The sequence below is a fragment of the Pseudarthrobacter sp. NPDC092439 genome (genome assembly GCF_044754945.1).
Lineage (GTDB): Bacteria > Actinomycetota > Actinomycetes > Actinomycetales > Micrococcaceae > Arthrobacter.
This window is the reverse complement of sequence record NZ_JBIVQB010000002.1, coordinates 111,622-166,032: the sequence shown is the minus strand read 5'-3', so window position 1 is coordinate 166,032 and position 54,411 is coordinate 111,622. Positions and strand designations below refer to the sequence as shown.

Sequence of the window (54,411 nt, the reverse complement as noted above, 5' to 3'; positions counted from 1 at the left end):
TGCCCATGGTGAAGGAAGCGGCGTACCCGGTGAGAATTTCCACTGCACGGTTTTGCCATGCGGACGGCAGCACGAATACGGGGTTGATGCTTCCGAGCTCCCCATAGAACGGTATCGGCTCCGGTCGGGCGCAGGCGCGGTTGAACAGTGCGCGGCCTCCGGCAGTGGACCCGGTGAAACCAACGGCCTTCACCAATGGATGGTCAATCAGCGCTTCCGCTGCGGCACGGCCGTCGACAACCGCGAAGAGGCCCTCCGGCGCACCGATCCCCCTAAGAGCTTCGAGCACCACTTCCGCCGTCCGCAGCGCGAGCTGCCGATGCCCGCTGTGGATCTTGTGCAGGACGGCGCATCCGGCGGCGAGTGCGGATGCCGAATCTCCCCCCATCACGCTGAAGGCAAAGGGGAAGTTTGAAGCACCGAAGACGCCGACGACGCCGAGGGGTACGTTGACGCGACGAATGTCCGGGCGGGGCCCCATGCCCCAGTTGGGGTCGGCATGGTCCACCGTGGCGTCGAGCGGCACGCCGGCGAGAACCTCCTCGGCGAACAGGTCCAGCTGGAAGGCGGAACGCTTGAGCTCGCCCTGCAGACGGGCCTCACCCAGGTGCGTCTCCGCCTGGCCCAATGCGACCAGTTCATCTGCGTTGTCGCGGAGGGCCGAGGCGATGGCCTTCAGGCGCGCCGCCCGCGTGGACGGGGTTTCAGCGGCAATCTCCAGAAAGGCGCGATGCGCCGCCTGGGCTGTCTGGTCGAGTTCCTCGGCTGTGGTGGCGATGGTCAGTGTGGATGCGGTCATGGGAGTCCTTTCGGCATTCAGGCAGCTCAGCGTGCGTTCAGTTCCTGCCAGCCGGCACCGGTGGGAAATGTCCACCGCGCCGCGGACTCGTCGAGCATCTCTGCACCGACGCCGGGAAGTTTAGGTGCCTGATAGCGCCCACCGGTGACGGTCACTGGCTCAATGAAGTGTTCGTGGAGATGGTCGACGAATTCAATGACCCTGTCCTCCATGGTGCCGCTGACGGCTGCGTAGTCAAAGAAGGAGAAATGCTGGACCAGTTCGCATAGGCCCACCCCGCCGGCATGCGGGCAAACCGGCGTGTTGAATTTCGCCGCCAGTAGCAGGTTGGCGATGTTCTCGTTGACACCGGCAACCCGTGTGGAATCGATCTGCATGATGTCAATGGCGCCCGCCTGCAGCAGTTGCTTGAAGATGATCCGGCTCTGCACGGCTTCGCCCGTCGCCACCTTGATGGGGCGGACGGCCTTGCGGATGGCTGCGTGGGCCAGGATGTCATCGGTGCTGGTGGGCTCCTCGATCCAGTACGGGTTGAAGTCCTGCAGCTGGTTGACCCAGTCAATGGCCTCCTGCTCTTCCCAGCGCTGGTTGGCGTCGATGGCAATGCGGACGTTGGGGCCTACTGCGTCGCGTGCCAACGAAAGACGACGGCGGTCGTCCTCGATGCTGCCTGCTACCTTGAGTTTGATCATCCCGAAACCGTCAGCGACTGCTTCCTTCGAGAGGCGGACCAGCTTCTCGTCGCTGTAGCCAAGCCAGCCGGGCGTGGTGGTGTAGGCCGGGTAGCCGTGCTGCTGGAGTTCCGCAATGCGTTCGTGCTTTCCGGCCTGTCCGCGCTGAAGAATGTCGGTTGCGTCCTGGGGCGTGAGGGCATTGCCAATGTGTGTGAAGTCGACGGCGCTGACCAGTTCCTCGACCGGCATCTCACTCAGCAGCAGCCACAATGGCTTGTTCTCGCGGCGTGCCCGGACGTCCCACAGGGCGTTGACAAGACCGCCGCAGGCCATGTGCGACACACCCTTCTCCGGGCCGAGCCAGCGCATCTGTGAATCGTGGACCAGCCGCCGGGAGGCGTCTCCAAGGTTGTTGACGAGCTCATCGATGTCACGTCCGACCAACAGTTCACCGTAGCTGTCCATCGCCGCGGTGACGAGCTCATTACCCCGACCGCAGGTGAAAACCAGGCCGTAGCCGCGTTCGCCGTCATCCGTTGCTATTTCAACGTAGGCGGCGGAGTAGTCCGGGTCCACGTTCACGGCGTCGGAGCCGGAGAGGTCCAGGGAGGTGGGGAAGCGCACGTCGGTGGTGCGTACTGAAGTGATGCGTGACATGGAAAGTTCCTTGGTTCTGTTTGGTTCGGGCAGTCAGGATTACAGGAAGCCCAGCAGTGTGGGCAGCCCGACGGTAAGCGCGGGGACGAAGGTGATGACCAGGAGGGTGAGGACCATCGGGGCGAAGAAGGGGAGGATGCCCTTGATAACTGTCGGTACCGGCGCCCGGGTCACGCTTGAAAGCACGAAGAGCACCAGGCCTACCGGTGGAGTGATCAGCCCGATCAAGAGGTTGAAGATAACCATGATTCCGAGGTGGATGGGATCAATGCCAAAGGTCTCGGCCACCGGCAGCAGCACGGGTACCAGGATCAGGATGGCCGCGGTCGGCTCCAGGACGCACCCGACAATCAGAAGCAGGATGTTGACGAGTATCAGGAACACGATCGGCTGGTTGGTGATGTCCAGGATCAGATTGGCGGCCACCTGGGGCGCTTGTTCGCGGGCCAAAACCCAGCCGAAGAGGGCGGCGGCGGCCACGATCAGCAGAACTGATCCGGAGGTTTCCACCGTCGTGAGCAGCGTCCGGTAGATTTTGCGCCAGGTCAGCGTCCGGTAGGCCAGGGCCAGGACGAAGATGTAGATGACGCCGATCCCGCTCGCTTCCGTGGGCGTGAAGACGCCGCTGAGGATCCCGCCGAGAATGACGACGGCGGACCCCATCGCGGGCAGCGCCGCCAGCGTAGTCTTCCCCCGCAGCTTCCAGCCGGACCTCGGCAGCCGCAGATCCTCGCGTTTGCGCATGAGCAGCCAGACGGTAAAGCACAGAGACGCGACCAGCACCAAAGCGGGCACAATGCCGGCCATGAACAGGGCGCCCACGGATACTCCCGCGGTGACGGCGTAGATGACCGCAGGAATGCTGGGCGGGATCATTGGGGCGATGAGGCTGGAGGCGCCGGTGACACCTAGGGCGAACTCGCGCTTGTAACCGCGCTCCACCATCGCCGGCACCTGCACCCGGCCCATGGCTGCGGCATCGGCGATCGCCGCTCCGCTCATCCACGAGAACCCGAAGCTGGTGGCAACGTTGACGTATCCGAGGCTGCCGCGGAGATGCCCGATGGCAGCCACTGCGGCGTCGTAGAGCTTGTCCGTAACGCCGGAGACATTGGCCAAGTTGCCCAGGAGGATGAACATCGGCACGGCGAGGATGGCGAAGGTGTCCACACCGGAGACCGTCTGCTGCACCGCCGTCCCGATCCGCGCCGTCGGATCCATGATGACATAGGACACCGACGGGATTAGCAGGGCAAATGAGACGGGAACGCGCAAGGCCAGCAGCACCAGCAGCGCAATAAGCATGATGAGGAGAGTCATGGGAGTCCTTAGACCGCTTCCCGCTCGAGGTTTTCCATGGCGTCGGGGACGACCTCGGGGTGGCGGATGTTGAGGTAGATGTGCAGCGCAGCGTGGAGGAAAATGAGTGCGAATCCGGTGACCGCTGCGCTGTAGACGACACTCATCGGCACGCTGGTGGCCGGAGCCAGGAGCCGGTTGGCGTCGGCGGCGAATTCTGCGCCGGTAACCGCCATCACGCCTGCGGTTGCCATCACGGCCGTTAGAGCGAACGTGTCCAGGACGATCGTCCCGGTCCGTCCCAGCCTGCTGGCCAGCAGGTCCACCGCGATATGGATGCGGCGGGCCATGACGAAGCCGGCGGAGACGAACGTGAACCACAGCAGCGCGAACCGGGCGAGCTCCTCTGTCCAGCTAAAGGGCGCATTGAAGACGTAGCGGCTGACCACCTGCAGCACGATCAGGGCGAGCGTGGCCACCAGGAGCGTACAGGAAGCTGCACGCTCCACATTGACCAGCCCCCGGTAGAGCCGGCTGCGCTGTTCCGCGAAGTCCGGCTCATCCGGTTCCTGCGGGACGCGGGGGCCGGTGGCGATGTTGTTCTCCTTCAGGGCCTCCGACCGCGCACTGCTTGAAATCATCGGGCGTCCTTGATTTCCCGGTACAGCTCGCCCCAGGACTGCTTGAGCATGGCTTTCTCGGCTGCAGCTGCGAGGGATGCGCGGTCAACATCCTCATTGACCTTGATGCCGTCGCCGGACTTCCACTCCTTCAGGATGCTCTGTTCCTGTTCCTCGATGCATTCGCGGGTGGCATCGGCAGCCGGCCCCATCGCGGCTTCAAGGGCGCTGCGCTCTTCGTCAGTGAGGCCCTCGTAGATTGAGCGGCCGGTCGTGATCATGACGCCTTGGATCATGTGGCCCGTGAGGTTGATGTAGTCCTGAACCTCGTTGAACTTGGCGGTGGAAATGGTAGGAATGGGGTTCTCCTGCGCGTCGATGGCCCCCTGCTGGAGGGCCAGGTAGACCTCGTCCAGGGCCATCGGGGTGGCGGTACCGCCCATGGCCTTGATGTTCTCCAGGTACAGCGGTGCGTTGGGGGTGCGGATCTTCAGCCCGGCGAAGTCCTGGGAGCCCTTGATTTCCTTGTTGGCGGTGACGTGGCGGGTGCCGTAGTACCAGCTGGAGAGCACCTTGATGTCGGAGCTCTCGTACAGCTTGTCGAAAACGCCCTTCATGGTGTCGCCCTCGACTGTCTTGGCGAAGTGGTCCACATCCTCGAACAGGTAGGCGCCGTCCAGTACCGCTGCGTCCTTTTCCCAAACGCCGAGGAAGGAAGGGCCCGCCACCGCCATGTCAAGGGCACCGGAAGAAACCTGCTCCAGGGATTCCGACTCGTTGCCAAGCTGAGCGGCGGGGAAGCTTTGGATCTGAAGTCCGCTGCCTTCCAGTTCCTTCTTCAGCGTGGTGACGCCGCACTTCTCAACCGGGTGGCCGGCGTCGTACACATGGGCAAGGCGCAGGGTCTTGGCATCGGCATCTACCTGCGCCACCTTGTCACGGTCAACAGGGGCGCCGACGCTGCAGGCTGACAGAAGCATGGCGGCGCTCGCAGCGAGGCCCAGGGCGGCACCCGTACGACGACGGCGGGCAGGGGTGGAGTTTTCAAGCTTCATTGTTTGAGTTCCTTAGGGATACGTGTTGTGCGGAGGGTCGATGTGATCGGTTGAGTTGGACTGCTGATGTGTTCAGTTGAGCGTAGGGAGGGAGAGTTCATGTGCGAGCAGACGAAGCTGGTCTGCTGTGGAGGCGGGTAGCCGTACGGAGGTCGCGGCTTCGGTCTCACGTGTGCGTTCCGGGTCCCCCGGCGCGTGCACCGTGCGGCCGGCCGGTCCCGAATGCCGGACGCGCTGCTGAAGATCTGCAACGCGGGCCGCGGTGTGGGCACGGCCCGCGAAGGCAGCGGCGTCGATTCCGACAACGAGGTGCCCGTTGTTCATCCGGGACGCGGGATTGGACCAAATGTCGATGGTTTCGTATGCGAATGTTGCGTCGGTGAGCGACGAGGCGAAGGCCTCAAGGAGCACCGAGACAGCCGAACCTTTGTGGCTGCCGAAGGGAATCATGGACCCGGCCGCCGCCGCTGCGGGATCGGTGGTGGGGTTTCCCTCAGAATCCACAGCCCAGCCCTCGGGTAGGGGTTTGCCCTCGTTCCGGGCAGCAATGACCTTGCCGTAGGCGCCGTTGCTTGTGGCGAGGTCGGCAATCAGGGGCCACCCGTCGGCGCTTGGCGCGCCGAGAGTGAGCGGGTTTGTTCCAAGCACTTTCTCCAGGCCGCCGTGCGGTGCCACCACCGGTCCGGTGGAGGACGTGATGAAGGAAAGGAATCCTGCCTCGGCGAGCTGGTCGCTCCAGTAGGCGCCCGCTCCGTAGTGGCTGCTGTTGGCGACTGCAACGGCGGCTATGCCGTGTTCGCTGCCCGCTTCGATGACCCTGCGAACCGCGGCCTGCATCGCGACCTGGCCGAGCGCACCGTCGGCGTCGAGCATGGCCACGGCGCTCCGGGTGGAGGAGAAGGTCATCGCCGGGGTGGCGTTAATGCCGCCGAGACGCAGCGCCTCGGCGTACAGCGGAAGGCGCAGCAGTCCGTGCGAGAAGATGCCTCGCTGGTCTGCCTGGACCAGCGAGTGGGCCGTCAGTTCAGCGTCTTCAGCGGGGACGCCGCGGGCCTGCAGTACCGTGGCCGCGAGTTGGACCAGGTCAGTGACCAAATACGTCTGGTGGGTTTGCAACGTTGGAGACCCTTCGAAATATAGGAATTATCAGAATCCTATACAGAAGTGGGCCGCATCACAAGCCCCGGAGCAGAGGGTCCGTCCAGTGGGGTGAAAAAGCCGGTTGGCCGTGGTGGTGTGGACCGGGCGGCTCGACATGCAGTCGAGTCGTCGGGCTGGCCCGGAAGCACGCTTTACGGGGAGCAGGCCGTGATTCTGTAGAGGGTGCGCTTCCCGTCGGAAAGGGCTTCCTCGATTCCTTGGCCAATCGGCACATTGTAGAAACCCGGCCATTGCTTCAGGCTTGCACTGCCGTGCGACCGGCCCGGGGCGTCCTGGTAGAAGTGGGTGGCACCCAGCGTCCGCAAAGCCTCACATACGGCGGGGTCGGTGGCTAACTTGTTGAATCTGGTCCGGAGCAGTTCCTTTGCTGCGCTTCCGGTCGACGCCGACCCAAGCTGCGTGTAGACCACGCGCCTGCCGGTCAGGGCGTAAAAGTAGGTTTCCCCGTTGAACGGGTCTCCCACCACCACCGCATCCGGCGGCAGCATGGCACCCGCGCGCTCAATGAAGGCCTGTTCGCCGCTGGACAGGATCCCGTGGCCTGGCCGGCTGGAAGCCTCATAGTTTTGCGCGGTGACCGCGACCCGCTCCACGGACCTGAAGTTCCCCGAAGAGGCATAGAGGCCCCAACCGGCGGCGGCCAGCGCCGCGGTGAGGGCAACCGCACCGGCGGGCACCCGCCGTCGGACGCTTCTTTCGGGCAACCGCCGGAGCAGCGGGCGGAGGGACGCCGGCACCAGAACGGCAAGCGCCAGCGCAGCCAGGAGACTGCCGGCCATGGCGATGAACGGAGCGATCCGCTGGGTGTCCTTGTACCAGAAGCCTGTCAGCCAGCGGAGGCTGTTTTCCGGTCCGGCGGCCAGCACGTAGAGGCCTGCGAACACCAGCCACGCAGCGGCCAGTGGACGTGCTTCCCTGACGGCGAGGGCCAGCATCGCGCCAGCGATCACCAGGATCCCGATGGCCAGATTGAAATCGTCAGGTGCCGGCGGCGACAACCGGGGGAACCTTGGCAGATCGAAAAACGCCAGGTACAAGGAGTCCGGGATCTCCGCACGGACAGTCCTCGGATAGGCCATGACGCCCGCCAGGATCCTGGAGTTGGTCACGGCCGCCACTGCGGCGGCAGCCAGGGCGGCGAGCACGACGGCGGTGGCCGCCGTCCGCAGCGGGCGGTGCCTGATGCCGCGGACCAGCATCGGGACGGCGGCGGCCACCATGAACGGCAAGGCCGCGGCTGCCAGCGCGAACAGGGTGCTCGGATGCGCGGCCGCACAGCCTGCCATGGCCGCCAGGAGGACTGAAGTGAGCAGGAGCCGGTCCCGGACTGCGCCCTCCTTCGGGGTGGAGAGCTCCCGCAGCAGGAGGACCGCCACCGCCAGCGCGGCCGGCACCAGGGCAGTGCCCAGCCCGTTGGGCCACTGGCCGCTGCGGACCAGTTGGGAGAAGGGAAAGCTCACGAATGACGCACCGATGACGGGGGCCAGGGCCCATGCGGCGCGGTGGCGGGGGAGGACGGCCATCGCCAGGAACGCCAGGCCAATTGGCCAGGCCAGCCCGCCGATGACCACCGAGGACAGATTGGCCGTTTCCGCCACGCTGCCCGGCACCAGGGCTACCGCGCTGTGCCACCCGGCCGGGTAATAGGTGGGCCGGCCGGCGCCGAACAACGGCGCGACGCTCCAGGGAGTGGCCGCGCCCGATTCCTGGATCCAGCGGAGCACGTTCAGGTGGAACACCGGATCCCATCCCTGCGATGCGGTGCCGGGGCTGCCTATCCCGCGGAGCAGGGCCACGGACGTCACCGCTGCGGCGAAGGCCACTCCTGCCCCGACAGCAAGCGATATGGGACGGGCGCGCAGTCCACGCCCGCGCGGTAGGGAAACGCCGGGTACCAGCGGGGTCCTGAACGGGAGCCGGCGGCCCGCAAGCCAGGCGCCGCCCGCTGCCGGGACAGTCAGGAGCGCGGCAGTCGGGAGGTTCCAGGGGAGGCCCGTTCCGGCGGCCACGAAGGTGCCCGCCGAGAGGACGGCCAGGCTCACCGCGGGAGCTACCGCGACGGCGGCCGGCCAGCCGGGTTTGAACGGCAGGAGGACCAGCAGGCCGGGGACGAAGAAGACCGCGGTGAGCAGCATGACGGTCGGGACCGACGGGGCCAGCCCAGGAAGCCAATCAAGCATGTGGGTTAGGCGCTCCGGGACGGGGCTGACGGCTTCCGGGAAGCTCCCCCTGACCTGGTCAGTCCGGCCGGGAGGGCAGCGAGGGCATCGGAAGCCCGCGCCGCCACGAAGCGCCGCGCTGCCGCTGCGCGGTGCAGGAGCAGTTCAGTGCGGGGCAGCGGCGGATAGATGCTGCGGGCTTCCGCGAGCTTCCGGTCCACCAGTGCCTGGAGGTTCCGGTGCAGCAGATTGGGCTGTTCCGGTGTCGCGGGGCGTTCACTGCCGTGCCCGTCCCCGCCCGCGGGCTCTTCGAAAGCAAGGGCCCACCCACTGCCCAGGGCGGCCACCGATTCGTGCTTGACGTCGTAGTAGCCCTTCTTCATGCCCACGGCCGTGCCGCCGGCACCCGCTGCCGCTGCCAGCAGGTGGAAGTGGAACCGGCTGGTTACCCAGGTCTGCTCGGCCGACAACGGCAGGCCCTCGCTCCAGATCCGGACAAACGGGATGAACCGCTCTTCCGGAATCAGGTCCGCCAGCGACTCGTACGCGAGCCGGTCGGCGCCGGGAATGGCTTCGAGGTAATAGGCGGTGGTTCCCCGGGCGGCTGCTTCCTGCACCGCTGAACGGGCAAGTTCCACAGCTTTGTCGAACCGGTCAGCGTCGACGGTGTCGCTTTGGATGCAGACGTACAGTCCCGGCTCCGCCGGAGCACGGCCTATTTCAGCGGTGACGCCCAGGAAGGCGTCATCGAGTTCGTGCGGGATGCCATAGGCGAGTGCCCCGGCCTCGTCCCGGGATGCGGCATGGGTGAAGCCCTGGAAGAGGGACCCCACCGGAGGCTCGGAAAGCGCGGGCATCAGGCCCTGGCCGGTGGCCACCAGGCGTGCGCCGGTGACCTCGTGTACGGCCTGCATGGCTACCACCAGTCCGGCGTGGGCCGGCCAGGTGCCGTTGACGAAGCCGCCGCCGATGAGGTGGAGCGTTTCGGCTTCGCGCAGCTTGAGCAGTCCGAGGTCATAGAGGGGCGAGCCCAAACCGGTCACGCGGGCGCGGATCGTCTCTGCCGCGGCATCGGGTGCAAGCTCTGAGGTCCCGTGCACCAGCCGCCAAAGGGTGTTCGTGACGCGCAGCCGGGGGTGCATCCCTTCGAACAGGACCTGCGCCAGCCCTGGCTGGGGGCAGTCGAGCCAGACGTCGGTGCCCGGGCGGACTTTGGCCAGGTATTTCAGCCACGCGGCGGCAATGAATTCATCACCGAAGTTGGGATTGCCCGAAGGGCCGATCAGATAAATGGGGCCCGGCTGCATGCAGTCGACTATATCGTTCCCCGGCGGCCCGTCACGGCGCCGCATATCTGCCCACCCAGTCGACCAGCGGGCGCAGCTGTTCCCAGCGTGCCGAAATCTCCTGCGCTGCCGCAGGCGTGGCCAGCCAGTCCGGTTTGCCCAGTTCCAGGCCCGCAGACAGCGTCTTATGCTTCAGAAGTTCCGAGCGGGGGTGGTCCCGGTCAAAGCCGCGCGGCACGGTCTTGAGTCTCTCGCCGTCCAGGGTAAACCCCGCCGCCGCAACACCGTCAACGATGTGCCGCAAGGCTTCCCCTGTCCCGGACGCATCCACGGAATTGCGGTAGCGGGCCAGTTGGGCAGGGGTGTGGGAATGATACCCGCCCCCTACCAGCAGCCCGTCCGCGCTGATCCGAAGGTAGTACCCCACCCCTTCCAGGGTGGAAGCGAAGGCGCCCTGCGCTGTCTTATAGGGTGATTTGTCCTCGGCAAACCTGATGTCCCGGTTGGGCCGGAAGAGCTTGCCGGGACCGAACCGGGGCGTCAGTTGCGCCAGGAGAGCCGTGACGGGATCCCGGACAAGGCCGGTGTAGTTGTCCTTGTGCTCCAGCCACCACTGCCGGTTGTTGTTTTCCTCCAGTTCGGCATAAAAGCTGAAGGCTTCGGCAGGGATCCCCTGGAAATCAGTCATGTACCGAGACTAAGGAAGGCCTGCCCCGGACGCCATGGCGCTGCCGTCGTATGTGGAAAACACTCCGCCCCGCCACGGAAACCGTAGCGGGGCGGAGAGTCTCGAGTGAGGGATCTAGCCGATCTTGTTGGCTGCCTCAGCCTCGGACAGCTGAGCGGCACCCAGGTTCGCGCGCAGCTTGGCGCCGAGTTCGGCGTCGACGTTGGTCCAGTACTGGATGGCGCGTTCCTTGATGCCCGGGCTCTTTACGCCGCCCACGGCACCGGTAATGGTGTCCAGGAAGCGGGCCTTGGCGGCGTCGTCGTAAACCTCGCGGTACAGCGTGCCGGCCTGGACGAAGTCGCTGTCCTCGGCGTGGAGGGAGTGGGCAGCGAGGGTCAGTTCGCCGTCGTTCTCCCAGCCGCCGGCGGGGTTCTGCGGCTCGACCGCAGCAGGCCCGCCCACGGAGTTCGGTGCGTACACCGGAACAGAGGGGGCGTTGAAGTGGTAGCGCCCGGCGCCGTCCTGGCTGTAGTTGTTGACCTGGTTCTTGGGCTGGTTCACCGGGATCTGGGCGTGGTTGGTGCCCACGCGGTAGCGGTGCGCGTCCGCGTAAGAGAAGATGCGTGCCTGCAGCATCTTGTCCGGGGAAGCGGCGATGCCGGGCACGAAGTTCGACGGCGCGAAGGTGGCCTGCTCAATCTGCGCGAAGTAGTTCTCCGGGTTGCGGTTCAGCTCCATGGTGCCCACCTTGATCAGCGGGTAGTCGCCGTGCGGCCACACCTTGGTCAGGTCGAACGGGTTGAAGCGGTAGGTCTTGGCGTCCTCGTACGGCATGACCTGGACGTGCAGGTCCCAGGAGGGGAAGTTGCCGGCTTCGATGTTCTCGGAAAGGTCGCGGATGTAGAAGTCGGCGTCGGAGCCGGCCAGTGCCTCGGCCTGCTCGGAGGTCATGGAGTTCACACCCTGGTTGGACCTGAAGTGGTACTTGACCCAGAACCGCTCGCCGGTGGCATTGATCCACTGGTAGGTGTGCGAGCCGTAGCCCTGCATCTCGCGCCAGGAGGCGGGCAGGCCGCGGTCGCCCATGAGCCAGGTGACCTGGTGGGCGGACTCGGGGGAGAGGGTCCAGAAGTCCCACTGCATGTCGGCGTCGCGCAGGTGCGTGCCCGGCAGGCGCTTCTGGGAGTGGATGAAGTCCGGGAACTTGATGCCGTCGCGGATGAAGAAGACGGGGGTGTTGTTGCCCACGAGGTCGTAGTTGCCCTCGGACGTGTAGAACTTTACGGCGAAACCGCGGGGGTCGCGCCAGGTGTCCGGGGAACCGTTCTCGCCGGCGACGGAGGAGAAGCGGATCAGCATTTCGGTCTCGACGCCGGGCTGCAGGAAGGCAGCCTTGGTGTATGCGGAGACGTCCTCGGTGGCCTTGAACGTACCGAATGCGCCGCCGCCCTTGGCGTGCACTACGCGCTCCGGGACGCGCTCGCGGTTGAACTGGGCCAGCTTTTCCACCAGGTAGTGGTCGGTCAGAATGATGGCGCCGTCGGCGCCGACGGACCTGGAGTGCGCGTCGGATGTGACGGGGGCACCCGACTGGGTTGTGGAAACGGCAGTCATTGTTCTCCTATTTCTCTGATTCTTGCGAGGGATTGTGGGGAGGAAGCTGTTGGGCCTGCTGGCATTCCTGGCAGATGCCCTGGTACAGAACGTCCGCGATCTGGATGGTCATCGGCTTGGCACCCGGGTTCCAGTGCGGGGTGAGGCAGGGGGCGTGCCCGACGGCGCAGTCGACGTCCTCCACGCGGCCGCAGCTGACGCAGACGGCGTGGTGGTGGTTGTCGCCTACGCGTGTTTCATACAGCGCGGGGGAGTGGGGCGGCTCGAACCGGCGCAGCATGTGCAGGTCGGTGAGGTCTCCCAGTACCACGTAGACGGACTGCGCCGTCAGCTCCGGGAGCTCGGCGCGGGCGGCGGCCAGGATGCTTTCTGCCGGGGAATGCGGATGGCGTTCGACGGCGGCCAGCACGGCGAGGCGCTGCTTGGTCACCCTCCGGCCGTGGGCACGCAGGGCGGCAGCCCATGAGTCGTGGCCGTCCAGGAGTTCCGTCATGGGACCATTCAAGCACTTATTATGAGTACTTCACAATAAGGGTTGGCTAAGCTGCCGATTCCCCCGCGTTTTGCCTATTAGGGTGTCAGGGTGGGAAGACTTCTGGCCGATGTGACGCCGCTCAGGGAGAGCCCGGCGTTCCGCCGGCTGTGGCTCGGATCCGCGGTGTCCGCCGTCGGAAGCCAGCTCACCCTGGTGGCCGTCAGCCTGGAGGTGTACCGGCTGACCCAGGACAGTTTCTATGTGGGACTTCTGGGCATTTTCGCGCTGGTGCCGCTGGTGTTCGGCGGGCTGATGGGCGGCTCGATCGCGGACTCGCACGACCGCCGGAGCGTGGCGCTCGCTGCCACTGCGGTCCTCTGGTTAACCACCGGGCTCATTGCGCTGCAGGCTTGGCTGTCGCTGGGAAACGTGTGGATCCTTTATGCGTTGGTGGCACTGCAGAGCGGAGCCCAGGCCATCAACCAGCCCGCCCGGAGCGCCATCATTCCCAGCCTGGTCCGGCGCGAACTGCTCCCGGCCGCCAACGCCCTGAACATGCTGTCCATGGGCCTGTCCATGACCGCCGGCCCGCTGCTGGCGGGGCTCCTGGTTGCCTGGGTGGGCTTCGCCTGGACCTATACCTTGGACTTCGCCAGCTTCGCGTTTGTCCTCTGGGCGGTGTTCCGGCTGCCTCCCCTGCCGCCGGACGGGACTCGGAGCAAGGCAGGGATCCGGTCCGTGATCGAGGGCTTCCGTTTCCTGGGCACCCGGCCGAACGTGCGCATGACGTTCATCATCGACCTCATCGCCATGATCCTCGCCCAGCCCCGGGCGCTGATTCCCGCGATCGGGGCGGTAATGATCGGCGGCGGGGAGGCCACCGTGGGCATCCTCCTTGCGGCTACAGCTGTCGGCGCGTTCCTGGCCGGGCTGTTCTCCGGGCCGCTGGGCGGCATCCGCAGGCAAGGAACCGCAGTGGTGGTCTCGGTCATGGGCTGGGGCGCGTCCATTGGCGGTTTTGGCCTGGTGGTGCTGCTGGCCGGACGTTCCCCGGATGGTGCGGTTACGGCCTGGCTGGTCCCGGCGACGCTCTGTTGCATCCTGGCAGGCATCGCCGATTCCATCAGTGCCGTGTTCCGGAACACCATCCTGCAGTCAGCAACCCCTGACCACCTCCGCGGCCGGCTGCAGGGTGTCTTCATTGTGGTGGTGGCCGGCGGGCCGCGGGTGGGGGACCTGCTGGCCGGCGGCGCGACTAAGATTTTGAGTGAGGGCTGGGTGCTGCTGCTCGGCGGCGCGCTGTGCATCGGCGTTGCGTGGCTGGCGGCCAGGCTGCAGCCGGGCTTCACCGCGTACGACGCCCGCCACCCGGCCCCCTAGCGGCAACTGTTCGCGTGGCAGACGGGAGTGGAAATGCACAAGCACTACAACGGACTCAAGACCGCGGCGCTCTTCGGCGTTCTATGGGCGGTGCTGCTGGGACTGGGCGGGTTGATCGGGCTGAATACCCGTAGCTCGACGCCCATCTGGATCATGGCCCTGGTCGGGGTGGCCACCACCGCCTACGGTTACTGGAACAGCGACAAGATCGCCATCCGCTCCATGCAGGCCTATCCCGTGACCGAGGCCCAGGCCCCGCAGCTGCACCAGATCGTCCGTGAGCTCTCCGTCCGCGCCAACCAGCCCATGCCGCGCATCTACCTCTCGCCCACCATGAACCCCAACGCCTTCGCCACCGGCCGCAGTCCGAAGAACGCGGCGGTCTGCTGCACCGAGGGAATCCTCCAGCTGCTCGACGCGCGCGAACTCCGCGGAGTCCTGGGCCACGAACTCATGCACGTCTACAACCGGGACATCCTCACCTCGTCCGTGGCGGCCGCCGTCGCAGGCGTGATCACGTCTGTGGGCCAGATGCTCCTCTTCTTCGGAGGCGGGGACCGGAGGGGCGCCAATCCGCTGGCCATGATTGCCATGGCGCTCCTGGCACCGTTCGCGGCCTCGCTGATCCAGCTGGCTATCTCCCGCACCAGGGAGTACGACGCCGACGAGGACGGTGCGCAGCTTACCGGCGACCCTTTGGCGCTGGCCTCAGCCCTCGCCAAGATCGAGCGCGGCGTCACCATTGCGCCGCTGCCGCAGGACCAGCGGCTGGTGAACGCCTCGCACCTGATGATCGCCAACCCGTTCCGCGGCGGGGCGATGACCAAGCTTTTCGCCACCCATCCGCCCATGCGGGACCGGATTGCCCGGCTTGAGCGGATGGCCGGCAGGCCGCTGGTTTAGCTGCGGAAGTTCACGAACTGCAGGTCCGCTTCTTCAAAGTCCTTCAGCAGTGCCATGGTGGCCTGGAGGTCGTCGCGGGATTTGGATGTGACGCGCAGTTCATCGCCCTGGATCTGGGACTTGACCGATTTGGGGGCCTCGTCCCTGATGAGCTTGTTGATCTTCTTGGCCAGGTCCTGGGCGATGCCTTCCTTGATGGAGGCTTCCAGGCGGAACTCCTTGCCGGAGGCGTACGGCTCGCCGGTGTCCAGCGACTTGAGCGAGATGCCCCGCCGGATCAGCTTTGACTGGAGGACGTCCAGCACGGCAAGGACGCGTTCTTCGGAGTTGGCCTTCATGAGGATCTTTTCGCCGCTGAAGTCCACTTCAGCGCCGACGCCCTTGAAGTCGTACCGCTGGGCCAGTTCCTTCTGCGCCTGGTTCAGGGCGTTGGCCACTTCCTGCTTATCCACTTTGCTTACGACGTCGAACGTTGACTCGCCTGCCATGACTCTCCTTTTGCGGTGGTGCCGGGGTTGGGCCCTGTGCGCGGACGGGGCCGGGGATCACTGCCGTCAAGCCTAATACGGATACCCGTTCCCTAGGGTTACGGACTTCACAGTTCCCTCTCAGCGGAAACGGGGACGGAGCCGCGCCTGATCCGCCATGAATTCCGCGCAGTTCCGCGGCTTCTGTGCTGTCGGGGAGTCCGATTCGATTCTTCGGCGGAAGTTCTGTAAAGTTGTCTTGCCCGCGGTTACCGGAAGCGGAACGGCCTGGAAACAGACGCTCTGCAGACTGCAGCCGGGGGTGATCTTCTTTTGAAGTTCGGCAGATTACCCGAGCGGCCAAAGGGGGCTGACTGTAAATCAGCTGGCAACGCCTACGGGGGTTCGAATCCCTCATCTGCCACTTCGCCGTAATGGCGGGGAATTTAGACCCATCGGAGCCTCCCCCAGGTTCCGGTGGGTCTTTTTTATTGCTCTGTGAGCACAGTTGTGAGCACACTGCTGCTCACGCGCTGCTTCCTGGCCGGCAGCTGGGACGAAATACCCTCCGCCGCTGCCTTCGCCGTCGCGTCGAACATGTGCCCGTACAAGTCCCTCGTGATGGCACTGTTTGAGTGGCCCAGCATCTTGGACACAATGGCCACGTCCGTCCCGTCCTTGATGGCCAGGGACGCTGTCAGGTGCCGCATGTCGTGGAAGCGCATCATCGGCAGCCCGGCCTTCTCCACAAGGACCTCGAAGAGCTTGGACGGGTATCCCGGGCGGAGCTCCCGGCCGTCCTCGTAGGTGAACACGCGGCCGCTGTCCTGGTACGCCTCGCCCCACTGCTCCCGCTCGGCGGCCTGCTGGATCTGCCACGCCACCAAAGCCCCGGTGGCCCGGTCATTGAGGGCCACCCGGCGGTCCCTGCCCGCCGCTGTCTTGGCGGTGACTTCCTTGACGTCCTGGCCGACCTGCACCAGCTGCACGCGCACCGTCAGGGCCCGGTTAGCGAGGTCCACGTCCCCCCAGCGGAGCCCGCACAGCTCACCGCGGCGCATGCCCGTGAGGATGGCGACCTCGAACAGGGGAGCGAGGCGGTGCCCGACCCTCCCGTTAGGGCGGCTGTGGCTGTCCACGTTCTCGAAATCGGCGATGAAGTCCAGGAACTCCCCGGCCTGGGCGGGCTCCCAGACCTTGATCCGCTTCTTCTCCGCCTTCGGGAGGCGGATCTGGGCTGCCGGGTTGTCCTCGATCAGATCCTCCCGCAGCGCGTCCCCCAGCGCCGACGAGAGCGTCGCGTGGATCCGCCTGATGGTCACGGCGCCGCGGCCGTCGTCCTCGAGCTGCTGCACCATCGCGGACACCTGGTACTTCCGCAAGCTGGTCAGCTGCAGATGCCCCAGGACAGGCACAATGTCATTCTCGATGTACCGGCGGTACATCCGGACCGTGGACGGTTTCAGGCCGGCGTGCTGCTCGTGCCGGTCCAGCCATTTCGTGAGGTACTCACCAACCTTGATGCGGTCGAACTTGAAGTTCTTCGCCATGAGCTTCTTCTCGTCGGCGTTCCTCGCGGTCCTGGCCGCCTCCGCTGACGCGTACTTGTAACTGGTAACGTACCGGCGCTTACCGGTAACGGGATCTGTGCCGGCCGACAGCCGGTAACCCCACGTCCCATGCCTTGGGTTCTTCAGCTTCGGGCATGCTTTCCCGTACTGCTTCCCCGCCTCATCCCGGCAACCGCAGCGCCGGCTAACTTCCGCCATTGTCAAAGTCTCCTAACGATGTCAGTGATTCTGTTGTCCATATCCTGGAGCGGCAGTCGAACTTTCTCTTCGAGTTGAACCTGGGCGATGCGAACTGCTCCCCACACGTCCCGGACTTCGTCCATAAGCGCCAGTAGCAGTTCGGCAGACTCGCGAGCATTGGCACCATGTAACAGATCTGACGTCGTCAATTTGAGGTTCCCAACCTGGACGTCCTCGGCTTCCATGGGCGGGACGAGCAGCATTGATGGTGTCTCTCCGAGGACATAGGAGATCGCAACAAGGTCGTTGGCAGTCATCGCCCTGTCACCGTTCTCCATGGCTGAGACGGTTTGTCTCTTCCAAGGTTTGCCCAAGGCATCTTCCATCTTGGACCCGAACTCTGGCACGTCCATACCAAGCTCGATCCGGCGCTTTCGAGCGTTGTGCCCGACTACCTTCGACATGTCCCACGTCATTTAGTCTCTGCTTTCCTTCGGCCCCCGCCATCTATCTGTCAAGAGATAGCTTGCCATAAAAGAAAGTTCTTGCAAAGGCTATCGAGTGTGTGTAATGTCGTTCTTGCAAGGAAAAACTTGCGATAGCAGAAAATCCTAGACAAGGAGCGGTTGATGGCAACGGAAACCAACGAGCGGCCGACGCTCACCGTCGCAGAAGCCAAAGAAATCGCCGGCGTGGGCCTCAGCCAGATGTACGCCGCGATCAAAGAGGGCAAGGTCCCGTCAGTTCGGATAGGCCGGCGGATCCTGATCCCTCGCAAGAAGTTCATGGCGATGCTCGATGGCGATGCGGCCTGAGGCAAAAAGAAACGGCCCGGTAGCTGTAACTACCGGACCGCCCATCGAAAACCAACCAGCAGAAGGAATCCGAAAAATGTTCAAGACCCAGCTTACGCCCCCAGTAATCAACCGGCCAGCCCCAACCCGGCCTCAGCCCGGCATCGTCTACACGCAGCGGGGCAGCACCTACGGCGCTCTGATTGCAGGAGCCCGTCGATGAGCACGGTAAAGGCGCCCACGATCAACCACCGGATCAGCAACCATGTGAATCTTGAAGAGTCAGCGCGTACCGGCATTCCAGTAACGGGGCTGTGCGGAGTCTCCTTCGTGATCCGGTGGCAGAAGCCCGGCGCCGTTGTGGCCAAGACAGACGGAATTGCCTACCGGTGCTTCACATGCGAGTACCGGTTTGAAGCCCTGAAAGCTGGCGTGTCCATTCCCACCGGAGGCGAAGCTGAAGCGCCGGTCTGGAACGGGTGGGAGATCCATGATTTTGGGGCACTCATTACTCAGGCCGCCTACGGGGAGATCATCGCCGTGGACGACCTCCCCGCAGGAACCCTGGGCGAGTGGTCATGGGTAAGACGGGGGCGGGGTGGCAAGCCGGAGATCGTCCTGAATGTCAGTCGAACGGCGCACACGAAGCACCATGGCGATTGGCCACGTGAAGAGCAGCTGGCCCACATGATGCTCCACATCGAAGAGGGTTCGCAGTGCGCCGGTGCCGATCCGCAGCATTGGGGCGCCAACGAACGGCAACTCGACACCCGCGCCATGCAGCGTATGGGCCGGGAGAGCTGTCGTAGCCACAGTATCTGGGACGAGGGGAGCCGCCGGATGGTGCCTTGGGAGCTGGAGGCCCAACGCACCACATCCCACGTGGCCAAGAGCGAGCTTCGCCGCCGCTCCACGGTGCCGGCTTCGGTGGGCGCCCCAAAGGGCCGGCGCTGATGGCCGGGCAGACGAGGCCGGGGGAGCTCACCCTGGCCGACGTCCAAACAGGGGCAGCCAACTACATGCTCGGACACCTGCAGATGACCATCGCCGGCGGCCAGAGCATTACCCCCGCGAAGTGGCAGCAGGCAATCGAAGACACGGTCGCGTTCCAGCGCCGCATGGCAGACAACGCAGGAGCAGCCAGCACTGGCGCCTGACATGAGAACGAAAGCAGGGGAGGAGGTCACCTATGGGAGCTAGCAACGTGGCGAAGGTCTTCGCCTACTGGTGCCACCTCGACCACAGGGAGGCTCGCGGGCTTGCTTTCATGGCCAACACCTCAATGGACCAGCACGAACCTCCCGTGTACTTCGGCGGCTGGGAAGCGCTTGCCGCGGCCCTCGGCGGCGATCCCACCAGGAACCCGTCCAATGCCAAGCGAACAGCGATGAGGGTCTTGTCCGGGCTTCGGACAGCCGGCGCCATCGTTTCCAGTGGAGAGGCCAGGTTCAACGTGCGGGCAGAGTACGCGATCACACTCGATCCCAATGAGACGTACGAACCCACGGGTAAGGGCCGGGAGATCTCTTGGGTGAAGGTCCCAAGGCCAACCAGGGTGACAGCTACGGACACCCAACAGGGTGACAGCTACGGACACCCAGATAAACCCGTAGCTGACACCCAACAGGGTGACAGCTACGGTCCCGCGAGGGTGACAGCCACAGACACCCCTAGAAGTACTCAGGAACAACAAGAGAAATACAAAGAGGAAAAAAGCATCGGCGAAGTGCCCGTCTCACCTACGGGAGACACCACCACCGACTCCACCGCCGCTCTCGAAAGCTACCTCGACGATCAGGACCACGGCTGGAACGTCCAGGACGAACGCAACCGCCAATCAGCCCTCCTCCTCCAGCGCCAAGCCGAATACGAACAAAGCCAAAGGAAGACAGCATGACCCTCAACTTCCAAGAACTCGTCCAACAGCACAAGGGAAACCGCAGCTACGCCCAAATCTCCGCAGCCGCCGGCGGCACACCCACCACCAAGGCACTCCAATCGATCGTCAAAGACGGATTCAAACGCATCCCAGACGCCGACACCCTCACCGGGGTATCCCGAGCCTTCGGCATCAGCACCCGCGAGCTCCTCCTCGCAGCCGCAAGGACCATCGGCCTCGACGTCGACAACACCAGCCCCAACCCCGAACGCCCCGGAACCTCAGAACCCGAAGAGCAGATCTACTACTGGCGCAACCACGCCGAACACTACAAAGCACGGGCACTGGGCGCAGGCGTTACCGGACGGTCAGGGGGATCACGTACATGCGCGTAGGTAAGCCCGATGGGCACGTAACCGGGCAGGAACAGGAATCGCTGGCGGCAGGCTTCGGGGCCCGGCTCCGGGAGCTTCGGGAAGCGGCCGGGATGACGCGGGCACGGCTGGCCACGCTGGCCGGCGTGGCTGAGATGACCGTTGAATTCCTGGAGACCGGGCACCGGCGTCCCGGGAAGACCACGTTGGCGGCCATGGGCGCGATCCTTAGCCCCCAGAATGCCGATGCTGTGGCTCAGGAGCTAACTGAGTTGGCGGGAGGCTCTGCGCGGCCGGGGTGGAAGCGATCCACGCCGCCGGGGCGCCGCGGCCTGACGCTCGAGCAGGCCCGGCGTGCTTTGCAACTCGCACGGGACGACCGGGCCCTGGCCCGGAAGGTTCACGGGTTCCGGCCCAGCGCAGCCGCTGAGGGGCACCTGAAGAGGGCGGATGCGGCCGTGAAGGACGCGCAGCTGGATCTCCGGCGGGCTGAGAGTCTCGCCGCGATCGGCCCGCACGTCGCACACACAGCCGAGTGCCCAGCCGGGGGAGGTGTGACCCCCATGTCAGCTGATTGACCATCAGCTAACCGGCCAGAAATCGCCGTAAACACAAGCCACATTTGACCAGTGATCACAACGTGAGCACGCACCAACCAGCCCAGGAGGCACCCTTGCAGGACTACATCACCAAACTCACGGAGCTGCAGCGCAGCTACGGCATCGCCACCACGGAGGCGAAGAACTACAGCAACCCGGACTTGTCCGCGGAAGGCCTGGCAAAGCGCCGGGCGGAGCTCGAAGCCAAGGCACTCAACGAGCACCAGCAGAAGCTGAACGAGCTGACAAGCAGCTTCCAGCGCGATGCCGCCGCAGCCAAGGAAGCCGCCCGCAAGGGGATACCAGCCCCGCCGGCTGACACATCCCAAGCATGGGGGAGGGCCAAGATGCTCTTGGACGCCGGGCAGTCGCTCCAGCAGATCGTGGCTAACGCGGACACTGCCATGCTCCACGCCCTCACCGAATGGGGACCCACATACCTGGAGGCCGAAGCCTACAAGGGGCGCAGTGACGATTGGGCAGAGGTCAAAATCGATGCAGGACCGCTACAACGCTCCATCCAGCAGCGTTGGGGCCAGGTACTCGGCGGTGACGCTCCGGAACTACTGGAGAAGGGGAAACAGGCCGAGGTAGCCGAGGCGCAATTCCTGACCACCGCGGAACATTTCGGCCACAAGCTCAACGGCGTCGCCACCGCATCGGACGATTGGACCGCCGCGATTGAGGCCAAGCTGGCCGGCCAGCGGGCAGCGGCGGACCTCTCAATGAAGGACGGTAGCGCAGCATGAAAATCACGAGCCCAGACAAGACGTACACGGGGACCTCGGCTTATGGGCCCACCACTTTGAAGTTCAAGGACGGCACCGCAGAGGTGGACGACCTGCCCGCCGGGGTGCGCCTGTACCTGCAGTCCGCCGGGTACGGCATCGACTCCAAGCCCACCCCACCGGAGGCCCCGGAGATCCCCGACCCGCGTGACGTCGACGGCACGCTACAGCTCGGCTCACCCCTCCGTGACGCCGCGGTGAATCCTCGTCCGGAGGATTACGGAGTGCCCGTGAACGCCGGCAAGGAAGGGCAGAAGGGCAACCCCCATGGCCCGAACGTTGTCAGCATGCAGGCAGTAAGCCCCCGCAGCGGCAACCCGCCCAAAGTCGATGGCGAGCCGGGGACGGCATAACCACCAAAAAGCCTCCTGCCGCCGTGACCCTCCAAGCGCGGCGGCAGGAACCCACCCCTGTTGCCGGGGTGCAGCGCCCGGCAACAGGGACCGCAATGACAAGAATGAATGACGTCCGTCACAAACATGGCGTGCGTAAACTTAGGCTGATACTGTCAGTCCATAAACACCGACCCCGCTGGCAGTCCTAGAGGCTACCAAGGGTCGGTTTTCTTTTGTCCGGGGGAGCTAGCTTGACTGAGTATGACCGTCCTCATCTGTCGTTTGCCGATCAGATTGCCCTCATGGAGGCCCGCGGACTGGATTGCTCTGGCTGTGACGCAGCCCAGGCGCTCGCGAGGATCGGATACTACCGGCTCTCGGCCTATACGTACCCGTTTCGGCAGATGCTTGGGCCTAATGAAATGTCAGAGTCTCCCGTTCAGTACCGTGCAGCTGAGTTTGCAACTGGGTACCAACTAAGCGATGCCCTTGCCCTGTATGACTTTGATTATGGCCTCAGGGTGCTGTCTGCCGAGGCTCTGAAGATCGTAGAGGTTGGCCTACGTGTCCAAGTAGCTTATGTGCTTGGGCAACGGGACCGGTTCGGTCATCTAGAACGTGCTGCCCTTGACGCCGACGCCTGCTCGGAGACGGCACCGGACGGAGACGGGGACATGTTCGAATTCTGGACTCGCCGGTACCTCAAGCTAAAGCGGCAAGCACAAGCAGAAGATTTCGTGCAGCACTACATCCTCAAGTACGACGGGCGCCTTCCCGTGTGGGTCGCCGTGGAAACTCTCGACTTCGGGGGCGTCATCCGCCTGTTCAGCCTCTTGGACCGTAACGATCAGAACACCATTGCTCGTTCGTGGGGAGTCAAGGATGGCCGGAAGCTTCACAAGTGGCTGCTCGCATTGGGAACACTTCGGAATCACTGCGCGCATCACTCTCGACTCTGGAACAGGAACTTGACGTACGCTATCGGACGGTTCGCGCCGGCAATCGTTGATCCCGAGCTGGCCCACATCGCCCAGCACCCGCACCCGAAGAAGCTCTATCCGGCTTTGGCCATCTTGGCCTACCTAGCGATACGGATAGACCCGCGATCTAATTGGCCGCGCTCCATGCGCACCAAGGTGAAAAAGAAATTCCCGGCAATTTCAGGCCTCTCTCCCGAATCTGACATGGGCTTTCCCGCATCCTGGGCTGAAGAATCCCTCTGGAACTACGAGCCGCCCAAAAAGGTCTGACTCCAACGACGGGGGCCGTCTGGTGCAGGCACTGGCAGGCGGTGGACGCTCGCAACCGAGCCCGCATAGCGTGGACCGGATGGAAAACCATCAACCCCCCACCGCCCAGCAGATTATCGAGCGCATCACGTCAGACAAGGCCCTCCACGATGTCCTGCAACCGCTCCTCGAGGAAGTCCGGGGACTGCGCAGCGACATCCGGCAGATGCGGGAGACGATGGCAGCCGCCGCGCCTCCGCCCTACCTCACGGCCCGGGAACTGGCCCAGACGCTGCAGGTGTCCTATGAGACGGTCCGGCGCCGGGTGGCGGGAGGGGAGTGGCCCGCCCTGATGATTGGGAACCAGGCTAGGTTCGGGCCCGAGGAGATCGCCGCTATTCGTGAGCTGAGCTTCAAGCGGGCTCCGGCGCCGCACCCCTCCGGCCCGGAGCGGCGGGCCCGCAACAAGAAGATCCGGAGTATGCCCATCTTCGGGCAGGAATGATGTGCTCACTCTGTGCTCACTGGCTGAACTGCCCAGCAACGGCAAGGGTTCTGAGCCTGCGAGCTGACCCCGAGTCAGCCTGCACAGCGGTTGCCGCCTGACAGGCGAAAACGCGCATAGATAGCCGTGCCTTGTCAGGGATAGTCAATTAAACTGGGCCTATAACTGAAAACCCTTGGAGTCATCAACACCCGCACGGTGGTTGATCGGCTCCTTTTTCTTTAATCGAGGAGGGCCGAACATGGCCACATCACCAGCAGTCGGCACCATCCGCGACATCGCCAAGACCTACCGCGTCTCAGACTCCACAATCCGCCGGCGCATCCGCGAAGGCGTCCTCCCCGTGTACCGCCTCGGCGCCCACACCATCCGGGTGGCCTACGCGGACGCCGCACGCGTCTTCGCCGGCAGCGGAGTCGCAGCATGAGCTGGAACGTCATCGAGAAGACCCACCATGGCATCCGCTGCCTATTCATTCCCGTAAATGGCACCTACTACCGGGTGGCACCCGCCGCGCTTGACGACTGGGCACGCCTGTCCCAAGGGGTGGCGGCACTGCAGCGCCGAAGGAATGGAACGGCAACCCTGGAAGACTTCAGCCCGCACATGCAGCTGGGCCCGCAGCTGACAGCAATGTTGGCTCTTGGACCGACTTTGGAGGAGATCCGCAGGGAACGCCCGGGACGCCGGTGGATTCAGGAGGCCGCCCTTACGGCTACGTACTGGCATCTGTCGGGCTTCGAAGCGGCGCGGAAATACTGGGAGAAGGAGATCCTTAGCCATGGCGCTTAATTTGGGTGAACTGTTTGGCACCATCGGCCTCGACGCCTCCGAGTGGGATAAGGAACTCTTCCGGGCACAGCAGGGGTTGAAGTCCTTCGGCGTGGCCGGGGCCGCCCTCGCAGCTACCGCCGCCGTGGCTATCGGCGCCGCTCTGTCGAAGGGTGTCGCTGATGCGATCAACGTCGAGGCAGGCAACGACAAGCTCCAAGCCTCCCTAGGTCTCACGGAAGGACAGGCAGCCCGCGCCGGCGACGCTGCGGGGTCTGTCTACGCGCAGAACTTCGGTGCGTCCATGGAGGACGTTAACCTCGGTGTCGAGTCCGTGATGTCCTCCATCAAGGGCATGCGCGACGCAACCCAGGCCGACGTCGAAGACATGACCAAACGCATGCTGACTCTCGCCAGCAGCATGGGCATCGACGTGGCCAGGGCCGCGCAGGTCGCGGGCCAGATGATCACCTCCGGGATCGCGAAGGACGGCGTGCACGCCGCGGACCTCCTGACCGCTTCTCTGCAGAAGGTCCCGCAGAACGTCCGCGAAGACATCCTCGACGCGGTCGATGAGTACGGGCCCTTCATGAATTCCCTTGGCATCAAGGGTGAAGAGGCCATGGGCCTCCTCGTGCAGGCCTCCGAAAAGGGCATGTACGGGATCGACAAGACCGGTGACGCTCTCAAGGAATTCGGGATCCGCGCCACGGACATGTCCAAGGCCACCTCCGGAGCCTACGAAGCCCTGGGCATGGACCAGGAAGGCATGACGAAGAAGCTCCTCGCCGGGGGTGACACCGCCAAGACGGCCTTCGGGGACATCATCCACGGGCTGCAGGAAATGAAGGACCCGGTCGCCCAGTCACAGGCTGCCCTTGCCCTCTTCGGCACCCCGCTGGAAGACCTCTCCGTTACCGAAATCCCCAACTTTTTGGGCGCCCTTGATCCGATGGGTGACAAGTTCGATTCCGTTGCCGGGGCCTCGGACAAGGCCATGACAGACATTGCCTCGAACGCGAAGACCGGTTTCGACGGGTTCAAGCGCCAGGCTGAGGCCGCCCTGATCACCTTTGTGCAGGACAACATCATGCCCTCGGTGGGGCAGTTCGCGACCTTCCTGAACACCGAGGTCGGCCCGGCCATCACCCGTCTGGGTGACTGGATCACAAACACGGCCCTCCCGGCGCTGGGACGGTTCGGTGACTGGTTCCGGGAGAACCTGCCCACGATCCAGAACTGGGCTACCGGGGTCGGTGTGATCCTTTTCCCGCTGTTCCTCCGGCTCGCGATCTCCGCCGGGGTCTCGGCAGCGGCGCAGGTGGTTGCGTGGGCGACGGCAGCGGGCGGGGCGGTCAAGACCGCGGCGATCTATGTGGCGCAGTCGTACATCATGATCGGCCGGTTCGTGGCACTGTCCGCCGCCGCCACCGTGCATGCGGTGAAGACCGGGGCTGTGTGGGTCGCACAGACCATCGCGGCCGGGGTTCGCATGGCCGCCGCCTGGGTTGTGGCTGTCGCGCAGACGGTCGCCCAGTGGGCCATCATGGGCGCGCAGGCAACTGCCCGCGCCTTGGCCGTCTCCGCCATCTGGATTGCCCAGACCGTCGCCACCACCGCCCGAGTGGTGGCCTCGTGGGCTGTCACCGCCGCCCGGGTCGTGGCCTCCTTCGTGGTCATGGCCGCCGGCGCTACCGCCCAGGCTGCACGGATCGCCACCGTGTGGACTGTGCAGATGGTCAGCGCGGCGGCGAAGGGCGCCGCGTCGATGGCCGTGTCCGCCGCACGCGTCGTGGCCGGCTGGGTGCTTATGGGCGCCCAGTCCCTCATCCACGCCGCACGCATGGCAGCGGCCTGGTTCATCGCCCTCGGCCCGGTCGGCTGGGTCATCGCAGCCGTGATCGGTCTCGTTGCCCTGATCATCGCGAACTGGTCCAAAGTCTCCGCCTTCACCAAGCAGGCGTGGGAAGGTGCCGTCCGCTTCGTGTCCGACGCCTGGGGAAAGATCACCAGCGGAGTGTCCAACGGGATTTCGAACGTCGTGTCCTTCGTCTCCGGACTGCCGGGGCAGATCCTCGGCGCCCTCGGAAACCTCGGCGGGCTCCTGCTGAACGCGGGCGGGCAGATCATGGACGGCTTCCTCGGAGGTCTCCGCGACGGGTTCGAGTCCGTGAAGAACTTCGTCGGCGGGATCGGCGACTGGATCGCGAAGAACAAGGGCCCCAAAGCCTACGACCTGGCACTCCTCGTCCCCGCCGGCGGGTGGATCATGGAGGGCCTCGAAACCGGCATCCGGAAATCCCTCCCCTCCCTGCAGAAAACCCTGGGCGGCGTGTCCGCCACCATCGCCAACGGCGTCACAGGCGGCACGGTCGGGCTCACCACCCGGGGCAACCTCCCAGGAGGCCCGGCCGCCGCAGGCCCAGGCGTGACGAACAACTACTACAAGATGGACATCCGGGATCAGCAGGACCCTGTCGCGACGTCCATGGATCTCACCCGCCGCCTGGCAGCCCTCGCTAGCTAGGCGGCCTGTGCTCACTCAGTGATCACGCCGGATTCTTCCCGACCAGGGCAAGGGATCCGGCGTGATCATCTGATACCGAATCAGCAGCTTACGTTTGGTGCAAGGGGCACGCTCAATGGGTGTTTGATTCTAGTCCAAGGCCTCCTCGCTAGAATGTTTGTTGTACTCTTCAAGTCGGCGAGTATCGCAAAGACTGAGGAAGCGTTGAGATGGAAGTAGAGAAGTTCAGGGAAAGCCCTATCGGTAGCCTTGTTCGGATCCGGGGAATCGACGGGCTGAAGCGCGAGTATGACCACTTTTCATACGTGCCGCACCCGCTTGCGGGAGAGCCGGAGCTGACGAATGCCGCTTGGCATGCCGTTAGCCGTGCCAATCGCGCACTCGGAGCCTTGGACAAAGCGAGCCGTCAGGTCCCTAATCCAGCACTGATCCGGATGCCGATGATCCGGCGTGAAGCTCAAAGCACGTCCGCACTCGAAGGGACCTATGCTCCGCTGGATCGCGTCCTCGCGGTGGACGACGCCTCGGATAAGCCCAAGAGCGCCGAGCTGAACGAGATCATGAACTACGTCGCAGTTGCCGACCAGGCCTTCGAATGGGTGCAGGCAGGCCGGCGTATAACGCCTGGGCTTATGACAGACCTGCACCGCACGCTCGTTAGAGGGACAGCGGCTGACAATTCCGACGCGGGAGCCATAAGGTCGGTTCAGGTCGTCATTGGTAGCCGCGGTGGAGAGATCACCGACGCTCGCTTTATCCCGCAGCCTCCTGGTATCGAGCTTGAGACGGCCATCCGCGATCTTCTTGATTGGATAAATGAGACGCCTGTTGGAGGCCGTGATCCAGTCATCGCCGCTGCGCTCGCGCATTATCAGTTTGAGACTATCCACCCATTCAACGATGGGAATGGCCGGCTGGGTAGACTGCTTATCGTCTTGGGGCTAATGCGGGATGGAGTGGTAAGCGAGCCGCTGCTAAGCGTGTCTCCGTGGTTTGAGGCCCGCAGGGACTTGTATCAGGACCAGCTGGCCAAACTGAGTGCCACGGGTGATTGGTCGGGTTGGGTTGAGTTTTTCGCGGAAGGGATCGCGGCGTCAGCACAAGAGACGGCCGCCCTAGTGGATGACCTCCTCGATGTGAGCCAGAAGCACATGGAGACCTTGCGGGAAGCATCGGCTACGGGTGTCATTCTCGATGTCGCGGGCTCTTTGCTGGCGAACCCCATCGTGACGAAGGCGAAGTTGGCCAAAAAATTTGGCAAGAACTACCAGACCATCAGCAATGCAGTGGTCAAACTACAGCAGCTGGGCATCTTGGAGGACTACCCGTTCGAAGCCTCGCAGAACACTTACATCGCTATGGACATCTTCAGCATTTTGACCCGGCGTTAGTAGTTGTCGCGATGTAAACGCTTCCACTAGAACGCTTCCGAACCCATTCAAGTTTGCTTGAATCGATAGAGCGAAGTTCAAGTGGGGAAGCCATTCGCTAGAACGTGAGTCTAAAACTTCTAGTCGCCTGGGACATTCGCCCCCGTGATCACCGTGTGAGCACGCACCACACGATACGAGCGGATACGGCCGGGGACGGCGGCCTGTCCCAGCCCTTGAACTCGCGGGTCAGAAGGGATGGGGGAGCATGGGCGGTGACAGCCGATCACATAGGGGAAATCACTGTAAATCAGCTGGCAACGCCTACGGGGGTTCGAATCCCTCATCTGCCACAAAAATGAACACCCCGGTTTTCGAACCGGGGTGTTTTTCTTTGCACGGAGTTCGTGGTTCCTAAGCTTGTTCGCGGACCGGAACCTTCTGGTTTCGGGTCCGTGGACAAGCCTCTGACGGGGCCCGGCCGGGTGGAAAACCAGCCGTCGACACTGCCCGGCGCACCGGCGTAGGCTGGCAGCATCGGCGCATGTGCCCCGATGCCCTGCGTCGATACTTCCATCGATGAAGGAGGACCCAATGAGTGCTGTGCGTGAGTTTATGACCACTGACGCGCGCTGTATCAAGGAAAGCCAGTCCCTCGTGGACGCTGCCCGGATGATGATGGACCTGGATTGCGGATCGTTGCCCATCTGCGGTGACGACGGCAAGCTGACGGGCATGATCACCGACCGGGACATCGTCCTCAAGTGCGTTGCCACCGGCCGCAATCCGGCCGACATGCTGGCACGCGACCTCGCAACCGGCCGGCCGCACTGGATTGACGCCGATGCCAATGTGGACGCCGCGATTGAGCTGATGGAAAGGCACCAGATCAGGCGGCTGCCGGTCATTGCCGACCACAAACTGGTGGGCATCATCAGCCAGGGCGACATTGCCCGGAACTACACCGAACAGCGGGTTGGCGAGTTGGTGGAACACATTTCAGAGCGCCATCCCGCCTAGAGCAAAACCCCCGCTGAGGCAGCAGATGCCAAAGTAACGCCTGGCCTGTCCGCGGATCGGGTCCTTTCACAGGACCGGACCCGCGGACAACCTGTTAACGCAGCCAGCCCGGCCGCAGCAGTCAGTTCAGCGCAATCAACAGCATCTGGCTCGTCCCGGGAATGCAGGTCTGCAGGATGGCCCGCGGGAAGCTGCCGAACACGGCCGCCACGTCGTTGGTGGTCCCGGGATTGGGAACCTGGCCACGGCCCGTTACCGTATACGTCCCGTACCCCGGCAGGCTCACCGTTTCACCTACCGCGATGCCGGAAAAGCGTGCCCACCCGCCGCAGAAGTCGTGCTCCGTGATGAACAGCGAGTAGCCGTCGTTTGGGGTGAAGTGGATGGGCCCGATGCACGCGTCGATCAGCTCCTGCCCGCCGGACCCTGCGACATAGATGGTCCGCACTGCGGGCGCGGGCGCAGGAGCCGGTGCAGGGGCCGGGGGCGGTGGAGCAGGGGCAGGCGCGGGTACAGGGGCGGGGGCCGGATCGGGAGCCCCAGCAAGCGCTGGAACCGGAGGGGGTACGACGGCGGCGGGAGCCTTAGCGGGCGCCGGTGCCACCGCGGTCTGCCGGGCTGTGTAGTCCGCCATAGCAGGGCCGCCGGACGTAGCCGCACCGGCCGTCGTCGTGCCCGCCGTGGCCGTTTCAGCGCCGGGAACTGCGTCCGGCGCGCCAGGATGGGTGCTGAGGCTCAGGGCCCCGATGGTTATCGCTGCGGCAAGGGCGGCTCCGGCCATTCCGGCGTTGAACCTGAAACCCGGGACCGGGCCCCGAGCGGGCCAGCTGCGTGGTGCGTCGGTGGTGAAGTCATGGAAGGGAAGGGTGTTGAAGGGATCCTGTTGCGGGTTCATGGGCAGGCCGTCCAGCTACGGTCCTCCGGACGGGGCACGCCGCATCGAGGGCGGATATCCGGCACCCTGGAGTCGGACAGTTGATCACGGTGCGTAGGTGGCCCCGGCATCACGCCGGGCCACCTACGCCGGAAGCGACCGCATACCCAGAAAATACGGAGGCTTGAACGGGGGCGGATCCCGGCAGCCAACCCGGGAGGCCCGCCCTGCGTGGTCCTAGGAATCCCGAGTCTAGGAACAGACCCCGCGCCCGGCACGAGTACGCTGTACCCGGAAATCAGGGAGATTCGCCGGAACTCGTGCACGGGTGTACTCGCCTGGGGAACCGGGCTACTTGCCTGGCGGGCGGACTGCCCGCGCCCGCCGTCGACTCTTGTTACCAGCGGGTAACATAGGCGGCATGCACCTGATTCTGCGAACCATCCTGATGCTTTTCCGCTCTGCCCGGCGGACTCCGCTCACCATCTGGGACACGTCGTCGCTGCCGATGCGCGTCCTGCCCACCGATGTGGATATCGCCGTACACGTCAACAACGGCATGTATTTCTCGCTGATGGACCTTGGCCGGTTCGACCTCATGGTCCGCAGCGGCGTCTGGAAGCGCATGCGCCGGCGGGGCTGGTCTCCGGTCGCGGCGGGGGAGACCATCGCGTTCCGGAAGTCCCTCCAGCTATGGCAGCGCTACACCATCGAGACGCGCATCATCGGGCTGGACGCCAAAGCTGTCTACTTCGAGCAGCGCATGGTGTCCGACGGCGAAATTTACGCGCGCGCGTACATTGCCACCCGGCTGGTCGGCAGGGGGCGGCCGGTGAGCCAGGATGAGATCCTGGAAGAGTTCGGGCAGCCGCCGGCCGACCTGGTGCTGCCCGAGTGGATCCACGAGTGGCGGATTGCCAACGGGCTTCCCGGTGCCCGGACGCCCGCCCCGCACGCCTGGAACGCCTGACGTCCATCCTGAACGGGTCAGGCCCCCACATCACGCTGTTCGAGTGCGGCGGCCGCCAGCACCACGAGCGCTGCGGAAAGTGCATACAGCCAGCCCGCGGCAGCCCAGTCCGCGCCGTTGGACACAGGCGAGTTTCCGTAAGCCCAGTGGTAGGGGCTCAGGTTCAGCAGCCACTCCACGTCCTCGCTCTGGCGGCCGACGGCGTTGAACACGTACCCGAGCACACCCACCGCCGCCCCGGCTGCCATGCCGGCGGTCCGGCGCCCGGTCACTGCCCCGGCACAGAGGGCTGCGGTACCGCTCAGGAGCGCCAGCCCGGCGAACAGGACAGCCGCGCCAAACAGGTTCTCCAGTTTGATCCCCAGCTGCGAGGGGCCGTTGAGGAATGACACCAGCAGGAACACCCAGGCAGCAAGCAGCACGACCCGCAAAGCAAGGGCCAGCGCCCGCTCCAGCACCACCTGCACCCGCCGCACTCCGTGGGCCAGGGTCAGCTCCAGCTGCCCCGACTCTTCGTCGCCGCCCACTGCCGACGCACCCCACGCGACGGAGGCGATGGTCATCAGCAAGAATCCCAACAACCCGTACAGCGTGGCCTGCGTATAGCCGGGGCCAGTGGCGATCTGGTCGTAGTTCAGCGCCTTGGTCATCTCCGCCGGGAGGGCGTCGATCATGCCCTGCATCTGCGCGCTGCCGCCGATGGACGGGTACAGCGGAAGGTACAGGAAGCACGCGCCCGCCAGCCCGGCGGCCCACGCCAGGGTGGAACGCCAGGAGTCAACGAAGGAGCGGCGAAACAGCGGGAGCGCGGTCTTCATCGTCCGTCCTCCTGCGGAACCGAGTACATCTTCAGGACGGCGTCCTCCAGGTCCGGTTCCTCCAGCACCAGGTCCGCGAGCTCCAGCCAGCCCAGCATTCGGACCAGCGGCTGGATGGGGCCGGAGAGGGACGCCGAAAGCGTCACCGAGCCGTCGGACTCAAGCACCTCGACGTTTCCGGCACCGGGCACCTCAGTGAGCAGCGCAACGGCGTCGTCCGATGAAATTCCGTGCGCCGTGAACCGGACCCGCCGCTGGGCACCCTCGCGCAGGCCGCTGACGGATTCGACGGCGATGATGCGCCCGTCCCGCAGGATCGCCACCGTGTCCGCGGTCTGCTGCACCTCGCTCAGGACGTGCGAGCTGAGAAAAATGGTCTGTCCGCGGTGCCGGGCTTCACGGACCATCGCATGGAACTCCTGCTGCATCAAGGGGTCCAGGCCGCTGGTGGGCTCGTCCAAAACCAGCAGCTCGGGTTCGTGCATGAACGCCTGGACCAAACCGAGTTTCTGCTTGTTGCCTTTGGACAGTTTGCGCGTGTGGCTGTCGAGGTCCAGCCCCAGGCGTTCGGCGAGCTCGTTGATCCGGCCCTGCGGAACTGGTCCGCTGATGGCCTGGTAGTGGCTGAGGAGCTTCCGTCCCGTGACCCGCCCTTCCAGAAACAGTTCGCCCGGCAGGTAGCCGATGCGACGGCGCAGTTCCGGGCCCCCCGCCCGCGGGTCGGTGCCAAGGACGCGCACTTCGCCGCCGCTGGGCCGGATGATGTCCAGCAGACAGCGCATGGTGGTGGTCTTACCGGCGCCGTTAGGGCCAATGACGCCAAACACCGAGCCGGGCTCGACAGTGAAATCGACGCCGTGCAGAACTTCGCGCCGGCCAAAACTCTTGGTCAGCGACCGGGCCGAAATCGCGGCCGTCATAAGCCCTCCTGATGATGTACGCCTCGCCTGCCCTTAGGCTAAGCGCCGGAAGGCGTGCTGTATACGGCCGAACGGCCCTTATTCCCGATGACGCGGGGAGCGAACACCGCCCGGTTCTGGATCCGTTCCGCGTAGCGTAGATACATGGCTACCCTCGACATCACTGGTGAACAGTTCGCATCGACCATTGAAGGAAACGACATTGTCCTGGTGGATTTCTGGGCGGAATGGTGCGGTCCCTGCAAGCAGTTCGGACCCACGTACTCCGCAGTTTCCGAGAAGCACCCGGACGTAGTGTTCGCCAAGGTGGACACGGAGGCTGAGCAGCAGCTCGCCGCCGAGGCCGGCATTTCCTCCATCCCCACCCTGATGGCGTTCCGTGAAAAGGTGCTGGTATTCTCCCAGCCCGGTGCGCTGAACGCCCAGCAACTGGAACAGGTTGTGGATGCGGTGAAGGCCCTGGACATGGAGGAAGTCCATGCCCACGTGGCCCGCCAGCGCGAAGAGGCCGCGGCCGCCGCCAGCAAGCCGGCCGGCCCCCAGGACGGTTCCCAGATCCCCGACCTCTAAGTCCTCTTAAACAGCGAAGCGGGACCCGTCCGGACGGGTCCCGCTTCGCTGTTAAGGCTGCGTTAGATCCGCTCCACCTTCACGGGCTCGGCCAGCAGCGCGCTCAGGGATTCGTTCAGGTCCTGCACCGCGATGCCCTTGGAGTGCTTCTCCAGGTCTTCCTCCGAGGCCCACTGTTCGGTCAGGACCAGCTTCTTCTCGGTGGCTTCCGTCAGTTCGTAGCGGATGCAGCCGGGTTCGTTCACCACTTCGTCAATGGCGATTTCCAGCGCGAGCTTCACGCGGAAGAATTCGCCTTCATTGGGGATGAACGTTGCCTGCAGGTCGATGGGTGCACTCATGCGTTTCAGAATACCGGCCGGCGCCGGCCAGGTGCGGTAGCGTGCCTTCATGCGTGCTTACACAGCCGGCGACACCGACGTCCCCCTGCTTGAAGAGACCATCGGCCACAACTTTGAACGGATCGCAGCACAGTTCCCGCTGCATGACGCGCTGATCGAGGCGGCCCCGGTCCCGGGTGCGGATGCCCGGCGATGGAGCTACACCAAGATGAACGACGACGTCGACCGCCTGGCGCGCGCCCTGCTCGCGTTGGGCGTTGCCAAGGGGGAGCGCGTGGGCATCTGGAGCCCCAACTGCGCCGAATGGACCCTCCTGCAGTACGCCACCGCCAAGGTGGGTGCCATCCTGGTCAACGTCAACCCGGCCTACCGAAGCCACGAGCTTGAGTTCGTGGTCAAGCAGAACGGCATGCGGATGCTGGTCGCCGCGCCCACGGACCGCAACAGCGACTACGTGGGCATGGCCCGTGGCGCGCTCGCCACCTGCCCGGAGCTGCGCGAACTCGTCTTCCTGCCGGCGCCGGGCGGGGAAGGGCCCGGCGGGGAGGCCTACGACGCCGGCGTCCCCCTCAGCGAGGCAGAGCTGACGTACGCCGAGCTGCTCAGGCGGGCTGACGCCGTCGGGCATTCCGTGCTGAAGGAGCGCATGGCGGAACTTGACCCGCACGACCCGATCAACCTGCAGTACACGTCCGGAACCACCGGTTTCCCCAAGGGCGCCACGCTGACGCACCACAACATCCTGAACAACGGCTACGCCATCGGGGAGCTGCTGGGCTACACGGAGAACGACCGCGTGGTAATCCCGGTGCCGTTCTACCACTGCTTCGGCATGGTGATCGGCAACCTGAACGCGCTGAGCCACGGTGCCGCCACCATCATCCCCGGGCGCGGATTCTCACCCGCCGCAGCCCTGGAGGCGGTGCAGGACTTCGGCGGGACGTCCCTGTACGGGGTCCCCACAATGTTCATCGCCGAACTGGCGCTGGAGGACTTCGCTTCCTACGATATTTCCACGCTGCGTACCGGCGTCATGGCCGGTTCGCCGTGCCCGGTGGAGGTGATGAAACGGGTCATCTCGGATATGCACATGAAGGATGTGGCCATCTGCTACGGCATGACCGAGACCTCTCCGGTCTCCACCATGACCCGGCAGGGGGACACGCTCCGGCAGCGCACGGAAACGGTGGGCCGGACCATGCCGCAGCTTGAGTCGCAAATTGTGGACCCGGCGTCGGGCGGGGTCCTGGAACGTGGGCAGATCGGCGAGCTGTGCACGCGCGGCTACGCCGTGATGGCGGGGTACTGGAACCAGCCGGAGAAGACTGCGGAGGCCATTGACGCCGACGGCTGGATGCACACCGGGGACCTGGCCCGCATGGATGATGACGGGTACCTGGTGATCGAGGGCCGGATGAAGGACATGGTGATCCGCGGCGGCGAGAACATCTACCCGCGCGAGATCGAGGAGTTCCTCTACGCCCACCCGGACATCCAGGACGTGCAGGTGATCGGGGTGCCGGACGCCAAGTACGGGGAAGAACTGATGGCCTGCGTCATCCTCAAGCCCGGTGCTGAAACCTTGGACGCGCACGCGCTGGCAGAGTTCTGCCGCGGGAAGCTGGCGCATTACAAGATTCCCCGTTACGTGGAGGTCCGCGAAAGCTTCCCCATGACGGTGTCCGGCAAGGTGCGCAAGGTGGAGATGCGTGAGGAAGCCGTGGCCCGCCTCCGCCTCTGACTGTCAGTGGCGGCGGTGGTCCTGGATAGTCATCCGCGGGCCGAACGTGGGCTTGCGGAAGCCGCTGGCCTGGATCATCCGCACCACGCGCTGGCGGTGGCCGGTCCAGGGCTCCAGCAGCCGGAGCATGCCGGCGTCGTCCGTGCGGCGGCCGGTCAGCGCAGCACCCACATAGGCGGCCAGGTGGTAGTCGCCCACGGAGATCGAGTCGGGGCAGCCGTGCGTGCGCTGCACCACCTCCGCCGCGGTCCAGATGCCGATGCCGGGGATGGTCTGCAGCTTGGCAGCTGCCTCCGCCGCGGGCAGCGCTGCCAGGCGTTCAAGCGCGGGGGCGGACCGCAGCGCCCGCATCACGGTGGCTGAACGCTGGGGTCCTACGCCGGCCCGGTGCCACTCCCAGCTGGGGACCTGGAGCCATTGCGCCGGGGTGGGCGGCAGCTTGAGTCCGGCGGGAGCAAGGGGGGCGCCGGGCGGTGGTGATCCGAATTTGTGCACCAGGTACCGGTAGGCCCGCCGTGCCTCGATGACCGTGACCTTCTGCTCCAGGATGATCGGCACCAGCTGGTCCACCATGCGCCCGCTGGCGGGAAGCCGCAAGGCACGGCTCTGCCGCCTGGCCTCGCGCACCATCCGGGGAAGCGTGGCATGGAAGACGGGTTCGTCGAAGGCAGACCAGTCGTCCCCGGAACCCAGGAGCCGGGGCACGGCGGCCACCGCCGCTTCCGAACCCGGGCCCCACGCCTGGGCATCAACCGCGCCGGCGTTCGCCGGGGCGAGGCGCAGCGTCACCGGGCCGTCCGGCGTCGTAAACGCGTTCCAAGCCGCGCCTTCCTGCACGCTGAAGGAGGGGTCGCTGGCACCGCGGAGGAGGGGGCCGATAGTGCGGAGGAGATCGAACTCGCCGCCCGAATGCCAGCGCAGCGAAGCGTCCGCCGCGGCGGCGAGCCGGGCGGGTGCTGCTGCGATGGTCATGCCTCCCATCGTCCCACGCCGCCCCGACATCGGCCGCGCCGCAGGCCGGCGGCGGGCAGCGGCAAACCGGAAGCGGTAGCTTAGTATCCATGAAGTACGCCCAGTCCGTTTTGGACCTCATTGGCAATACCCCGCTCATCAAGCTGAACCACGTCACGGACGGCATTAAAGCCACTGTCCTGGTCAAACTTGAGTACGTGAACCCAGGCGGATCCATCAAGGACCGCATCGCGGTGAAGATGATCGAGGACGCCGAGCGCGACGGCAAGCTCCAGCCGGGCGGGACCATTATCGAACCCACCTCGGGCAACACCGGTGTTGGCCTGGCGCTCGTGGCCCAGCAGAAGGGCTACAAGTGCATCTTCGTGGTCCCGGACAAGGTGGGCGAGGATAAGCGCGCGGTGCTCCAGGCGTACGGCGCGGAGGTCGTTGTGACCCCCACGTCCGTCCCGCCGGACAGCCCGCAGAGCTATTACGGAGTCTCTGACCGGCTGGTTCGGGAGACCCCCGGCGCGTATAAGCCGGACCAGTTCTCCAACCCCGCGGCGCCCGGCAGCCATTACGAGACCACCGGTCCGGAGATCTGGCGCGACACCGACGGCAAGGTCACCCACTGCGTGATCGGCGCCGGCACCGGCGGCACCATCACGGGCACGGGCCGCTACCTCAAGGAGGTGTCGGCGGACCGTCCGGAGTCCGACGGCGGCGTGGTCAAGATCATCGGCGCGGACCCCGAAGGTTCGGTCTACTCCGGCGGCACCGGCCGTCCCTACTTCGTCGAGGGCGTCGGCGAGGACATGTGGCCGGGCAACTACGACAAGTCCGTCCCGGACCGGGTGATCGCGGTCAACGACGGCGACTCGTTCGCCATGACGCGCCGGCTGGCCCGCGAGGAAGGGCTGCTGGTGGGCGGCTCCTCCGGCATGGCGGTGGTGGCTGCGCTCGAGGCGGCAAAGGACCTGCCCGAGGAGGCTGTCGTCGTCGTGATCCTGCCCGACTCCGGCCGCGGCTACCTGGCGAAAATCTTCAACGACCAGTGGATGCGCTCCTACGGCTTCCTCTCCGGCGGCGAGGAAACGTCCGTCGGCGAGGTGATCAAGTCCAAGAACGGCGAACTGCCGGACCTGGTGCACATCCACCCCAATGAGTCCGTCCGCGATGTCATCAACATCATGAACGAATTCGGCGTCAGCCACATCCCGGTCCTCTCGCAGGAACCGCCCGTGGTGATGGGTGAGGTCCTGGGCGCCGTGGATGAGCGGTCCCTCACGGCCAAGCTCTTCCGCGGCGAGGCGAAGCTGACGGACAAGATTTCCGAGCACATGGGCCCCAAGCTGCCCGTGATCGGGTCGCTGGAGACCATCTCGGCGGCCCGCGAAATGCTCTCAGATGTGGACACCCTGATGGTGACGTTCGTGGGGGCGCCGGTGGGAATCATCACCCGGCACGACCTCCTGGCCTACCTCAGCAACTGATCCGCGCCAACCCGAAAAGGAGCATTATGACTGCCTCTGAGAACCAAGGCTTCAATACCCGGGCCGTGCACGCCGGCCAGCCTTTCGAACCGCGCACCGGCGCGGTGGTGCCGCCGCTGCACTTCAGCTCCACGTATGCCCAGGACGGCATCGGCGGGCTCCGCGACGGGTACGAGTACGGCCGCGGGGGCAACCCCACCCGCGACGCCCTGCAGGAGCAGCTGGCTGCTCTGGAGCTGGGCACCGACGCCTTCAGCTTCAGCTCCGGCCTGGCCGCGGAGGACGCCCTGATCCGCGCGCTCACCCGCCCGGGGGACCACATCGTCCTGGGCAATGACGCGTACGGCGGCACGTACCGGCTGATCAGCCGCGTGCTGGGGGAGTGGGGCATCGGGAACACCCCGGTGGACATGGCGGACCTGGATGCCGTGGCCAAGGCGGTGGCCGCGCAGCAGACCCGCATCGTCTGGGTGGAGACCCCCTCCAACCCGCTGATGAAGATCACCGATATCGCTGCGCTCGCCAAGGTAGCGCACGACGCCGGGGCCCTCCTTGTCGTGGACAACACCTTCGCGTCCCCCTACTTGCAGAACCCGCTGGCCCTGGGCGCCGACGTCGTGGTCCACTCCACGACGAAGTACATCGGCGGGCACTCCGACGTCGTCGGCGGCGCCGTGGTGGTCAAGGACGCGGAGCTGGCGGAGAAGATCGGCTTCGTGCAGTTCGCCGTCGGCGCCGTATCCGGTCCGATGGATGCCTTCCTGACCACCCGCGGCCTGAAGACCCTGGGCGTGCGGATGGACCGGCACAGCGAGAACGGCCAGGCGGTGGCCGAGTGGCTGCTGGAGCGCCCCGAGGTGGAGGCCGTGCTGTACCCGGGCCTGCCCTCGCACCCGGGCCATGAACTGGCGAAGCAGCAGATGAAGAAGTTCGGCGGCATGGTGTCAGTGCAATTCAAGGGCGGCGAGGCGGCGGCGCGGGCAGTTGCGGAAAACACGTCCGTGTTCACGCTGGCCGAATCCCTTGGTGGCATCGAGTCGCTGATGAACTACCCGTCCGAGATGACCCACGCGTCCGTGAAGGGCACCGAGCTGGCCGTCCCGGTCAACCTGCTCCGGCTCTCCTGCGGCATCGAGGACGTGGAGGACCTGATCTCGGACCTCGAACAGGCGTTCCGCTCCATTCCCTAGCCCTCCCGCCCCGCGAGATGGCATTTAACGGCAATGTTGACCCCCAACACTGCCGCGAAGTGCCATCTCGCGGAACGACGAAAGATAGCAGCCGCATGAGCACAATGCCTGGTGCAACGGAACAGGCCGGCAACCAGGTGTCTCCGCAGCCCGGTCCGCGCCGCCGCCTCCACCCGGCCTGGGTGGTGGCGGCGGTGGCGTTCCTTGCCCTGGTGGGTGCTGCCGGCTTCCGTGCTGCCCCCGGCGTGCTCATGGTTCCACTGCGGGAGGAGTTCGGCTGGTCCACCACGGTGCTGTCCGCCGCAGTGAGCATCAACCTGGTGCTGTTCGGCCTCACCGCCCCGTTTGCCGCGGCGTTGATGGAGCGCTTCGGAATCAGGGCGGTTACCGCCACTGCGCTGGTGCTGATCGGCATGGGCAGCGCGCTCGCTGTCCTGGTGAACCAGTCCTGGCAGATCCTGCTGACGTGGGGCCTGCTGATCGGCCTGGGGACGGGGTCCATGGCGCTGGTGTTCGCCGCGACCATCGCCAATACGTGGTTCGTGAAGAGCAGGGGGCTGGTAATTGGCATGCTCACCGCGGGCAGTGCGGCCGGGCAGCTGGTCTTCCTGCCGTTTATCGCCATGCTTGCCCAGGACCCGGGCTGGCGGCAGGCTTCCCTGCTGATCGCTGCGGGCGCCCTGGCAGTGGTTCCGCTGGTGTTGAAGTTCCTGAAGAACTCCCCGCAGGACGCAGGTGTGCTGCCTTACGGGGCGGACCCGTCCGGTGCCGCTCCAGTCCCTCCGGCGCGGCACCCCGGGGACAGCGGCAACGCGGCGGTCCGTGCCCTTCAGGTGCTGCGCCGGGCAAGCCGGGTGCGGACGTTCTGGGCGCTGGCGGCCGGGTTCGCGATCTGCGGCGCCACCACCAACGGGCTGATCGGCACCCACTTCATCCCGAGTGCCCATGACCACGGGATGCCCGAAACCACCGCGGCGGGACTGCTGGCCGTCGTCGGAATTTTCGACATCCTGGGAACCATCGCGTCCGGCTGGCTGACCGACCGCTTCAACCCGCGCATCCTGCTGGCGGTTTACTACCAGTTCCGCGGGATCGGCCTGCTGGTGCTGCCAATGCTGCTCAGCGCGGAGGTCCGGCCCAGCATGGTCGTGTTCGTGGTGATTTATGGCCTGGACTGGGTGGCCACCGTGCCGCCCACGGCCGCGATCTGCCGGGAGACCTTCGGCGCGGACGGCAGTGTGGTGTTCGGCTGGGTGTTCGCCGCGCACCAGCTGGGGGCCGCGGCAGCTGCCCTGGCGGCAGGCGCCATCCGGGACTCCACCGGGCACTACACCTATGCCTGGCTGGGTGCCGCGGCGATGTGCACCGTGGCCGCCGTGGTCAGTGCCACCATCCGCAAGGACAGCAAGCCCCGGGAATCCCTCCCGGCCACTACGGCGTAAGCGCCCGCCATCGAGATGGCATTTCGCAGCAGTCCCGGCGGGAAACGTTGCTGCGGACTGCTCCCCAGCCGCTCCCTCGCCTCGCAAGCTCTGCCAGGGAGCCCTGCGGGCGTGGGCCCGTCTCGCGGACTGCCGCCGGCCGCGCCGTTACGCTGGTGCCATGGAACCTCCCGTCGAAGTACCTGCCCGTCCGGTTGCGCTCGTTACGGGGGCTGGGCGGCTGGCCGGCATCGGCGCCGGAATTGCCCGGCACCTGGCCGCGGACGGCTGGGACCTGGCCCTGGCGTACTGGCACCCCTACGATGCCCGCATGCCGTGGGGAAGCCAGCCGGACGACGTCGTACGCCTGATTGCCGAGCTGGAAGTCATCGGCGCCCGCGTCCACCTGTTGCCCGCGGACCTGGCGGATCCCGCCGCGGCGGAGAAGCTGGTGGCGGACGCGGTAGAGCTGGCCGGTCCGCTGCGGGGCCTGGTGCTCAGCCACGCGGAATCGGTCGATTCGGGCATCCTGGACACCACACTCGAATCGTTCGAGCGCCACTTCGCTGTCAATACCCGCGCCAGCTGGCAGCTGATCGCAGCGTTCGCGCGGCAGGCAACGGACGACGGCGGCGCCATCGTTGCGCTGACCAGTGACCACACAGCGTTCAACCTCCCCTACGGCGCCTCAAAGGGGGCGCTGGACCGGATCGTCATTGCCGCTGCGCGTGAGCTGGGGCCGCGGGGGATCTCGGCCAACGTGCTGAACCCTGGGCCGGTTGACACGGGCTGGATGGACGAGGAGCTGCGGAAGGCCCTCACCGAACGCCAGCCGACGGGACGCCTGGGCACGCCCGCGGATGTTGCGTCCACGGTGGCCTTCCTACTTTCGCCGGCGGGCCGCTGGGTGTCCGGACAGCTGATCAAGGCCGATGGCGGGTTCTCGGCCTGAGCAGGACCGGTGCTGCGGGCCCGACCCCTACACTGGTGCCATGGAAACCGCCTCCGTCCTTGCCGTGTGCCGCGTCCACCAGCTCCTCGAAGACGCCGGCGGGGTAGGGGTCACGGCTATTGACAAGCGACCCGCGGACGGACAGGTCAAAGTCCATAGACTGGGGCTGCGCGGCGACATCCAGGCGGACAGGTTCAACCACGGCGGTGAGGACCAGGCGGTGTACGCCTACTCCCAGGCGGACGCCGACTTCTGGGCGCAGGAGCTGGGCCGTGAACTGCCGCCGGGCATCTTCGGCGAGAACCTTCGCGTGGGCGGCATCGACGCCACCGGCGCGGTGATCGGGGAGCGCTGGAAGATCGGGCTGGACGTCGAGCTGGAAGTTACCTCACCGCGCGTCCCATGCGCCACGTTCCAGCGGCGCATGGACCAGCCGCAGTGGGTCAAGCGCTTCACCGAAGAAGGCCGCGTGGGCACCTACCTGCGGGTCGTCCACACCGGCGCCATCCAGGCCGGAGACCACATCCACCGCACCTTCGTTCCCCGCCACGGCATCACCGTGGGGCAGTGGTTCAGCGAGCCCACACCGGATCTTGTCGACGCCCTGCGCGATGCCGAGGCCGACGGCGAGATCCGCCTCCAGGCCGAGTACCACGCCAAGTTTGACGCCGTTCTCCGCCGCTTCGGCAGGTGACACCCGGCGAAGCCCGCCGTCGCCCGGCCGGCCATGTGCGCAAGCTCACCGCCGCCGTCGTCCGCTGAATTTCCGGAAGGGCGCACCGGTGTCCTACACTTGAAACATCCCCCACTCCGGAAATCCCTTATTCCTGCCCAATTTTTGAGGCAGGACTGGCAAGTGTTGGGGCCCGCGCAAGCGATGCGGGCATTTTCATAGGGAGAGCCGGCTAAAGAAAACGCTGTACAGACTGCTGGGATAGCAGCCAAGAGATGCAGCGCGAAGTCCTGCCACGGGATTGCGAAAGCGCCGGACTTCTGTGACCGGCCGGTCAATGTTTGCCCGGCACCCACGGCACACGTACTGCGGCTCCGCTCACCTCGGGTAGTGCCGCCTGGCCCCCTATGGATGAGGAATCTTTCCCTATGCCCGAAAATCAGAACGAAAATTACGACGCCGACACCACCGTGAACGACGCCGCAGCAGCTTCCGCGGTCGCCGCCGAAGCCCCCGCAGCTCCCGCTGCCGAAACACCGGCCGCTGAAACGACGGCCGCTGAAACTCCGGCCGCCCGCCCCGAGGCGGACGCCGAGGACAACACCGTCAAGTTCGCCGACCTCGGCATTGACGGCCGCGTCCTCGCCGCGCTGCAGGATGTCGGCTACGAAAAGCCGTCCCCCATCCAGGCAGCCACCATCCCGCTGCTGCTCGAAGGCCGCGACGTCGTGGGCCTGGCGCAGACCGGTACCGGCAAGACTGCAGCATTCGCAGTGCCGGCACTGTCCCGCCTGGCCGAACTGCACGACCTCAACGGCCCGTCCCGCAAGACGCAGGCCCTGGTCCTCGCCCCGACCCGTGAGCTGGCGCTCCAGGTTGCAGAGGCCTTCACCTCCTACGCCAAGCACATCGACGACTTCACCGTCCTCCCCGTCTACGGCGGGTCCGCCTACGGCCCCCAGCTGGCCGGCCTGCGCCGCGGTGCCCAGGTCGTCGTCGGTACCCCCGGCCGCGTGATCGACCACATCTCCAAGGGTTCCCTGGACCTGTCCGAACTCCAGTACCTGGTGCTGGACGAGGCCGACGAAATGCTGCGGATGGGCTTCGCCGAAGACGTGGAGCAGATCTTCCAGCAGACCCCATCGGACCGCCAGGTGGCGCTGTTCTCGGCAACCATGCCCAGCCAGATCCGCCGCATGTCCAAGCAGTACCTGAACGATCCCGCAGAGATCTCGGTCAAGACCAAGACCTCCACGGGCACCAACATCCGCCAGCGCTACCTGCAGGTCATGGGTCCGCACAAGCTGGACGCGCTGACCCGCATCCTCGAGGTGGAAGAGTTCGACGGCGTCATCGCCTTCGTGCGCACCAAGATGGCCACCGAGGACCTGGCTGACAAGCTGAAGTCCCGCGGTTTCCAGGCTGCCGCCATCAACGGCGACATCCCGCAGCAGCAGCGTGAACGCACGGTTGACGCGCTGAAGGAAGGCCGCATCGACATTCTGGTGGCCACCGACGTCGCCGCCCGCGGCCTGGACGTGGAACGCATCAGCCACGTGGTCAACTACGACATCCCGCACGACACTGAGTCCTACGTGCACCGCATCGGCCGCACGGGCCGCGCCGGCCGCAACGGTGATGCGATCCTCTTCATGACGCCGCGTGAGAAGTACCTGCTGCGCGCCATCGAGAAGGCCACCCGCCAGCCGGTTGAGCAGATGCACCTGCCCACCGCCGAGACCGTGAACACGCTGCGCCTGGGCAAGTTCGCCGAGCGCATCACCGAGACCCTCGCCTCCGAGGACGTCTCCATGTTCCGTGACCTGATCGCCTCCTACGAGGAAGAGCACAAGGTGCCGGCAGCCGAAATCGCTGCGGCCCTTGCTGTGATGGCCCAGGGCGGCCAGCCGCTCCTGGTCAAGGAACTGCCGGCAGCTCCCGAGTTCCAGAAGCGCGAACGGTCCAAGGACGGCTTCGGCTCCCGGGGCCCGACCCGCCAGCTCACCGAGGGCAACGCCACCTACCGGATCGCCGTGGGCCGCCGCCAGCGCGTCATGCCCGGCTCCATCGTGGGCGCCATCGCCAACGAGGGCGGCATCTCGTCCTCGCAGATCGGCGGCATCGACATCCGTTCGGACCACTCCCTGGTGGAGCTGCCCGCGGACCTGAGCGCCGAGCAGCTGCGCGCCCTGTCCCGCACCCGGATCGGCGGCGAGCTGATCCACCTCGAGCTGGACAACGGCCGCCGTCCCTCCGGCGACCGCCCCAGCTACCAGGGCAGCCGTGGCGGCGACCGTGGCGGCAACTTCAAGGGCAGCGGCGGCTTCAAGCGCGAGTTCCGCAAGAACGACGGCGAGCGGTCCTCTGCCGACCGCGGTGGACGTTCGTACAGCGAGCGTTCCGGCGACTCCCGCTTCGGCGGGCACGGTGACGGCTCCCGCAAGCCCCGCGGCAATGACAGCGGCCACCGCGACTTCAACCGCAAGGGCAAGTGGTAGGCCTTCCGCGAAGGTTACTGATTGACAACGGCGATGGGCCGGCTTTCGAGTCGGCCCATCGGCATTTAATGTCCATGATGTGGGTCTTGCCACATTCGTTCCCGGCCGCGGTGGCGGGGCAGCCCCGGCGGTGCTTTTCCGACGTCGGACGCCAGGGACATAGTGGTCCGTGGATCCCCGGAATTCCGCGGAAGAACGGGGCTCCGGGACACTCCGGGTACGCACGCCGCACGGCCCCGGAACTGTCCGGACCGCCGATTTGTTGGTGGGAAAATCTTCCGGTAGAGTATTTACTCGTTGCCCCCCTAGCTCAGTGGTAGAGCGCGTTCTTGGTAAGAACGAGGTCACCGGATCGATTCCGGTGGGGGGCTCTGAATGAGGGCCTGTGTCAAGGCGGTTTTGACCGGCTTGACACAGGTTTTTCTCATTCGTGGCGGTGTAGCTCAGTTGGTTAGAGCGCACGACTCATAATCGTGAGGTCGGGAGATCGAGCCTCCCCACCGCTACATATAAAGCCCCCGGAATCTCAGAGATTCCGGGGGCTTTTCCGTTGGATGGGCAGGTCCCACGTGCAGAGCGTTTCCGTTGCCGTTTGGGCCCTACGCGTGGTCGTCGCCGCGCATGCGGACGGCTACGACGACGCCGGAGGCTGCGGTGAGCGCGGCGACGGCGGCGGTGGCGGTGGGAATGCCATAGAGGTCGGCGAGGATGCCGGACAGAAGCGCACCGACGGCGAATCCGCCGTCGCGCCACAATCGATAGACTCCCACGGACCGCGCCCGCCAGGCAGGGTGGGCAACGTCCCCGATGGCGGCCAGCAGGGTTGGGTAAACCATGGCCGTGCCGAGTCCCAGGACGATGGCAGCGGCGAGCCAGGGCGCGAAGCTGTGGGCTGAGGCGGTGATGACCAGGCCTGCGGCCTGGACCAGCATGCCGGCCGTGATGAACCATTTGCGGCCCCACCGGTCCGAGGCGGCGCCAGTGACCAGTTGGGCGGCGCCCCAGGCAGCGGGGTAGGCGGCGGCCAGGATGCCGACCTGGCCAAGGCTCAGCCCGGCGCTGGCGAAAAGGACGGGGAAGAGGCCCCAGGCCAGCCCGTCATTGAGGTTGTTCACCAGGCCGGCCTGGCTTGCGGCGGAGAGGGAGCGGTCTTTGAAGCTCGTGAGGGTGAACACCTGGCCAGTGGTGAGTCCTGCGTGGGCGCTGCTGTGGACAGCGGCATGCTGGGCGGCCTCGGCCTTGGCGTGGTGTCGGGTTTCCCTGACGGCAAGAACCGTCAATCCCAGGCCCAGGGCGATGTAGGCGGCTCCGAGCAGGAAAGGGGCCGGACGGAGTCCGAAGGAGGTGGCCAGGTAGCCGGTGGCCAGTGCTGTGACTGCCACGCCCAGGTAGCCCGCCGCCTCGTTGAACCCCATGGCCAGGCCGCGCTGTCTCGGGCCCACGAGGTCCATTTTCATAATGACGGCGGTGGACCAGGTAAGGCCTTGGCTGATGCCCAACAGTATGTTGGCCGCCACGATCCAGGCCCAGGACGGGCCGAAGATGAGCATGAGCGGGACCGGTACAGCAGCCAGCCAGCCGGCGATGAGGACCGGTTTGCGGCCGTATTTGTCCGAAAGCGTGCCGGCGAAGTAGTTCATCGCGGCCTTGGAGAGGCCGAACGCCAGAATGTAGGTCAGTGCGCCGGTGTACAGGTCCAGGTGAAATTCCTGGGAGGCCAGCAGGGGCAGGACCGTGCGCTCCTGCCCCAGGGTTCCGCCCACCAGGGCATTGACGGCCACCAGCAGCATGAACTGCGCCAGGTTCTGGCGCAGACCCAGCGCCGGGCCGGCTGAACCGGAGGCGTCGAATAGTGTTTTGCCCGGCATTGCTTTGTCCGTCCTGGCGGGGTGGCAGAAGGGTGGCCGGGGCGCGTTGGAGGAACGCGCCCCGGCCCGGAGCCCGGGCTGGAGTGGCCTGCCCGGGCTGATGGAGGGGTAGTGGGGCCTGGTTAGGCTGCAGGGACGCTGTTGTGCCAGGCCTCCCAGGCGGCGTAGCTGCCGTCGAGCTCGACCACGTCGTATCCTGCCCGGCGCAGGGCGCTGGCCGCTACGGAGTTGCGGACGCCGGACTGGCAGTACGTCACGATGGTCCCTTCGCCCGGGAGCTTGTCCAGGTGCCACATGATCCGGCCACCGCTGAGCTGGTACGACCCGGGGATGTTGCCGGCGATGTGCTCGCTGCGGTTGCGCACATCCACAACCATGGCTGCGTCGAAGCCCTTGAGTTCCTCGGGCTGGATCAGCTTGGGCGTGAAGGTGGGGAGCCCGTTGATGCTGGTGAGGTAGCCGGCGACGTTGTCGATGCCGACCCGGACCAGGTGGTCCCACATGTCCATGGCCTGTTCCTGGTCCTTCGCCAGGAGTACCAGCGGGTTCTTGTCCGTCTCGGGATTCACGACCCAGGCGCCGTAGCTGGCCACGGATTTGCCGGCCGGCACGTTCAGCGAGCGGACTACGGTGCCTTCGTGGACCTCGCTGTTGGAGCGGGTGTCGATGAAGGTCATGGTGTCCTCGGCCAGTCCTGCGGCGACAGTTCCGGTCGCCAGTTCGGGCAGGGGCGCCCGCTCACCCATGACTGCGGGGCCTTCACGGTTTTCGCGCTTCATCCTGCCGAAGTAGGCGTGGGCGTCCGGCTGGCCGTCGAGGAGCTCGTCGATGAAGCCCTGCTCGTCGTTGGCCGCCATGTAGGGGCCCCACCAGGCGTAAAGCCGCTCGTAGCCCACCGTTGAGGAGGGGATTGCCCCAAGGGCCTTGCCGCAGGCGCTGCCGGCGCCGTGGGCCGGGTGGACCTGGACGTAGTCCGGCAGGGTCAGGAACTTGTCCCGCAGGCTGGCGAACAGCTGTTTGGCGCCCTCGAACCGGGTATCAACGCCGCCGGCTGCCTCGTCCAGGAGGTCCGGTCGTCCCAGGTCACCGGAGAACACGAAGTCGCCGGAGAGCAGGTAGCCGGGCTGGTCGCTGAACGCGCCGTCAGTGACCAGGAAGGACAGGTGCTCGGGAGTGTGGCCGGGGGTGTGGACGGCTTTGATGCTGATGTTGCCGATGGTGATCGTGTCGCCGTCGTAGAGGCGTTCGCCGTCGAATTCGTACTGCCAGTCGGGACCGCCCTCGCCGGAGACGTAGATCTTCGCGCCCGTCGCTGCAGCGAGTTCGCGGGTGCCGGAGAGGTAGTCGGCGTGGATGTGGGTCTCGGTGACGGCCACGATCTCCATGCCGTTCTTCGCGGCAAGCTCCTGGTAGACCGCGATGTCGCGGCGGCCGTCGACAACAACGGCGGTGCCGTTGGCCTGGCAGCCGATCAGGTAGCTGGCCTGGGCGAGGTCTTCGTCGTAGATGCGCTCGATAAGCATGTGGTGCTCTCCTTTAGTTGAAAGGGAATTGATTGTTGTTCTGCATCAAGTATAGATACCCCGGGGGGTATCCCGCAACGGGGGCGCTGCCTAAGGCGATTTCCTGTCGCGCAGCTTTGGCAGGCCCGAGGGACTCAGGCGCGCTGGCGGCCTGTGTCGGCGCGGACCTTGTCCATGTCCAGGCTCTTGACGGCCTGGATAACTTCTTCCAGGCCGGTGGCGTTGAGGGCCCCGGGTTGGGAGAACACGAGGGTCTTGTCCTTGAAGGCCATCAGTGTGGGGATGGAGGTGATGTTCGCTGCTGCGGCAAGGGCCTGCTGGGCTTCGGTGTCCACCTTGGCGAAGGTGATGTCCGGGTGGCGTTCGGCTGCGTTCCCGTAAGTGGGGGCGAACATGCGGCAGGGGCCGCACCAGGCTGCCCAGAAGTCAACGAAGACGATGCCGTTGTTCTCCAGGGTCTCAGCGAAGCTCTGTTCCGTGACGTCGATGGTTGCCATGGTCTTTCGTGTCCTTTCGGGTGTTGTCTTGGGTGGAAGGCGGCGAAGTGTCGGCCTCAGGTGGTGGGCAGGCCGGCGCGGGTCCATGCGATCATTCCGCCTGCCATGGTGTCCGCCGAAAAGCCGGCGCCGTTGAGGGCGTCTGCGACGCGGGCTGAACGGTTGCCGCTGCGGCAGACCGCGATGACCGGGACTGCCGGATCCAGTTCGGACAGGCGTGCCTGCAGTTGGCCCATGGGGATGTGCAGGGCGCCTGGGATCATTCCTTCGGCCACCTCGAAGTCCTCACGGACGTCCAGGATGCGCGCGGTGGAGCGCCGTTGTTCGGTTTCGGTGACGGTGATTTCAGCCACTGGGTTCTCCTTCGAATTGTTCTGGGCTGTGGTTAGCGGACTGAAGGCCTGCTTCAGGGAGCTGATGAAACCCACGATTGTTCTCCTTGGTTATTGCGGGTGGTGATTCAGGCGGGAGAGGGGACGCTGCTGCGCCGCCTGCTCCGTTTGCGCAGGGGGCAGGAGCTGATGAAGAGCCAGCAGACGCCGGCGGTGGCTGCCGCCAGGGCTGCGACTCCGGCGGCAATGAACCATTGAAGGTCTGCCGGAGCCTGCTGGATGAGGACGAAGGTTCCCATGGCCAGTACGAACCAGCCGAATGCCTTGCGCAGGGCGGCCTCCGGGATACGGCCGGCCAGTTTGGACCCGGCCAGTGTGCCCGCGATGGCGGCTGCGGTCACGCCAAGGGTGATGCCCCAGTCGAGCTGCACGGTGGTGAGGTATCCGGCGAGTCCTGCGAAGGACTTCATGGCGATGACCACCAGCGAAGTGCCCACGGCAACGGACATCGGCAGGCCGCCCAGGAGTGCCAATGCAGGGAGCACGAGGAATCCGCCGCCGGCGCCGACCAGGCCGGTGACCAGTCCAACGACGGCCCCGTCCAGCAGCACCCTGCCAAGGGGCAGTTCGTGCCTGGCGGGTGCGGCGCCGTCGTCGTTCTTCTTCCTCCGGCCCCGGAGCATGGCCACTGAGGTGGCCACCATCATCGCCGCGAAGGCGATAAGCAGGATCTGGCCGGGGATGTGCCCGCCGAGGAGGCCGCCGACGAAAGCGCCGGCCATGCCGGCCGCGCCGAAGATCAGGCCGGTCCGCCACATCACCCTGCCGCCGCGGGCATGGCTGAGTACGCTGACCGCGGAGGTGACGCCGACCACGAACAGGGAGGCTGCGATGGCTTCCTTGGGCTCGAATCCGGCCACGTAGACCAGGATCGGGACGGTCAGGATGGATCCGCCGCCGCCCAGGACGCCGAGCGAGAGCCCGATGACCACCGAGAGCGCAAGAACGAGCAGCAGGGTGGCGCTCATTATGCCGCGGCTTCCGTGTTGGCAGCAGGGAGGGCGAGGATGGCGCTTTCGCGGGTGGGTTCCTTGGCGGCCTTGTTCCACGGCATGGCCGAGATGGCCTTGCCCATCGCGCAGGTATTCGTGGCCGCCGAGAACGTCAGGCCCGTCCCGATCAATCCGGCAAGGGTCCGGATCTTGGGGGAGACAAACCTTCCGCCGGCCAGGCCCAACACCACCAGGGAACCGGCCACAAGGCGAACCTGCCGTTCAAGGTCCCAGCGGTCCTTGCCCTTGACCACGTCGCCGCCCGCAGCGGCGAACCCGGGTGCCCCGCCGGCCAGGACATAGGCGGTGTCGATCCCGGCCTTGGCCAGGCGCTGGCGGGCCTGCTCGGCGCGCACGCCGGACTGGCACACCAGGACCACGCGGGAGCCCAGTCGGGCGGCGAGTTCATCGGTGTGCTCGGCCAGCAGCGGAAGGGGCACGTTGTAGGAGCCCCGGATGTGCATGGATTCGAACTCCGCGGCGGAGCGCACATCAATGACGACAAGGTCCTTGTGCTGTTCGATCCAGGCGCGCAGGGTCTCGGGCGCAAGGGCGGTAACGGCTGAAGTCGTGGAAGGGGAAGTCATTGCTGGCCTCTCGTAGGGGATGGCTGGATACCCCACCGAGTATTACAGATACCCCTGGGGGTAGTCAAAACACCCTCAGGGGTATAAAGTGGATGCAAGCCCCCGATAGTTGGAGAAACCCCGTGGAACTCAATTCCTCAGAACTCACCCCCGTCATCAACCGTTTGAAGCGCGCCCAGGGCCAGCTGGCGGCTGTAACCCGGATGCTGGAAGAAGGCCGGGACTGCAAGGACGTTGTCACCCAGCTCGCTGCGGTGTCGAAGGCGCTGGACCGGGCAGGGTTCGCCATCATCGCCACGGGTCTGGAGCAGTGCATTGTCCAGCAGGATGCAACGATGGATAAGAAGGATCTGGAGAAACTGTTCCTTTCCCTCGCGTAATCAGGCCTGGTGCCGGGCAGCCCAAAGGAGAACCATGACGTACACCCTGACCACCGCCGTCAACCTTCCATGGGCTGAAGCCTTGGACCGCACCCGGGACGCCCTGTCGGCCCAGGGCTTCGGAATCCTCACCGAGATCAATGTCCGTTCCACCTTCGAGGCCAAGCTTGGTGCCGAGGCTGCGGAGGCCGTCGGCGATTACGTGATTCTTGGCGCCTGTAACCCGGGCCTTGCCAGTCGCGCCATCGCCGCCGAGCCGGAAATCGGCGCACTCCTGCCCTGCAACGTCGTGGTGCGCCGCGGCAAGGAGGCGGACGTGACCACGGTGGAGGCCATCGACCCCCAGACAATGGTCCAGCTCAGCGATGCCCTCTCGGTCAAAGAAGTGGCCGACGATGCCGGCGACCGCCTCCGGAAGGCCCTTGCCGAAATTGGGGAAGCGGGCCGGTAGGGATGTCCGTTTAGGCATCGGCCCAACAGATGCCCCGTTGGCGTCCTGTGCAGTCCCGCCCATTTGCGGAACGGGCTGGTTAGCGGTTCAGGTCCACGTCCAGCGAGTTGGCTTCCACGTAGTCCAAGGCCCGCCGTACCGCGCCGGCGGCCACAATGGCGTCGCCCAGCGGTGAGGCCTCCACCCGCGGTGGCGTGGCGGTGAACTGCGTGAGGCGGCTCCGGATGTCCGGGAGCATTGGCCCCGCCGAGCGCGCCACCCCGCCGCCGATAACCACCAGTTCGGGATTCAGCATGGTGGCCACGGTGCCGATGATCCGGGCCATCCTGTCGGCCAGCCGGCCCCGGATGCTCCTTGCGACGGCGTCGCCCGCAGCGGCAGCGGCGAACACGTCCTCCGCCGCCATGCTGCCGGCCGGGATGTCCCGGAGTGCTGTGGCCACGTCCCCGGCAAGTGCCTCTGCGGCCCAGGCCCGGGCCAGGTGCGCGATGCCGAAGGTGTCGCCGACGCCCTCCACCAATTCCAGGTACGCCAGCTCGCCGGCGCTGCCGCGGCTGCCGTGGACCAGCCGGCCGCCCTCCACCACGCCCGAGCCCAGGCGCTCGCTGGCCAGGATCACCACGACGTCGTCCACGCCGGCCGCGGTGCCGCGCCAGCGTTCGCCGAGGGCCGCGAGGTTCGCGTCGTTTTCCAGCAGTACGATCCAGCCGTGCCGGTCGTGCAGTGCCGTCCTCAGTCCAATGTCGAACAGGCCCCAGAACTCCTGCGTCGCCAGCACGTTTCCATGCCGGTCCACTGGCGCGGCCACGCCGGCGCAGACGGCCAACACTTCCTTCGGGTCCGCGCCCGCCTCGCCGAGGGCGGCCAGCGCGACGTCCTCGATGACGGCCAGGCGCCCGGCGGCACCGCCGGCTGCAGCGAACGGGCGGCTGGCCCGGCCAATGGTGGTGCCGCGCAGGTCGGAGACCTCCACGGAAGCCTTCGCGTAGCCGATGTCCAGGCCAAGGACGACGCCGGCGCGTTCGTTCAGCTCGAAGCGCCGGGCCGGGCGGCCCTTCTGGGCGGTCCCTGCCGCCTTGTGGCTTTCCAGCTCCCGGATCCAGCCGCGCTCCATGAGGTCTTCACATACGGCGATGCCCGTGGCGCGGGTCAATCCGGTGGCGGCCATGACCTCTGTGACGGTCACCGCATGTGAGGCGCGCATGAACTCCAGGACCGCGCCCGCGCTGACCCGGCGGAGCAGGCCGGGGGTGGCCGGGATCCAGTCGGGCATGCTGTTGACCTTTCTGCGGGCCGGGCCAGATAATGTGGAAGGTATTAAATATAGAATCAATATAAATATAACCACACCCACGAAAAGGATCAGCCTTGTCCACCACTGCCACCTTGGCAACTCTGTCCGATTCCGACCGCCTGGCCGACCCCAACTGGTGGCGTCAGGCCTCCGTCTACCAGATCTACCCGCGGAGTTTCTCGGACTCCAACGGGGACGGCATCGGCGACCTCAAAGGCATCACCGCAAAGGTTCCATACCTGAAATCCCTTGGGATCGACGCCGTGTGGCTGAGCCCGTTCTACCCGTCGGCGCTCGCCGACGGCGGCTATGACGTGGACGACTACCGGGACGTGGACCCGAAGCTCGGGACGCTGGCCGACTTCGACGAAATGGCCAAGGCCCTGCACGCCGCCGGCATCAAGCTGATCGCGGACATCGTGCCCAACCACTCGTCGGACCGCCACGAGTGGTTCAAGGAGGCGCTGGCGTCCCCCAAGGGATCCCCGGCCCGCGACCGCTACATTTTCCGGGACGGGAAGGGCCCCAACGGTGAGTTCCCGCCGTCGGACTGGGACTCTGTGTTCGGCGGTCCGGCCTGGGAGCGCATTACGGAGCCGGACGGCACTCCGGGCCAGTGGTACATGCATATTTTCGCCAAGGAACAGCCGGACCTGAACTGGGCCAACCGCGAGATCCGCGACGACTTCCTCAAGACCCTGCGCTTCTGGTCGGACCGGGGCGTGGACGGATTCCGGGTTGACGTGGCGCACGCGCTGACCAAGGACCTCACCGAGCCGCTGCTGTCCAAGCTGGAACTGAGCGCCGCCAACACCGGCGTGGACGGTTTCGACGACGGCTCCCACCCGTTCTGGGACCGTGACGAGGTCCACGAGATCTACACCGAGTGGCGCGAGGTCTTCAACGAGTACAACCCTCCGCGCACCGCGGTGGCCGAGGCCTGGGTGCATGCTTCCCGCCGCGCCCGGTACGCCAGCCCCGAGGGCCTGGGCCAGGCGTTCAACTTCGACCTGCTGCAGGCCGATTTCGACGCCGCCGAATACAAGGAGATCATCACCCGCAACCTCGCCGAAGCCGCCGCCACCGGAGCCTCCTCCACCTGGGTGTTTTCCAACCACGACGTGGTCCGGCACGCCACCCGCTACGGGCTGCCCCAGGTCTCCAAGGCGAAGGCCGGCACCAAGGGCCAGGACGGCAAGGACTGGCTGCTGGCTGGCGGGCCCGCGGACCAGCTGGACGCAGTACTCGGGGAACGCCGTGCCCGTGCAGCCACGCTGCTGATGCTGGCCGTTCCCGGTTCTGCCTACCTCTATCAGGGTGAAGAACTGGGCCTCCAGGAAGTGGCTGACATCCCCGAATCGGAACGCCAGGACCCCTCCTTCTTCCGCAACCGGGGAGTGGAAGTGGGCCGGGACGGCTGCCGTGTGCCGCTGCCGTGGAAGGTTGAAGGACCCTCCTTTGGATTCGGTGACGGCGGCGCGCACCTGCCGCAGCCGGAGTGGTTCAGCAAGTACGCGGTGGAGGCACAGGACGGCACGGAGGGTTCCACCCTGGAGCTCTACCGGGCCGCCCTGAAGCTCCGCCGCGAACTGCAGACCGATGAGGAGCTCACCTGGCACGAAGCCGCCAGCCCGGAGGTCCTGCACTTCAGCCGCCCCAACGGCTGGCAGTCCGTGACCAACTTCGGGGACACCGCCGTCGAACTTCCTGCCGGCACCGTCCTGATCAGCAGCGCCCCGCTGGAAGGCGGCACCCTGCCTGCCAACACCACGGCCTGGCTGCGCGGCTAAGGCCCGGGGCGATGCAGGAACTGATCTATGGCTGCATGGGCCTGGGCGGCAGCTGGTCCGA

The 54,411-nt window shown here is 65.7% G+C and carries 56 protein-coding genes and 3 tRNA genes (2 of these 59 cut by a window edge); 33 read left to right on the top strand and 26 right to left on the bottom strand.

Translation table 11 applies throughout. The annotated features are described in order from the left end of the window. From ACIQCM_RS05560 to ACIQCM_RS05510, 11 genes are all read right to left on the bottom strand, one after another. Positions 1–799 carry the 5' portion of an aldehyde dehydrogenase (NADP(+)) gene (locus ACIQCM_RS05560; RefSeq protein ID WP_400604577.1) on the bottom strand. 701 nt of this gene lie to the left of the window's left edge, so the window shows 799 of its 1,500 coding nt (coding positions 1–799); it begins with the start codon at positions 797–799; its stop codon lies off the left edge, out of view. A 26-nt stretch (positions 800–825) separates the two neighbouring features. Next, positions 826–2,130: an enolase C-terminal domain-like protein gene (locus tag ACIQCM_RS05555; protein WP_400604575.1), complete on the bottom strand. Its 1,305-nt coding sequence runs from the start codon at positions 2,128–2,130 to the stop codon at positions 826–828. Positions 2,131–2,169: 39 nt separating this feature from the next. Continuing rightward, positions 2,170–3,450: a TRAP transporter large permease gene (locus tag ACIQCM_RS05550; RefSeq protein WP_400604573.1), complete on the bottom strand. Its 1,281-nt coding sequence runs from the start codon at positions 3,448–3,450 to the stop codon at positions 2,170–2,172. A gap of 8 nt (positions 3,451–3,458) precedes the next feature. Further along, entirely contained in the window at positions 3,459–4,070 is a 612-nt protein-coding gene (locus ACIQCM_RS05545) for a TRAP transporter small permease (protein WP_400604571.1), read from the bottom strand. After that, positions 4,067–5,104 (bottom strand): sialic acid TRAP transporter substrate-binding protein SiaP, encoded by a 1,038-nt coding sequence (locus ACIQCM_RS05540; RefSeq protein WP_400604569.1) that lies wholly within the window; start codon positions 5,102–5,104, stop codon positions 4,067–4,069. Before ACIQCM_RS05540 ends, ACIQCM_RS05545 begins: the two co-directional genes overlap by 4 nt. A 72-nt stretch (positions 5,105–5,176) precedes the next feature. Next, positions 5,177–6,220: an Ldh family oxidoreductase gene (locus ACIQCM_RS05535; RefSeq protein ID WP_400604568.1), complete on the bottom strand. Its 1,044-nt coding sequence runs from the start codon at positions 6,218–6,220 to the stop codon at positions 5,177–5,179. 176 nt (positions 6,221–6,396) lie between these two features. Further along, positions 6,397–8,445, bottom strand: coding sequence for a DUF6541 family protein (locus ACIQCM_RS05530; protein WP_400604566.1), 2,049 nt, complete (start codon positions 8,443–8,445; stop codon positions 6,397–6,399). 5 nt (positions 8,446–8,450) lie between these two features. Further along, the gene (locus tag ACIQCM_RS05525; RefSeq protein ID WP_400604564.1) at positions 8,451–9,731 is read right to left on the bottom strand and encodes a polysaccharide pyruvyl transferase family protein; all 1,281 of its coding nucleotides are present in this window, start codon (positions 9,729–9,731) and stop codon (positions 8,451–8,453) included. Positions 9,732–9,762: 31 nt separating this feature from the next. Next, the gene (locus tag ACIQCM_RS05520; RefSeq protein ID WP_400604562.1) at positions 9,763–10,398 is read right to left on the bottom strand and encodes a DUF2461 domain-containing protein; all 636 of its coding nucleotides are present in this window, start codon (positions 10,396–10,398) and stop codon (positions 9,763–9,765) included. 114 nt (positions 10,399–10,512) lie between these two features. Continuing rightward, positions 10,513–11,994 carry a catalase gene (locus ACIQCM_RS05515; RefSeq protein ID WP_400604560.1) on the bottom strand — a complete coding sequence of 494 codons (1,482 nt, stop codon included), beginning with the start codon at positions 11,992–11,994 and terminating at the stop codon, positions 10,513–10,515. 7 nt (positions 11,995–12,001) lie between these two features. Beyond that, entirely contained in the window at positions 12,002–12,487 is a 486-nt protein-coding gene (locus ACIQCM_RS05510) for a Fur family transcriptional regulator (RefSeq protein WP_400604558.1), read from the bottom strand. A gap of 90 nt (positions 12,488–12,577) precedes the next feature. Between ACIQCM_RS05510 and ACIQCM_RS05505 the strand changes: the two genes are divergently transcribed. Continuing rightward, on the top strand, positions 12,578–13,849 hold the full coding sequence (locus ACIQCM_RS05505; protein WP_400604556.1) for an MFS transporter: 1,272 nt from the start codon (positions 12,578–12,580) through the stop codon (positions 13,847–13,849). Positions 13,850–13,882: 33 nt separating this feature from the next. Beyond that, positions 13,883–14,752: a zinc metalloprotease HtpX gene (gene htpX, locus ACIQCM_RS05500; protein WP_400604554.1), complete on the top strand. Its 870-nt coding sequence runs from the start codon at positions 13,883–13,885 to the stop codon at positions 14,750–14,752. Here the strand turns inward: htpX and ACIQCM_RS05495 are convergent. Next, a complete protein-coding gene (locus ACIQCM_RS05495; RefSeq protein ID WP_079596566.1) occupies positions 14,749–15,240 on the bottom strand; it encodes a YajQ family cyclic di-GMP-binding protein in 492 nt (163 codons plus the stop codon). The genes htpX and ACIQCM_RS05495 overlap by 4 nt on opposite strands. Positions 15,241–15,561: 321 nt before the next feature. On the opposite strand from ACIQCM_RS05495, the gene ACIQCM_RS05490 reads away from it, so the two are divergent. Further along, positions 15,562–15,643, top strand: a tRNA-Tyr gene (locus ACIQCM_RS05490). 64 nt (positions 15,644–15,707) lie between these two features. On the opposite strand, the gene xerC is transcribed toward ACIQCM_RS05490, so the two are convergent. Next, positions 15,708–16,988, bottom strand: coding sequence for a tyrosine recombinase XerC (gene xerC, locus ACIQCM_RS05485; protein ID WP_400604552.1), 1,281 nt, complete (start codon positions 16,986–16,988; stop codon positions 15,708–15,710). Between the two features lie 2 nt (positions 16,989–16,990). Next, complete coding sequence (locus ACIQCM_RS05480; RefSeq protein WP_400604550.1) at positions 16,991–17,446, bottom strand: hypothetical protein; 456 nt, start codon at positions 17,444–17,446, stop codon at positions 16,991–16,993. A 153-nt stretch (positions 17,447–17,599) separates the two neighbouring features. On the opposite strand from ACIQCM_RS05480, the gene ACIQCM_RS05475 reads away from it, so the two are divergent. From ACIQCM_RS05475 to ACIQCM_RS05405, 15 genes are all read left to right on the top strand, one after another. After that, complete coding sequence (locus ACIQCM_RS05475; RefSeq protein WP_400604548.1) at positions 17,600–17,785, top strand: helix-turn-helix domain-containing protein; 186 nt, start codon at positions 17,600–17,602, stop codon at positions 17,783–17,785. 198 nt (positions 17,786–17,983) lie between these two features. Further along, entirely contained in the window at positions 17,984–18,718 is a 735-nt protein-coding gene (locus ACIQCM_RS05470) for a hypothetical protein (RefSeq protein WP_400604546.1), read from the top strand. Continuing rightward, the gene (locus ACIQCM_RS05465; RefSeq protein WP_400604544.1) at positions 18,718–18,921 is read left to right on the top strand and encodes a hypothetical protein; all 204 of its coding nucleotides are present in this window, start codon (positions 18,718–18,720) and stop codon (positions 18,919–18,921) included. Before ACIQCM_RS05470 ends, ACIQCM_RS05465 begins: the two co-directional genes overlap by 1 nt. A 32-nt stretch (positions 18,922–18,953) precedes the next feature. Next, entirely contained in the window at positions 18,954–19,661 is a 708-nt protein-coding gene (locus ACIQCM_RS05460; protein WP_400604542.1) for a hypothetical protein, read from the top strand. Further along, on the top strand, positions 19,658–20,038 hold the full coding sequence (locus ACIQCM_RS05455; RefSeq protein WP_400604540.1) for a hypothetical protein: 381 nt from the start codon (positions 19,658–19,660) through the stop codon (positions 20,036–20,038). Before ACIQCM_RS05460 ends, ACIQCM_RS05455 begins: the two co-directional genes overlap by 4 nt. Continuing rightward, positions 20,029–20,595: a multiprotein-bridging factor 1 family protein gene (locus ACIQCM_RS05450; protein ID WP_400604538.1), complete on the top strand. Its 567-nt coding sequence runs from the start codon at positions 20,029–20,031 to the stop codon at positions 20,593–20,595. Before ACIQCM_RS05455 ends, ACIQCM_RS05450 begins: the two co-directional genes overlap by 10 nt. A gap of 62 nt (positions 20,596–20,657) precedes the next feature. After that, positions 20,658–21,365, top strand: coding sequence for a hypothetical protein (locus ACIQCM_RS05445; protein ID WP_400604536.1), 708 nt, complete (start codon positions 20,658–20,660; stop codon positions 21,363–21,365). Then, complete coding sequence (locus tag ACIQCM_RS05440; protein ID WP_400604534.1) at positions 21,362–21,757, top strand: hypothetical protein; 396 nt, start codon at positions 21,362–21,364, stop codon at positions 21,755–21,757. The genes ACIQCM_RS05445 and ACIQCM_RS05440 overlap by 4 nt, the downstream gene beginning before the upstream one ends. Positions 21,758–21,990: 233 nt before the next feature. Then, on the top strand, positions 21,991–22,989 hold the full coding sequence (locus ACIQCM_RS05435) for an Abi family protein (protein ID WP_400604532.1): 999 nt from the start codon (positions 21,991–21,993) through the stop codon (positions 22,987–22,989). Positions 22,990–23,068: 79 nt separating this feature from the next. Continuing rightward, positions 23,069–23,473 (top strand): helix-turn-helix domain-containing protein, encoded by a 405-nt coding sequence (locus ACIQCM_RS05430; RefSeq protein ID WP_400604530.1) that lies wholly within the window; start codon positions 23,069–23,071, stop codon positions 23,471–23,473. Between the two features lie 241 nt (positions 23,474–23,714). Beyond that, positions 23,715–23,900, top strand: coding sequence for a helix-turn-helix domain-containing protein (locus ACIQCM_RS05425; protein WP_400604528.1), 186 nt, complete (start codon positions 23,715–23,717; stop codon positions 23,898–23,900). After that, positions 23,897–24,265 carry a hypothetical protein gene (locus ACIQCM_RS05420; protein ID WP_400604526.1) on the top strand — a complete coding sequence of 123 codons (369 nt, stop codon included), beginning with the start codon at positions 23,897–23,899 and terminating at the stop codon, positions 24,263–24,265. The genes ACIQCM_RS05425 and ACIQCM_RS05420 overlap by 4 nt, the downstream gene beginning before the upstream one ends. Continuing rightward, positions 24,255–26,771: a phage tail tape measure protein gene (locus tag ACIQCM_RS05415; RefSeq protein ID WP_400604524.1), complete on the top strand. Its 2,517-nt coding sequence runs from the start codon at positions 24,255–24,257 to the stop codon at positions 26,769–26,771. The genes ACIQCM_RS05420 and ACIQCM_RS05415 overlap by 11 nt, the downstream gene beginning before the upstream one ends. Positions 26,772–26,980: 209 nt before the next feature. Further along, complete coding sequence (locus ACIQCM_RS05410) at positions 26,981–28,162, top strand: Fic family protein (protein WP_400604522.1); 1,182 nt, start codon at positions 26,981–26,983, stop codon at positions 28,160–28,162. Positions 28,163–28,735: 573 nt separating this feature from the next. Next, on the top strand, positions 28,736–29,161 hold the full coding sequence (locus ACIQCM_RS05405; protein WP_400604520.1) for a CBS domain-containing protein: 426 nt from the start codon (positions 28,736–28,738) through the stop codon (positions 29,159–29,161). A gap of 121 nt (positions 29,162–29,282) precedes the next feature. Here the strand turns inward: ACIQCM_RS05405 and ACIQCM_RS05400 are convergent, their stop codons facing one another. Then, positions 29,283–30,056, bottom strand: coding sequence for a peptidoglycan-binding protein (locus ACIQCM_RS05400; protein ID WP_400604518.1), 774 nt, complete (start codon positions 30,054–30,056; stop codon positions 29,283–29,285). A gap of 400 nt (positions 30,057–30,456) precedes the next feature. Between ACIQCM_RS05400 and ACIQCM_RS05395 the strand changes: the two genes are divergently transcribed. Continuing rightward, complete coding sequence (locus tag ACIQCM_RS05395) at positions 30,457–31,005, top strand: acyl-CoA thioesterase (RefSeq protein ID WP_400604517.1); 549 nt, start codon at positions 30,457–30,459, stop codon at positions 31,003–31,005. A gap of 17 nt (positions 31,006–31,022) precedes the next feature. On the opposite strand, the gene ACIQCM_RS05390 is transcribed toward ACIQCM_RS05395, so the two are convergent. Continuing rightward, positions 31,023–31,823 carry an ABC transporter permease subunit gene (locus ACIQCM_RS05390; protein ID WP_400604515.1) on the bottom strand — a complete coding sequence of 267 codons (801 nt, stop codon included), beginning with the start codon at positions 31,821–31,823 and terminating at the stop codon, positions 31,023–31,025. Continuing rightward, complete coding sequence (locus tag ACIQCM_RS05385; protein WP_400604513.1) at positions 31,820–32,743, bottom strand: ABC transporter ATP-binding protein; 924 nt, start codon at positions 32,741–32,743, stop codon at positions 31,820–31,822. Before ACIQCM_RS05385 ends, ACIQCM_RS05390 begins: the two co-directional genes overlap by 4 nt. Positions 32,744–32,887: 144 nt before the next feature. Between ACIQCM_RS05385 and trxA (ACIQCM_RS05380) the strand changes: the two genes are divergently transcribed. Beyond that, entirely contained in the window at positions 32,888–33,313 is a 426-nt protein-coding gene (trxA, locus tag ACIQCM_RS05380) for a thioredoxin (RefSeq protein ID WP_400604511.1), read from the top strand. 62 nt (positions 33,314–33,375) lie between these two features. Here the strand turns inward: trxA (ACIQCM_RS05380) and ACIQCM_RS05375 are convergent, their stop codons facing one another. Then, positions 33,376–33,654, bottom strand: coding sequence for a putative quinol monooxygenase (locus ACIQCM_RS05375; protein WP_400604509.1), 279 nt, complete (start codon positions 33,652–33,654; stop codon positions 33,376–33,378). 49 nt (positions 33,655–33,703) lie between these two features. On the opposite strand from ACIQCM_RS05375, the gene ACIQCM_RS05370 reads away from it, so the two are divergent. Then, positions 33,704–35,395: an AMP-binding protein gene (locus ACIQCM_RS05370; RefSeq protein WP_400604507.1), complete on the top strand. Its 1,692-nt coding sequence runs from the start codon at positions 33,704–33,706 to the stop codon at positions 35,393–35,395. A 3-nt stretch (positions 35,396–35,398) separates the two neighbouring features. Here ACIQCM_RS05370 and ACIQCM_RS05365 read toward each other — a convergent pair whose 3' ends face one another. Further along, positions 35,399–36,367 carry a DNA-3-methyladenine glycosylase family protein gene (locus ACIQCM_RS05365; RefSeq protein ID WP_400604505.1) on the bottom strand — a complete coding sequence of 323 codons (969 nt, stop codon included), beginning with the start codon at positions 36,365–36,367 and terminating at the stop codon, positions 35,399–35,401. A gap of 89 nt (positions 36,368–36,456) precedes the next feature. On the opposite strand from ACIQCM_RS05365, the gene ACIQCM_RS05360 reads away from it, so the two are divergent. The 8 genes from ACIQCM_RS05360 to ACIQCM_RS05325 all read left to right on the top strand — a co-directional run bounded on the left by ACIQCM_RS05360 (position 36,457) and on the right by ACIQCM_RS05325 (position 45,082). Continuing rightward, a complete protein-coding gene (locus ACIQCM_RS05360; RefSeq protein ID WP_400604503.1) occupies positions 36,457–37,842 on the top strand; it encodes a cystathionine beta-synthase in 1,386 nt (461 codons plus the stop codon). Positions 37,843–37,868: 26 nt separating this feature from the next. After that, a complete protein-coding gene (locus tag ACIQCM_RS05355) occupies positions 37,869–39,032 on the top strand; it encodes a cystathionine gamma-synthase (RefSeq protein ID WP_400604501.1) in 1,164 nt (387 codons plus the stop codon). A 95-nt stretch (positions 39,033–39,127) separates the two neighbouring features. After that, positions 39,128–40,474 (top strand): MFS transporter, encoded by a 1,347-nt coding sequence (locus tag ACIQCM_RS05350; RefSeq protein ID WP_400604499.1) that lies wholly within the window; start codon positions 39,128–39,130, stop codon positions 40,472–40,474. A 160-nt stretch (positions 40,475–40,634) separates the two neighbouring features. Further along, positions 40,635–41,405 carry an SDR family oxidoreductase gene (locus tag ACIQCM_RS05345; RefSeq protein ID WP_400604497.1) on the top strand — a complete coding sequence of 257 codons (771 nt, stop codon included), beginning with the start codon at positions 40,635–40,637 and terminating at the stop codon, positions 41,403–41,405. Positions 41,406–41,445: 40 nt separating this feature from the next. Beyond that, positions 41,446–42,099 carry an MOSC domain-containing protein gene (locus ACIQCM_RS05340; RefSeq protein WP_400604495.1) on the top strand — a complete coding sequence of 218 codons (654 nt, stop codon included), beginning with the start codon at positions 41,446–41,448 and terminating at the stop codon, positions 42,097–42,099. 407 nt (positions 42,100–42,506) lie between these two features. Then, positions 42,507–44,576, top strand: a complete 2,070-nt coding sequence (locus ACIQCM_RS05335) for a DEAD/DEAH box helicase (RefSeq protein ID WP_400604493.1) — start codon at positions 42,507–42,509, stop codon at positions 44,574–44,576. Between the two features lie 299 nt (positions 44,577–44,875). Next, a tRNA-Thr gene (locus tag ACIQCM_RS05330) sits at positions 44,876–44,947 on the top strand. A 61-nt stretch (positions 44,948–45,008) separates the two neighbouring features. Continuing rightward, positions 45,009–45,082 (top strand) — tRNA-Met (locus ACIQCM_RS05325). A 93-nt stretch (positions 45,083–45,175) separates the two neighbouring features. On the opposite strand, the gene ACIQCM_RS05320 is transcribed toward ACIQCM_RS05325, so the two are convergent. The 6 genes from ACIQCM_RS05320 to ACIQCM_RS05295 form a co-directional block, all read right to left on the bottom strand. After that, entirely contained in the window at positions 45,176–46,444 is a 1,269-nt protein-coding gene (locus ACIQCM_RS05320; protein WP_400604491.1) for an MFS transporter, read from the bottom strand. Positions 46,445–46,566: 122 nt separating this feature from the next. Continuing rightward, on the bottom strand, positions 46,567–47,967 hold the full coding sequence (locus tag ACIQCM_RS05315) for a rhodanese-like domain-containing protein (protein WP_400604489.1): 1,401 nt from the start codon (positions 47,965–47,967) through the stop codon (positions 46,567–46,569). Between the two features lie 134 nt (positions 47,968–48,101). Then, positions 48,102–48,464 carry a thioredoxin gene (trxA, locus tag ACIQCM_RS05310; protein WP_400604487.1) on the bottom strand — a complete coding sequence of 121 codons (363 nt, stop codon included), beginning with the start codon at positions 48,462–48,464 and terminating at the stop codon, positions 48,102–48,104. Positions 48,465–48,520: 56 nt separating this feature from the next. Further along, positions 48,521–48,817, bottom strand: a complete 297-nt coding sequence (locus ACIQCM_RS05305) for a rhodanese-like domain-containing protein (protein ID WP_400605429.1) — start codon at positions 48,815–48,817, stop codon at positions 48,521–48,523. Positions 48,818–48,924: 107 nt separating this feature from the next. Next, positions 48,925–49,824, bottom strand: a complete 900-nt coding sequence (locus tag ACIQCM_RS05300; RefSeq protein ID WP_400604485.1) for a sulfite exporter TauE/SafE family protein — start codon at positions 49,822–49,824, stop codon at positions 48,925–48,927. Continuing rightward, complete coding sequence (locus ACIQCM_RS05295; protein WP_400604483.1) at positions 49,824–50,435, bottom strand: rhodanese-like domain-containing protein; 612 nt, start codon at positions 50,433–50,435, stop codon at positions 49,824–49,826. Before ACIQCM_RS05295 ends, ACIQCM_RS05300 begins: the two co-directional genes overlap by 1 nt. A 122-nt stretch (positions 50,436–50,557) precedes the next feature. Here ACIQCM_RS05295 and ACIQCM_RS05290 point away from each other — a divergent pair, with 122 nt between their 5' ends. Both ACIQCM_RS05290 and ACIQCM_RS05285 read left to right on the top strand, forming a co-directional pair. Next, positions 50,558–50,815 (top strand): metal-sensitive transcriptional regulator, encoded by a 258-nt coding sequence (locus tag ACIQCM_RS05290; RefSeq protein WP_400604482.1) that lies wholly within the window; start codon positions 50,558–50,560, stop codon positions 50,813–50,815. A 34-nt stretch (positions 50,816–50,849) separates the two neighbouring features. Continuing rightward, a complete protein-coding gene (locus ACIQCM_RS05285; RefSeq protein WP_400604480.1) occupies positions 50,850–51,266 on the top strand; it encodes a DUF302 domain-containing protein in 417 nt (138 codons plus the stop codon). A gap of 79 nt (positions 51,267–51,345) precedes the next feature. On the opposite strand, the gene ACIQCM_RS05280 is transcribed toward ACIQCM_RS05285, so the two are convergent. Further along, positions 51,346–52,539: an ROK family protein gene (locus tag ACIQCM_RS05280; RefSeq protein WP_400604479.1), complete on the bottom strand. Its 1,194-nt coding sequence runs from the start codon at positions 52,537–52,539 to the stop codon at positions 51,346–51,348. Positions 52,540–52,634: 95 nt separating this feature from the next. Between ACIQCM_RS05280 and ACIQCM_RS05275 the strand changes: the two genes are divergently transcribed. Both ACIQCM_RS05275 and ACIQCM_RS05270 read left to right on the top strand, forming a co-directional pair. Beyond that, the gene (locus ACIQCM_RS05275; RefSeq protein ID WP_400604477.1) at positions 52,635–54,350 is read left to right on the top strand and encodes a glycoside hydrolase family 13 protein; all 1,716 of its coding nucleotides are present in this window, start codon (positions 52,635–52,637) and stop codon (positions 54,348–54,350) included. Positions 54,351–54,361: 11 nt separating this feature from the next. Next, positions 54,362–54,411 carry the 5' end (the start) of an aldo/keto reductase family oxidoreductase gene (locus ACIQCM_RS05270; RefSeq protein ID WP_400604475.1) on the top strand. Its footprint extends 892 nt past the window's final position, so the window shows 50 of its 942 coding nt (coding positions 1–50); it begins with the start codon at positions 54,362–54,364; its stop codon lies beyond the right edge, outside the window.

What these genes read in the sequence shown, in the direction of transcription:
- ACIQCM_RS05555 (WP_400604575.1), bottom strand. Translation starts at nt 2,130, where the DNA reads ATGTCACGCATCACTTCAGTACGCACCACCGACGTGCGCTTCCCCACC.
- ACIQCM_RS05550 (WP_400604573.1), bottom strand. Translation starts at nt 3,450, where the DNA reads ATGACTCTCCTCATCATGCTTATTGCGCTGCTGGTGCTGCTGGCCTTG.
- ACIQCM_RS05545 (WP_400604571.1), bottom strand. Translation starts at nt 4,070, where the DNA reads ATGATTTCAAGCAGTGCGCGGTCGGAGGCCCTGAAGGAGAACAACATC.
- ACIQCM_RS05540 (WP_400604569.1), bottom strand. Translation starts at nt 5,104, where the DNA reads ATGAAGCTTGAAAACTCCACCCCTGCCCGCCGTCGTCGTACGGGTGCC.
- ACIQCM_RS05530 (WP_400604566.1), bottom strand. Translation starts at nt 8,445, where the DNA reads ATGCTTGATTGGCTTCCTGGGCTGGCCCCGTCGGTCCCGACCGTCATG.
- ACIQCM_RS05525 (WP_400604564.1), bottom strand. Translation starts at nt 9,731, where the DNA reads ATGCAGCCGGGCCCCATTTATCTGATCGGCCCTTCGGGCAATCCCAAC.
- ACIQCM_RS05520 (WP_400604562.1), bottom strand. Translation starts at nt 10,398, where the DNA reads ATGACTGATTTCCAGGGGATCCCTGCCGAAGCCTTCAGCTTTTATGCC.
- ACIQCM_RS05515 (WP_400604560.1), bottom strand. Translation starts at nt 11,994, where the DNA reads ATGACTGCCGTTTCCACAACCCAGTCGGGTGCCCCCGTCACATCCGAC.
- ACIQCM_RS05510 (WP_400604558.1), bottom strand. Translation starts at nt 12,487, where the DNA reads ATGACGGAACTCCTGGACGGCCACGACTCATGGGCTGCCGCCCTGCGT.
- htpX (WP_400604554.1), top strand. Translation starts at nt 13,883, where the DNA reads ATGCACAAGCACTACAACGGACTCAAGACCGCGGCGCTCTTCGGCGTT.
- ACIQCM_RS05495 (WP_079596566.1), bottom strand. Translation starts at nt 15,240, where the DNA reads ATGGCAGGCGAGTCAACGTTCGACGTCGTAAGCAAAGTGGATAAGCAG.
- xerC (WP_400604552.1), bottom strand. Translation starts at nt 16,988, where the DNA reads ATGGCGGAAGTTAGCCGGCGCTGCGGTTGCCGGGATGAGGCGGGGAAG.
- ACIQCM_RS05480 (WP_400604550.1), bottom strand. Translation starts at nt 17,446, where the DNA reads ATGACGTGGGACATGTCGAAGGTAGTCGGGCACAACGCTCGAAAGCGC.
- ACIQCM_RS05475 (WP_400604548.1), top strand. Translation starts at nt 17,600, where the DNA reads ATGGCAACGGAAACCAACGAGCGGCCGACGCTCACCGTCGCAGAAGCC.
- ACIQCM_RS05470 (WP_400604546.1), top strand. Translation starts at nt 17,984, where the DNA reads ATGAGCACGGTAAAGGCGCCCACGATCAACCACCGGATCAGCAACCAT.
- ACIQCM_RS05465 (WP_400604544.1), top strand. Translation starts at nt 18,718, where the DNA reads ATGGCCGGGCAGACGAGGCCGGGGGAGCTCACCCTGGCCGACGTCCAA.
- ACIQCM_RS05460 (WP_400604542.1), top strand. Translation starts at nt 18,954, where the DNA reads ATGGGAGCTAGCAACGTGGCGAAGGTCTTCGCCTACTGGTGCCACCTC.
- ACIQCM_RS05455 (WP_400604540.1), top strand. Translation starts at nt 19,658, where the DNA reads ATGACCCTCAACTTCCAAGAACTCGTCCAACAGCACAAGGGAAACCGC.
- ACIQCM_RS05450 (WP_400604538.1), top strand. Translation starts at nt 20,029, where the DNA reads ATGCGCGTAGGTAAGCCCGATGGGCACGTAACCGGGCAGGAACAGGAA.
- ACIQCM_RS05440 (WP_400604534.1), top strand. Translation starts at nt 21,362, where the DNA reads ATGAAAATCACGAGCCCAGACAAGACGTACACGGGGACCTCGGCTTAT.
- ACIQCM_RS05430 (WP_400604530.1), top strand. Translation starts at nt 23,069, where the DNA reads ATGGAAAACCATCAACCCCCCACCGCCCAGCAGATTATCGAGCGCATC.
- ACIQCM_RS05425 (WP_400604528.1), top strand. Translation starts at nt 23,715, where the DNA reads ATGGCCACATCACCAGCAGTCGGCACCATCCGCGACATCGCCAAGACC.
- ACIQCM_RS05420 (WP_400604526.1), top strand. Translation starts at nt 23,897, where the DNA reads ATGAGCTGGAACGTCATCGAGAAGACCCACCATGGCATCCGCTGCCTA.
- ACIQCM_RS05415 (WP_400604524.1), top strand. Translation starts at nt 24,255, where the DNA reads ATGGCGCTTAATTTGGGTGAACTGTTTGGCACCATCGGCCTCGACGCC.
- ACIQCM_RS05410 (WP_400604522.1), top strand. Translation starts at nt 26,981, where the DNA reads ATGGAAGTAGAGAAGTTCAGGGAAAGCCCTATCGGTAGCCTTGTTCGG.
- ACIQCM_RS05405 (WP_400604520.1), top strand. Translation starts at nt 28,736, where the DNA reads ATGAGTGCTGTGCGTGAGTTTATGACCACTGACGCGCGCTGTATCAAG.
- ACIQCM_RS05400 (WP_400604518.1), bottom strand. Translation starts at nt 30,056, where the DNA reads ATGAACCCGCAACAGGATCCCTTCAACACCCTTCCCTTCCATGACTTC.
- ACIQCM_RS05395 (WP_400604517.1), top strand. Translation starts at nt 30,457, where the DNA reads ATGCACCTGATTCTGCGAACCATCCTGATGCTTTTCCGCTCTGCCCGG.
- ACIQCM_RS05390 (WP_400604515.1), bottom strand. Translation starts at nt 31,823, where the DNA reads ATGAAGACCGCGCTCCCGCTGTTTCGCCGCTCCTTCGTTGACTCCTGG.
- ACIQCM_RS05385 (WP_400604513.1), bottom strand. Translation starts at nt 32,743, where the DNA reads ATGACGGCCGCGATTTCGGCCCGGTCGCTGACCAAGAGTTTTGGCCGG.
- trxA (WP_400604511.1), top strand. Translation starts at nt 32,888, where the DNA reads ATGGCTACCCTCGACATCACTGGTGAACAGTTCGCATCGACCATTGAA.
- ACIQCM_RS05375 (WP_400604509.1), bottom strand. Translation starts at nt 33,654, where the DNA reads ATGAGTGCACCCATCGACCTGCAGGCAACGTTCATCCCCAATGAAGGC.
- ACIQCM_RS05370 (WP_400604507.1), top strand. Translation starts at nt 33,704, where the DNA reads ATGCGTGCTTACACAGCCGGCGACACCGACGTCCCCCTGCTTGAAGAG.
- ACIQCM_RS05365 (WP_400604505.1), bottom strand. Translation starts at nt 36,367, where the DNA reads ATGACCATCGCAGCAGCACCCGCCCGGCTCGCCGCCGCGGCGGACGCT.
- ACIQCM_RS05360 (WP_400604503.1), top strand. Translation starts at nt 36,457, where the DNA reads ATGAAGTACGCCCAGTCCGTTTTGGACCTCATTGGCAATACCCCGCTC.
- ACIQCM_RS05355 (WP_400604501.1), top strand. Translation starts at nt 37,869, where the DNA reads ATGACTGCCTCTGAGAACCAAGGCTTCAATACCCGGGCCGTGCACGCC.
- ACIQCM_RS05350 (WP_400604499.1), top strand. Translation starts at nt 39,128, where the DNA reads ATGAGCACAATGCCTGGTGCAACGGAACAGGCCGGCAACCAGGTGTCT.
- ACIQCM_RS05345 (WP_400604497.1), top strand. Translation starts at nt 40,635, where the DNA reads ATGGAACCTCCCGTCGAAGTACCTGCCCGTCCGGTTGCGCTCGTTACG.
- ACIQCM_RS05340 (WP_400604495.1), top strand. Translation starts at nt 41,446, where the DNA reads ATGGAAACCGCCTCCGTCCTTGCCGTGTGCCGCGTCCACCAGCTCCTC.
- ACIQCM_RS05335 (WP_400604493.1), top strand. Translation starts at nt 42,507, where the DNA reads ATGCCCGAAAATCAGAACGAAAATTACGACGCCGACACCACCGTGAAC.
- ACIQCM_RS05320 (WP_400604491.1), bottom strand. Translation starts at nt 46,444, where the DNA reads ATGCCGGGCAAAACACTATTCGACGCCTCCGGTTCAGCCGGCCCGGCG.
- ACIQCM_RS05315 (WP_400604489.1), bottom strand. Translation starts at nt 47,967, where the DNA reads ATGCTTATCGAGCGCATCTACGACGAAGACCTCGCCCAGGCCAGCTAC.
- trxA (WP_400604487.1), bottom strand. Translation starts at nt 48,464, where the DNA reads ATGGCAACCATCGACGTCACGGAACAGAGCTTCGCTGAGACCCTGGAG.
- ACIQCM_RS05300 (WP_400604485.1), bottom strand. Translation starts at nt 49,824, where the DNA reads ATGAGCGCCACCCTGCTGCTCGTTCTTGCGCTCTCGGTGGTCATCGGG.
- ACIQCM_RS05295 (WP_400604483.1), bottom strand. Translation starts at nt 50,435, where the DNA reads ATGACTTCCCCTTCCACGACTTCAGCCGTTACCGCCCTTGCGCCCGAG.
- ACIQCM_RS05285 (WP_400604480.1), top strand. Translation starts at nt 50,850, where the DNA reads ATGACGTACACCCTGACCACCGCCGTCAACCTTCCATGGGCTGAAGCC.
- ACIQCM_RS05280 (WP_400604479.1), bottom strand. Translation starts at nt 52,539, where the DNA reads ATGCCCGACTGGATCCCGGCCACCCCCGGCCTGCTCCGCCGGGTCAGC.